We start from the raw sequence: 57,399 nt of genomic DNA, 5'->3' as shown, positions 1-57,399 counted from the left end.
GGTTTACGGCTCGGTAGTTCGTTGGACACTGCGACCTCGCAAGTCGCTCAAAAAAAGAGAGCCTCCAGTGTTGGGCCGTTGGAAATCTCGTATCGGGCAATGCACTTGATTCACCATGCTGCCGACTGGAACAACCTGAAGGTTGAACTCCAACGAAGACGGTCTGTGCGCGACGCTGGAGTTCACGCTTTAGCGTGTCCGGTGAGCCAAGGGGAACCGAGCGCATCGCGCAAATGTGGAATTCCAGATGCACGCAAATCCAACCTTGTAGTTCGAGACAGAAACCTTATCTTGGAAGCCAGAACTCAACATCCCAAGCTTATGCCAAAGAAAAATCTTTCCGACGAGCAGATCGCTCAATTCCATCGCGATGGCTATGTAATTCTCCGCTCACTCTTCGACGCTGAAGAGATGGACATCCTGCGCTCGGCGGCCAAGGCCGACGCGGCGATGAAGAAGAACGCCTACGAAGTCGCTGACGGCCAGGGCGCGGCCATCAGACTCGTGCTCTGGAACAAGGCCGGCGAGGATATTTATGGCTCGGTGGCACGCTGTCCTCGCATCGTGGACACGATGGAGCAATTGCTCGGCGACGAAGTTTATCACTATCACTCCAAGATGAGCATCAAGGAACCGTTCACTGGCGGCGCGTGGAATTGGCATCAGGATTACGGCTACTGGTACATGAACGGTTGTCTCTTCCCCGATCTAGGGTCGGCGTTCATCGCGGTCGATCCGAACACGCGCGAGAACGGTTGCATGCAGGTGTTGCGCGGCTCGCATAAACTTGGCCGCATCGAGCACGGCAAATACGGCGACCAGACTGGGGCGGACCCCGAACGCGTCGAGCAGGCGAAGAAAGTCATGGAGTTGGTTTATGTGGAAATTGATCCCGGTGACGTGTTGTTCTTCCACAGCAACACGCTGCACGCTTCCGACCAGAACAAATCGCCGCACCCTCGCTGGTCCTTCATCTGTTGCTACAACACGAAACACAACAATCCGTACAAAGCCAGTCACCATCCCTGCTACGAGAAACTGGAGAAAGTCCCGGACTCGCGGCTCAAGGAAATGGGCGCGAAACTCTTCGCAGAGAACGCGGAGTTCTGGAATCCCAGCGCCGACAAGTCGATGGCGGGTGGAAAACGCTGAAGTGGAGTTAGTCGGTTTGCAGTTGGCTGGCGAGACAGCGCGCAGTGCATTCGGCCGCTGCGGGAAGAACCAGTTGATTAGGAAGGCGGCGTTCAAGAGTTGAAAACGTATGGTTGTGTAAATTTATATGCCGACGGTTTTGCGCATTGGGCCGTATCGTTTTTTCTTTTACGCGGGCGATCGCGACGAGCCGCCCCATATCCACGTCGAGCGCGACCGGAGCAACGCCAAGTTCTGGCTCAACCCGGTGCGGTTGCAAAGGAGCGGTGGATTTGGTAGCGTTGAACTCAATCGAATTCAGCGGTTGCTTGAAAAGCACCGCGAAGAACTGTTAGAGGAATGGAATGAATACTTTGGTGGATGAACCACGGGCTGTCGCGGGCGAAAACGTAAAAGTGACCGCGGACACGCTGATGGTGACACTTTCCGACGGACGCACCATCACCGCGCCGCTCGCTTGGTTTCCGCGGCTGTTGCACGGCACGGCCAAGGAACGCAACCACTGGCGCTTCATCGGTCGCGGCGAAGGCATCCACTGGCCGGACTTGGACGAGGACATCAGCATTGAAGGGCTGGTGCTGGGCAAACCATCGGGCGAAAGCCAGCAGTCTTTTGCGCGTTGGTTGGAAAAACGCGGCAAGCGCAAGGCCAGGTGAAACTGCCCGACAAGGGCAGCAAGATATTCAAGATGGTCAACAAGCTGCGCGCCGGCGGCGTCTGGGCGAACACCTATAAGAAGTTCGACCCGACGAGTCCGTTCGGCGGCTACAAGGAAAGCGGCTTCGGTCGCGAGGGCGAATTGCAAGGCCTGGCGGCGTATTGCCGGCTGGATTGAACGGGCTACAAAATCATCACTTCTCGTCGCTGCGATGACCTGCTAACTTGTTCATGTGTCCAACGCACTGACAAAACTACCGAAGAAGCCGAAAAACCGCTTTGAGGTTTATCGTGTTTTCAACGGTTTGTCGGCTGAAGGGAAGGAAGGGCTTGAGCGTGGGCGTATGCGTGTTCCGCTGGTTAAAACTTTTTTGCTGGAGCACGTGAGTTCAAGAAACGGCGCGAAGGTCAGACCACTCACCGAAATCTGGAGGGACTTGCATACCGAGCCAACTCAGATAGACGAAAGCTTTTTCTCAGTCGAGGATTTGGTGAAAGAATCTGAAACTGCAGTGCCAATGCGGACAATCACCGGTTACTTGGAGCGATACGACGAACGGTTCTTCGCTTACTACACAACCGAGGACAGCTTGAACGCGCGAAAGCGAGTCACAAAATGGGCGACGCGTTCGCCCGATTTGGACTTTGCTTGGTTTACCAGCCCACTGCTAAAGGCGCTTTGGGACAGGGATGTATCGCTGCGTGGGGATCTTCGCTTTGGCAAACTGGTTTTTAGGCATGAAAGCGTGTTCGAGTTGCCAGAGGATGCTGTGGACGCAGTAGAAGATGAAGAGGCAACTGCTCTCGCCGAAGAACCAGAGACGGATGAGTCTCCAGAATTGGAGAGGCGCAAGTTCCGCTCCGAAATGGGAGACTGCATCGGGCGCATCCGCAAATCTTTAGACGCCTTGCAAGACAGCTACTCGCCTCTCAACGCTCTTTTCTCTGTTCGGATTCCATCTCACCTTGGCCGAGGTGGTCACGAGTTGTTTCAACATGGCCAGGTGACAAATCGCGCAGACAATTTTGAGGATCACCGGAATACCGCTCGCTATCTTTACCGCATCTATAAGTCCGTCTTGGAGACAACCGAGGATCATGCTTGGGGAGAGCCGCAGGCGAACCAGGGCAAGGTTGTAGGTTGGGGCGGTGTTCCGCTCATTGTCACTTTTCTCGATGAGCCGCTGTCGAAACCAACATTTGATTTTTGGATTTCCAGAGCGTTTCGCAAGAATGGCCTTTTCAAACTTTGGGGAGAGCCACTTCGCCTCGGCCCAACAAAGGTTCACGTTTACGGAGCGGATCGTCATCTGTGGCAGCCAATCAATATGGAACTCACGGAACGTGGAGTGGTTGCAATTCTACCACATGGAACTTGTGGCAACACGTTTCATCGCCTTGTGACGAACATTCAGCGCTACGTTTGTCCCAAGATTGATGCATGGCTGGGCAGTAAACGCTTCGAAGCGTTCCTCGACAAAATGGATCTCAAAGCGGCCAACAATGAATCCTGAAGAAGCCATCCGCGACCCAGTTTTCCAGTTGAATCTGCTGGTCTGGATGGCCAAAGAGCAGCCGCAAAATGGCTTCCGAGTCCGCGCGTTTTTCCACGAGCACGGCTTTCAACTGCATTACATTGAGCAACCATTCCCATTCCCAACGGAAGCGAGAAACCAGATCGAATCTATTGCACAGACTCTATCACTTGAAATCAATCTGAACCCAGAGCCGGAGTTGACAGTTCTGCGGCACACGGACGGACGGGCGATTTACTTCGAAGCCAAAACACAGGGCTTTTCGCAGGCAAGTTCAAATTCAAGACAGGCGCGCGGACATCTGCTGGCTTGTGGGCCGTCGTTCGCGGAAGTTTACAAACCGCTTGCCGGCGCGCTGCTCGACTACGTCGTGCCATCCGAAGACGTGGATTCGATGCGCAACTGCTTGAGCGCGCTGAAGGTTGGACTTAAATCAGCAAAACTTGAGGCCGGAGATTTTGCGGTAGATGGGTTGTCCATTCGCGGCGCTGAACTGGTATATCACCTAGACAAACCGATCCGCGCGCTCCTATCAACATCTGAAAAAGAGGTCGCCGTGATGAAGGGTCTGGACCAAGAAACAGACCCAAGCCCGTTGTTGCTTGTCTATTCGGATGAAGACTGCCCCGACAGCGCGCGAGCCGGGTATTACCGTCGAGTGTTGCAGAATCAAGCTGTGGCTAATTTGCTGTGCATTTTACATCGCAGAACTGATGAGCAAACTCTTGAAATCAGCGCCCAAGAATTGTTGAAGCTGACTACCATCGGAGTTTTTGACTTCTTGGGACGCGGACGACAGAAGAGCATGGAGCGCGTCATTACTGAGAACATTTTCCGACGAATCTTTGAATACTGGAAAGAGAGATTGCCAAACAAAGTCCGCTTCGCAACGAAGACAATAATCTTTGAATTCAAGAACCCGTCCGACCGCGAAACTGTTCTGGATTGGTTGGAGGATGTTAAGCGAGTTGGCTTTGATGACAAGAAGCCGGACGGCCAGCCAGATTTATTCAACCCTTGAGTTTCGGCCTGTCGGTAACCTCGCCCCACCGGACGCAATCAGTTAGGTCGACGTAATATTACATTTAACCACATCCGGAATTTCCTGCGCATTAATGACCGGTTGCCCACGAGCGGTATGCCGCAGCCGGACGTCATTCGCCAACACTCCCAACGTTACTTTTGCTTCAGAGGTTCGACGATTTTGTAATCCTCATTGAGCTTGGGCGCGAACAACCCTTCGTCCACTTTTTCGTTTAACTTTGGGTTCTGGAAATCGTTGCGCATGGTCGAGTGGTCGGCAAATTCGAGTTCTGTGGCGCGCAAAGCAAAATCGTTTGTGGCAAAGGCGATCTTGATTTGGGGCATCATGCGGCGCGCGGCAGCGGATTTGGGTTGCAGGGTGAGTTCGTAGATTTCATTCGTCGAGACTTGCGACAGAATCCGAAACTGGAATTCCATTTCGGCTTTGCTGCGCGGGAAACCGGCTTCGAGCAAGGCGAGTGCGTCACGCCATGGGCCGGTTTGATTGCTCGTGAGCGGATAACGCTCGGCGCGTTTCAGGCGCGGGTAGATTACCAGCATTTGTTCAGGCTGGCGGACGGCGATGGTTTGTGCGGGGTTGCCGAGTTCCCAGCGGAAGCGATTTGGCGCGGCGAACCAGACGTGACCGGTGGCAGTCAAAGGCTGGGTCAACGATTTCAGCGTGCGCGTTTGAATGAAATCCGCCATCCAGGTTTGAATGTTGGTTTGGGCATTGAACCAGGCGTTTAGCAGCGAATTCGTGTCAGCAGCTCGGGCCGACATCATGCCTGCAACAAATAAGGCGGCGGCGGTCCAGCCTAGGCGCTGGAGTTCACGCTTCAGCGTGTCAAAACGGTTGGCGTGGCAGCCTGAAGGCTGGACTCCAACGTCGGCCAGATGGGAACAAAGTGATACCATTGATCGACATGTTGGCGAATGGCGGGTTCAAAAGCACGCATGATTTCCTGGGTCAATTGCCGGCGCGCGTCGCGTTCCCGAAGCGCGGCGCGCTCGTAAGGAATTGTCGGCAAAATATTCGCAGCATACCCTCGTTCATTGCGTGGCAGATAGACCGGCAACAAGAGGCAGCCCGAAGCGCGCGCCAGTTCGGCCGCGGCAATCGAAGCCGCAAATGGCCGGCCAAATAGTTCCACCGTCACGGCGCTTGTTGGGGGCGGACGGTCCACCAGCAGAGCCACGGTGGCACCGCCTTCCAACCGACGGATCACATCCACAATCGCAAATGGGTCTTCACCAATCACCAGTGTCTCGATGCCCCACCTGGCCCGCGACGCCTGACGCATTTCAGTCAATCCGCTTCCCGGCTCGACGAGGGTGATGACCTGAAGCTGGTAACCGCGTTGGGTCAGCAGCGGCGCGCCGAATTCCCAATTGCCCAGATGCGGGGTGAGCAACAGCACGCCGCGTTTTTCTTTCTGCGCATCAACAAAGTGTTCCCACCCGGTCAACTCAGTAAACATGTCTGCCACAGGGAGACCGGCTTCGAAACGCAAAAGGTCGGTGAGTTTCAAGGCAAATTGTTGAAACAGTGCGCGACTCATTCGTTCCGCAGCAGCGCGGTCGTTGTGCAACGCCGGCAGGAGGTTTTGAACGACAATCTCGCGTCGCTCGGGACGGACGAAGGCATAAATTCGCATCACCGTTTGAGCAAGGCCGGCGCAGAAGGCGTGCGGCAGCGCGCGCGCCAGCATCAAACCGAGCCGCCACAATCCTGCGCGGTAGAGAAAGGAAGGGCGGACCAATGGCGAATCGCTCCTGACTGGCCCGTTCGCGGGGAGCGACGGGGCCGGCTGGGTTCGCAGATGGGCGTTCGAAGATATGGGTTCGACGTTCAAAATTACCGTCCGATCTTTTTCCGGCCCGCGATGGACCGCCACCAAACCGGCAGGAGATAAATCGCCGTGAGCATCGCGCAGAGGATGCCGATTGAACAAACCTGACCGAGACTTGCCAACCCGGCGTTGTTGGACCACGACAGCGAACCAAACCCGGCTACCGTCGTGCCGCCGCAGAGAAACAAAGCGCGCCCGATGCTGTGGCGCACCAATCGGATGTCGCCGCCGTGTCGTCGCAAGGCCAGTTGCATGTGAATACTGTAATCCACTCCGGCGCCAAGAAGCAACGGCAGCGCCATCAGGTTCAGCAAATTCCATGACCAACCCGCCAGATCCATGACGACGTAGAGACAAAGCCCGCTGAATAACAGCGTGCCCAGACTCAACACGACTTCGCTAAACCGACGATACGCCAGCCACAACGAAATCAACAGCAGCGCCAACATCGGCAGAAGAACTTTTGGCAAATCGGCTTTGACGAGGTCGAACATCGATGCGCCGAGCAGTTCCCAGCCGGAAAGCAGGATGCCGTCGCGGAAAAGTTGAGAGTTGAGAGTGGAGAGTTGAGAGTTGGCGGCGGTGGAGATGTTAGTCGCGGGATAAACCAATCCCAGCGCAAGCAATTCGTCCGGGCGGCGGGCGGTCAATTTGCTCAACACCCAATGGCTGCTGTGATTTGTCGGCCAGAAAACATTGGTTTGCGAAAGGGCTTGCTGCCAGGTGTCAAAAAGGTTTTCAGTCAACGCGAAGGAATTGCTGGTGAATCCGTGAGCCAGCGCGGCGTTGCGAAGCGTTTCCTTTTGGCGAAGCAAATGTTCGGCGGCGGCGCGATTGGCTTGTTGGTATTCAGGGCGCGGCCAGAGTGTGGTGGCCAGCGTGAAACTGCGGATGAGTTGGTTCGAAACGGCGCCGGTCAGAACAGTTTTCGCCTGCTCCAGTCGGCGAGCGACTTCAGTTTCGCTTCGCCCCGGAACGAGAATCCAAAGCGGTTCTTGCGCGCGGCCCAGGTTCGCTTTGATTTCTTCAAGGGCGGCGTAAGCCGGACTGTTGCGAGGTCGCAGCGCGTCGGCGGTATGGTCGAAGGCCGGTCGCTCTTTCGCCAACACCAAAATGGCGATGAGCAGAATCAAGCCGGTGATTCCCCAAATGACCCACGGGGAATTCAAGGCGAAGGAAATGGCGTTCCGGCCGGCGGGCTGTGTCTGATGGGAAATGGCTTCTGACGGCGGTTGACCAAGTTCGCCACGCGTTCCCAACAAGGGCGGCAGATACGCAAAGAGCATGACCACGGCCGCCAGCGCAACGCCGATGGCAACCAGCGAACCCAGTTGCGCCAATCCGGGCAAACCGCTGAGATTCAAAATCAGAAACGCGCCGGCCGTCGTGACCGCCGACCAGAGGATGCTCGGAGCAATGTCGCGACGCAGCTTTTGCGCGGTCGCGTTTCGGTCAGACTGCGCTTCCTGATAAAGCACCAGTCCGTAGTCCACCGCCAGGCCGAGCAAGATGGCGGCAAATCCCATGCTGACGACGTTAATTGTTCGGAAAAGCAAACCGCCCAATGCCGTCGTGTCGCCGAGAATCAAGGCAAGCAGAGTCAACAACCATAGCAACGGACGCCAACGCCGGTGCGCCCACCAGAACAGCAGCGCAATGATCACCATCGTCCCGCCCACGGAAGCGAGCATGTCGTGCTCCATGCCGCCCGCGATCTCGGCTACGAACGCCGGCCGGCCCGTGTAACGCACCACCACATCGTCCGCCAGTTGTCCCGCGGCGCGAGTGTTGGCGACAATGACCTTGATCGAATTCAACCAAGCCAGGCATTCGCGATAGCTGGCGAGTTCAGTGGTGGCTTCGACAAAAACGATACGAAAGGTGCCGTCCCCGGAGGAAAAGAATTCCTGACCCGAGCCCAGCGAAGGAGTGGATGCCATCGCACCATCCGGCAGTTGCATCAAATTGTAAGGATCGTAACCGCGCAGAGCGATTTCATTGGGCGAAAGCGACGTGGCAAGGGCATCACGGGCTTCGTTTAAGATGTTAGTCAGGTTTTCGCCGGCGAGGCGGTTGGTAAGTTGGCCGAAAATGTCGGGTGGTTGATTGAGCCAGAGGAAGGCGACCAGCTCGGCAGACTGACCGGGACTTTCCAGCCACGGCGGTTGCCAGTTGGCATCGGCAACCAGATTGGTCGCTGCTCGCAATGCGGTGGTGATGGCGCGGGCGGAGGATTCGGCTTGTTCGGCATCGGCCGATTTTATGGTGACGATCAGTTCGCGGGCATTCGAAAAGTTTTGCTGGTAAAGTTTGAGTCCTTGAACGACCGGGGATTTACCAGGCAGGAGGTCAAGCACTTCGACATCAAACCGAAGGCGGACCAGGCCGATGCCGATCGGGATGAGCATGAATAACCAGAGCCAGTGGCGCGACTTGCGGGTCATTCGGTGAAGTAACCTTCCAACAACTCGCCCGATGCGCGGTTTTCCAATCGCCAGCGGTGATTTTCCAGACGTTGCCAGGACCACGGTTTGGGCGGCGCCATTCCCGAAAGGCAGCGCGGTAACTGTAACCAGATTAATCGCAGTGGCGGGTTGCCGTGGCCGGAATACGTTTTGTTGTTGGGCACGAATTGAGCCTGCCAAGAGTTGGTGCCGGTCTGGGCGACGACGAACGGCAGGGGAGTTTTCGTGAACTGCACGAAGCTGCGTCCGTCGATGTGGGTGGCGACGAGCAGTTCGCCGGAGATTTCCGGAGCGTTAGTTCGAGCGCGCCAAACGGCCTGTCCCTGGCGCGTTGTCCAACCCGCCGCCGCTAAATTGGCGGGAGGCAACCGCATCGTGGACTGGCAACCTGTCAGGCCGGCCACCCCGAGCAGGAAAACAGAGTAAAGCTGGAGATTGGCAGCGTAATTGTTTTTGAACATATTGCGCATGTTAGCGGTGTTTCACACGCCTTCGCCGAAGAGGTTTGCCAATCGCGCAACGAGTTTGCGTCGGGCGACCGAGTAGGAGAAATACTTGACGCCCAGTCCGTGGTTCGTCTTTGCCCATTCCTCACGCAATGCGGCGTTCTGGAGAATCTCCTGTGTCTGCTCAACGATGTCTTTGGTGACCAGTTGCGTCATTTCGATGGTCTTGAAACCTAGTGGGTCAATGTCGCGGGCATAAACGGCATACAGGTTTACCACCACCGGCTTTCCGAAATAGATGGCTTCGAGAAAGGCATTGCCGAAACCCTCGTAATGGCTGGGATACGTCACGAGGTCTGCGTGCGGGTAAATGTCGAATAGCGTGTAAACCTTCCTCCCTTCGGCGTTCGTGCCCCGCGTTTCGCCCACGCGGTCCGCAATGAAGCGCACATCAATGCCCGCATCGGTGATGCGGTCGTTGAGCATGGCCATGTAGGCGCTGCCTTCGTCGCCAGCGGGATGGGAAATGACGAGCTTGGCGCGCGGGTCTTTGAGGCGGCGCACCAGTTCAATGGCGTGCTCGATGCCTTTGCGCTGCACTACGCGCGTCGGTTGCAAGATGAACCAGTCATCCTCTTTGAGGCCGATTTCCCGGCGGAGGTCGCGGTTGTAGTCGTCGAAGCCGCGGGGCGGCGTTTCAAAATCCAGCACGTTGGGGATGACCTGGGAGGGAATGCCATAACGGCGGGCGAGTTCCTTCTGCGCCATCGAATTGATGACGACGTGCTCCATCCCGTAAAGCAAGGGCGGGAACGCCGCCTGGAGGTAGTCGTTGACGGCGTTGAGCGTGAACCGTTCGCGTTCCCACGCGAAGTCGTGATGGTGGGCGATGACGGGGAGCGTGGTTTCGGCGATGACCTCGGTCATGGCGAGGCCGAGCGGAACGTGCATGGGAATCGCGAGGATGTTTTCGGGAATCAAGACTTCCAACTGGAATTTCTCGATGAAGCGGTAAAGGTCGTCCTTGAGTTGTTCCTTCAAACTCTGGATTTGATTGGTGATGGCACGTGTGCGGAAGGCGACGCCAAAGAGTTTGGCCTGAACCTCCGCCACTGCGGGACGGTTGAAGTAGGCGAGAGGAGCAAGAAGACTGACTTCCGGCGGCACGTCGAGCATGCCGGCCATCCAAAAGCACGAGTGGCCCAAACCCGAAAGGATGTCCGCCCATTTACGCGCTTCGAGAGTCACGCCATCCGTGCCTTGAAAGCGCGTTGAGATGAAGCCGATGCGCTTCGGTGCGCCGGTGGTTGGAATGCTGGTGCTCATGAGTCAAGTCGCGGCTGATTCCTCTCCGCATTCACGCTCAAAGCGGTTCAAGTTCTCGCGCCGTCCGGAAACGAACAACATGTCGCCCCGGAGTATCGCACGGTCGGGCGTCGGTTCGATTGCCATCGTCTCACCCCTCGCATCGGTGCGCGTCAGGAGGACAACATTCACGCGATAGTGGTCGCGCAGCGCAGCTTCCGCCAGAGTCTTGCTGTGCAGTGGCGGGCCAACCCGGATTTGTGCCAGTTGATGATCGCCGCACAACTGCTGCCGGTCGCTGCCGGCATTGTCACGCAACCGTTCCGCCAGCCGGTAAGCCATATCGCGGGTGGGCAACACCACGAGGTCCGCGCCGAGCTTTTCGAGCACCGTGGCGTGCCGGGCGTCGAGCGCGCGGCAGATGAGTTTCTTCACCTTGAGTTCCTTGAGCAAGAGCGTGGTCAGGATGCTGCCCTGCATGTTCTCGCCGATGCTCACGACCACGGCATCGGCGTCCTGCACACCGGCTTCCTTGAGTGCGTGCTGGTCTTCCGCGTCCATTTCGACCGCGTGAAAACCGTCCTGCACCAAGTCCTCCACGCGATCGGGGTTCTTGTCGGCCAGCACGATTTCGCTGCCGAACTCGGACAGCCGCGTGGCCAGATGCGCTCCGAACCGGCCTGCGCCAATGATAAAAATGCGTTGTGCCATGAGATTTTTCCTTCTTCAACCGAGCGACAGTTCCTCGCGCGGCTGCCGGACCAGCAGCGGGTTAGCCGGACGCGCCAGATACACCCCCAGCACCAGCGGCGCAATGCGGCCCACGAACATGAGCGCGATGATAACGACCTTTCCCGCGGCAGTCAAAAGCGGTGTCACCCCCGTGCTCAACCCGACTGTGCCGAACGCGGACACAGCCTCGAACACCAACGCCAGCCAGTGTTGGTTTGTCTGTGATGCCGGACGTGCGTCCTCGAAGACCATCAATAATGCCACGCCCGTCACCACGCAAGCGATCCCGAGCAGTGCCAGCATCGTGGCAACGAATGAAACCTTGGGTGGCAATCGACGATTCCAGAACTGAATTTCGCCACGCCGCCGCAACGCCGACCAGGCGGTCAGGAGCAGCACCACGAACGTCACGGTCTTAATGCCGCCCGCCATTGAGCCGGGCGCACCGCCGATGAACATCAATCCCAGCGTGGCCAGCAAGGTGGGTGGATTCATCTGCCCCACGTCCACGACATTGAACCCAGCCGTGCGCGACATCGCGGAATGAAAGAAGGACCAGGACGCCTGTTCGCCCACCGTGGCGTGCTTGAGGGTATCGTTGGATTCAAACACCCAGGCTGCGATGCCGCCCACCAGCAGCAACGCCACTGCCGAGAGGATTGAGAGCCGGGTCTGCATGGTGAGCCGTCCGCGCCGACGCGGATCGCGCCGCCAAAAATAGTAATAGCGCAGATTGATCAGTGTCATCAGGCCGATGCCGCCCGCGATGACGAGCGCGGAAATTATAGCCAGCACGCCGGGATACGCCCGCCAGCGGGCCATGCCTTCCGGGTAGATCGAGATGCCGGCGTTGCAGAACGCGCTCACCGAATGGAACACGGCTTCCCACAGCGTCTGCCAGTCATTTGTTTCCGGCTGCGCCTGCGACATCAGCGTGAACAACACCACCGCCCCAGCCAGTTCCAAGACTAGGACGAACACACAGGCGTAGACGAATACGTCCAGTGCTCGCACCTGGCGCAACCGGCCCACGGTCGCGTGAATAGTTTGCTCATCGGAAAGCGACAGCCGATTGCCACTGAGGAGAACGAGTGAAATGCTCGCCGTGAAAATGCCGAGGCCGCCAACCTGGATGAGTAGCATCAGCACGGCTTGTCCGAATCCGTTGAATGTCGCCGCCACGTTCACCGTGGTCAGGCCGGTCACACACGTTGCCGACGTGGCCAAGAACAAAGAGTCCAACCAACTCAGGGAATGGCCGGGCTTCTGCGCCCATGGAAGCGTCAATAGCATCGCGCCCACGAGAATAATCGTGGCGAAGCCCATCGGCACGAGGCGCAAGTCCACTTCCTTGCGGCGCTGCGCCGGAACGAAAGGAGCGGCATGATCGTTTGCTTGTGACATTGATTTAGATTACACGAGCGCGGGCAGGCCAAGTTTGCGACAAACATCCGGCACGGCCATGAGCAGCAGCAGCAGACCGATGATGATTTCAATGTTACTCATTGAGTGGTGGCGGCCAACGCGCTGACAGATTAGCCGGCGCAGGCGGCGGTTGGCAATGCACACCGGCTGACGAATTTCAATCCGAGCCTTTACGCCGCGTGGCTGTTGGCTAGAATTCAAGATGTGAATTCAGTGCCGGACACAGCCTCGCCACGGCCGAGAATAGACGCTCTGCTGCGTTTGCTTTATGGCGAATCGGTCGGCGGGCACATCGCCGCGCAACTCGCGGACTTGATCGCTGGCAAACGCACCAAACAAGAGTCGCCGCGAAAAACCGCCGCGCTTTCTGAGCGCGACGCCCTGCTCATCACCTACGCGGATCAAGTACGCGAGGACGGCATCGCCCCGCTGCGAACCCTCGCGTCGTTTTGCGAGAATCAACTTGCCGACGTTTTCAGCGGCATTCACATCCTGCCGTTCTATCCGTGGTCCTCGGATGATGGATTTTCGGTGAAGGATTTTTTCGCGGTTGATCCGGTGCTTGGCGATTGGACCGACATTGACCGGCTCGGTCAACGTTTTGACCTTATGTTCGACGCCGTCTTTAATCACATGTCGGCTCAGGGAAAATGGTTTCAATGCTTCCTCCAAGGCGACCCGCAATTCCGGGATTTTTTTATCACGGTCGAAGGAATTCCTGATCTGTCGCAAGTTGTCCGCCCGCGCGCGTTACCCTTGCTGACGGAATTCCAAACCGCGGCCGGGCCGAAAAAGGTTTGGACGACGTTCAGCGCCGACCAGGTGGATTTGAATTTCAAAAATCCAGACGTATTACTTGCCGTGATGGACGCGCTGCTGTTTTACGTGGCACACGGCGCGCGCTTCATCCGGTTGGATGCCATCGCGTATCTGTGGAAGGAAATCGGCACGTCGTGCATCCATCTGCCGCAGACGCATCGTGTCATCCAACTGATGCGGGCCGTGCTCGATGAAGTCGCTCCGGATGTGTTGCTGATCACGGAAACCAACGTGCCGCACGCCGACAACATCTCTTATTTCGGCGACGGCACCAATGAAGCGCAACTGGTTTACAACTTTGCCCTGCCGCCGTTGGTGCTGCATTCACTGGCCACCGGCAACTCGGTGAAACTCACGCGTTGGGCGCAATCACTCCCGCTGCCGTCCGACCGAGTCGCTTTCTTCAATTTCCTCGCATCGCACGATGGCATTGGCGTAAATCCCGCGCGCGGCATTCTCACTGAAGTGGAAATCGCAGCGCTGGTTGAACGCGCGCAGAGGCATGGAGGATTTGTTTCGTACAAACAAAATCGAGATGGTTCAAAGAGTCCATACGAAATGAACATTAACTATTTTGACGCGCTCTCGAATCCGGCGGCGGACGAATCGTTGGAAACGCAGGTTGACCGCTTCATCGTCGCGCACGCAGTCCTGCTCGCGCTTGCTGGCGTACCGGCCTTATACTTTCACTCGCTCTTCGGCTCGCGCAGCGACCGTGCCGGCGCCGACGCCACCGGAATTCCGCGGCGCATCAACCGCGAGAAACTGAAGCGCGATCAATTGGAAGATGAGTTGTCCAGCCCGCGGTCATTGCGGTCGCGCGTATTTTCCGAACTTAAAAAGGTGTTCCAAGTGCGGCGCGCGCATTCGGCGTTTCATCCCTGCGGCAGGCAGGAAGTGATTTCCTCCGACGAACGCGTTTTTGCCGTTATCCGCGTTTCGCCAGACGGCGAAGAACGGGTGCTCTGTTTGCACAATGTCGCCAACGAAACCGTGCAATGCAGATTTGAGTTGCCCGGTGCCGGATCGGAGGATAGCTTGACGGCGCTGTTGGGGGAGCAATCGTTCGAATTTACGGTCGGCGGAAGCGCGTCAACAGAATTGTCCGCTTATCAGGTCGTGTGGGCACGTTTCGAATAAGACATGCACAACGGAACTTTAAGAATGTATGACGAACTGGTGACGGCTCATGAGATTTGTCAAACCAGCTTTTGATTTCAACCCGTCATCCGCCCAGTTCTGGTTGGAAAATTAGCCCACCGGTCGTTCAATTTCCGTTGATCCAGTCGCGAGCCTGAGCAATGGCATCATGGTCAAAATAACGAATCTTGGCGGTGGTGAATGGCCGACAGAAGACGCTCATCCCTTCCTCCCATTTCTTGTCGCCCACCATCGCGAGCCGCTCGAGGTCTGAAAAATGTTTGACGTCGAACTTCACGTCGTCCCAGAGCGCGCCTGCTTTCCAGCCGTGGAAATCGACCATTTCGAACAGCACGCGAATTTTACCGTGTTGTTTGACAAGCCGCTCAAACTCAGGAATGAAGCGTTGATAATCTTCATGCGTCAGCTTGCCACTCACCCGGACTTCCAGCACGTTACTGGTGTTCTTCTCGTTCAATGTAATCGCCATAACTCGTCTCCTGCTTTTGTGTTTTTTGTCGCCAAGTCTTTGACTCCGTTTTTCGAGCCAACGTTCACACAAAGTTTATGGAACGCCCATTGCGAACCATTTCGGTCATGCAAAATTGTCTGTCTCCGTCATCCACACTTGCAACGCTTTCCAATCGCCGCCCACTTCCGTTGTGGAAAGATTCGATTCTGTATATCGCCAGGTTTTCCACCCTTCTGCGCGCGCCGGCTCGATGTCGTTGTCGAGACGGTCACCGACCATGAGGGTCTCCGCCGGTCTGATGCCGCGAGCTTCGAGCCGCGCGGTCAGGATGCGGAACACATGCGGGTCGGGTTTGCTGAAGCCGTTTTCAAATGACCAGAACCGCAGCTCGGGATCGAACATGGACAGATTCAGTCCATCACCCCGCAGTGACGTGTCGAGTTCGCGCAACGTGTAGGCTTGGGAATTGGAAGCGATGCCGAGCAGTTTCCGGTGATTGGTCATTTGGCGCAAACACTCCGCCGCGTGGTTGGCGAACCGGAGCGTGCGGCCAATTTGCATCTGGCGAAGCAGGAATTCGTCGAGCTGCTCCGCCGACAGCCGCGCGAGGTTCGGCAACGCTTCCAACACGACTATAGGCCAGACGATCTCCGGCCATCGAATTCCGCGCACCTTCGCTTCAGCGTGACGCCGCGCTATGAGCTTGCTGGTTTGCACGGAGAACTCCATCCGGTTGAGCGGCGGCGGCGTTCCCAGCATTTCCTCAAACAGTTTCAGCCAACGCGCGTCGGCGTCGCATGGGGGCGCGCCCACTTCCAGCAGCGTGCCGTACACGTCAAAGACCACGGCCCGGATTTTCAGGTTCTTGTGTTCCATAACAGCGGATAAAGATTAACCATCGCCAGTTTTTTCTCGATGAAATCAGTTTGAACTTTCACCGGCGAAATCGTCGCGCCGCGCGGCTTGGACCTCGCTGCGAGCGCGTCGAAAAACTTTTGCGCGTAAGCCTCGCCGCCCAGCCAGCGATTCGCCCCGCGCGGCCACAGCGTCACGCGCAATCGCCCCGCCTCCGCCCGTTTGTGCCACGCTTCGAGAAATGGATTCAAGGGCAAGCACGCTTCCCACGACTCGCGGATGGGACGCGCCAGCACCTCGATTTGCGCGGTCAAGCTGAGACGACTGAACGGCACAGGGCACGGGCGTTCCGCTGCAAGCACTGGCGGCAGGGAGACGAGTTCGCGAGCGAGCGAAGGCATCATTGCGCGCCAGTCGCGCAACAGTTTTGCCTGCCTCGCACGCTCGGAGCGCCAGTTGAACAAATCCGGTGTCACGAGAATTTCGTCGTATGCCTGCGGAAAGTGAAACCCGAAGCGGTTGAGATCGGGAGCGATGTTGGAAAGGCGGCGCGCGATCAGCGGTCGGTGCGCGGCGGCGGCTTCGAGGTAAGGCAGGCCAAAGCCTTCCTGAATCGAAGTGAGCAGCACGGCTTCGCTCGCCGCGAGCAACTCCGGGACGCTCGGCATGCGAGATTCGTCACCGGCCAGCACGCCAAGCCGCAAGCGCCAGTGATGTTGATGCGCCGCTCGTTCCAACGCTTTGAAGTAAGGCACTTCGTCGGCGGAACTGGCCGCGCCGGTAACCACCAGCCACGCTTCGGGCCGCAGCCAGCGTGTAAGCAACAAGGCTTCGGCGATGTTCTTTCGTCGGAGGGAGCGACACGGTAAAAGCCATACGGGCGCGTCATCATGGGCGAGGTTATTCCGCAGCCAGCGGCGCGTGTTACGAACGGTCGCCGCCGGCGGTGGTGGTGCCGGTTCAGTCAGGTTCGGTAGCCAGAGCGCGCATTTGTCGAAATGCCGGGCGAGAACGGCCGCGTCAGCATGATTGATGGCGACGTGAATGACATTGTCCGTTTGAGGGAAAACAGCGCGCGCAGACGCGGCCAGCGTGCGGAAGCCAAACCGGCGCATTTCCGGCCAGCGCGCCCAGCGGTTGTCAAACCACCAATCGTGATGATGAGCGACGAGCGGGATGTCGCGCGCGGCACAGACGAAGGCCAGTTCGCGCGCGAGGAGCAGATTGCGTCCGACGCCAAGATTGTGGGCCCAGACGAGACAGTTCCCGGCATCAGCATCGGTGAAAAGTTTTTCCAGCGCGCGGCGCAAATGCGCCGTGATGCGCCGGGGTGAAGCTCGCTGTTCAGAAAGATAATTGAACGCGCGCTCAACGAACACTTTGACCGGCACGCCGGGCAGTTGTTGTGCGAAGTGATCGTGCCATGAGCGATCCGCGCACTGGCCCGTCGCGAGCACGATGCGCGTGATGGGGCGCGGGGCTTCGCGCACCAGGTGCGGCGTGGCGAGTTCGATGATGCGCCGGATGCCGCCGGGTCGAAGGTGATAATGGACGATGACCAGCTTCACTGGATTGCAGTGTCGCCAACGCCACGCGATGGTCAATCGTTTGCTTTTATCCATGCGAACTTTTTTGAGCGATGGCTTGCGCTCTGCAATGACTGCCATGTAAGCTGCGGACCTAGCAGCAAAGGGTCTGGGAGAGCGTTCTCCTGGAGGCAAACGGGATGGTCGGGCCGCCATCCACAAACGAATTCGTCCCCGGCTTTGGCCGGTGGACGAAAACAACCCGGTCAATTGACCGCCCAAACTCATGCCAGACTTTTTTCAAACCGGCGCTGTGGCCACGTTGCACCGCCTCGGCAAACTCGACACGCCGCGGCTGGAGCGTGAGCTGGAGGAATTCGCGAAGGAAACACCCATCGCGCTGGTCCTCCCCTGTCACGTCCGCGAACTGGGCTCGCCCGCATTGCGCGGGATTGTGCGTGAACTGAAACACATTCGTTATCTCAAGCAGATTGTGGTGGGTGTGGATGGCGCGAATGCGCGGGAATGGCGTCGCGCGCGTAAGATTTTCTCCCAGCTACCGCAAAAGCCGACGCTGCTTTGGAACGATGGCCCGCGATTGCAAAAGTCGCTCAAGCAACTTGATGAGGCCGAGTTACCCACCGGCCCGGGTGGAAAAGGGCGCAACGTGTGGTTGTCCTTCGGATACGTGCTCGCCAGCGAAAAGGCGCGCATGGTGGCTGTCCATGACTGCGACATCATCACTTACAACCGCGAACTACTGGCGCGGTTGTGCTATCCCGTGGCGCATCCTGCGTTTGGCTTCGACTTTTGCAAGGGCTATTACGCACGCGTCTCGACCAAACTCAACGGCCGCGTGATGCGGCTGTTTGTCACGCCGCTGCTCCGCGCTTTGAAGAGCATCCTCGGGCCGCATCCGTTTCTGGTCTATCTGGACACGTTCCGTTATCCGTTGTCCGGCGAAGTCTCGATGGACGTGGACCTCGTGCGCCGCAATCGAATTCCCTACGATTGGGGACTCGAAGTGGGAATGTTAGCGGAAGTCTTCCGTAATTCTGCTCCGCGCGCCATTTGTCAGGCGGAACTCTGCGACAACTACGATCATAAACACCAGGAACTCTCTGCGCGCGATCCCGAGAAGGGTTTGAACCGAATGGCCGTGGACATCATGCGCTCCATTTTTCGCCGTATGGCCAGCGAAGGAATCAAACTCGATCAGGGATTGTTCGAGACCCTGCAATTTGCCTACATACGTCAGGCGGAGGACACGTTACGGGCTTACGGCGTGGATGCCGCGATGAATGGATTGACTTTTCCGCGCCACGAGGAGGAGACCGCCGTGGCTACGTTCGGTGTCAGCATTCGCGAAGCGGCACGGCGGCACGTCGAAGACCCGATGTTCTGGCCGCTGATTCCCAACTGGAATCGCGTGGAATCTGCGCTACCGAGGTTCCTCGATGAACTGAACGAAGCGGTGCGGGCGGATAACGAATAGCGGCGCGACCGTCCTCAGCCACCTTAACGATAATTGTGTGTCCGGCCGCTTGAGTTTGACCAAGGGCGGCCAACAGGGTTCACACTTGATTCATCAGAACATCCGCCACCTGGAAAAGAACAACAGCGAGATGACGACCATGAGCGGAATCAAAATCGGCAGCGCGTATTTGAGCAGGTAGGCGAAGAAGCTGGGCGTCTTCACCCTGGCCTGTTCGGCAATGGATTTGACCATGAAGTTCGGGCCGTTGCCGATGTAGGTCAGCGCGCCGAAGAAGACCGCGCCCAGCGAAATGGCGATGAGTTCATGGTCGTGCGCGGCGACGAGTTGGCGGACGTGTTCCGGGTTGTTCAAGCTCAAGTCGTGCAGTCCCATCGCTGCGGCGAGAAACGTAAGGTAGGTCGGCGCATTATCCAACGCGCCCGACAGCAGGCCGGTGAGCCAGAAGAATTTCATCTCCGAATCGAGACCCAGTTGCCCCGCGTGAATTTCCAAATAATCCAACGCCGGTACCATCGTGGCGAAAATCCCGACGAACAGCCACGCCACTTCGCGGATGGGATGAAAATTGAACGCGTTGGCTTCGTGGATGCGCTTGGGTGTAGCGAACCACGAACCGACCGCCGCTGCGACCATCAAGGCTTCACTCAACCCAACGGGCTGCTTAATGAACACTGCCGCCAGAATCACCGCCAGGAAACCGACATTGCGCCAGCCGTCGATTCTCCAAATCTCCTGCCGGGTTTCGACTTCCCGAACTTCTTGCGGTGCACGGAGAAAATTGCGGCGGTCGAGGGCATAGAAAATCGCAATCAAACCCGCGACGGCGATGGCCCAGGCCACCCAGCATTTCTGCAACACCCACCAGAACGGCACGCCTTTGATGTAGCCGAGGAACAGCGGCGGGTCGCCAATGGGCGTGAGGCAACCACCCACGTTGCTGACGATGAAGATGAAAAAGACGATATGAAACGCCGTGATGCGATACTCGTTCATCCGCATCCACGGGCGGATGAGCAGCATGGACGCGCCGGTCGTGCCGATGAGATTCGCCAGCACCGCGCCGATGAACAGGAACAGGCAGTTGACCCACGGCTTGGCTTCGCCCTTCACCTCAATGTGAATCCCACCCGCCACTATGAACAGAGAGCCGATGAGCGCCATGAAGCTCGCGTATTCGTGCGCGACGTGCAGCATCCGCGCGGCATTGCCGAGAAAGAACACGTAGTAAACTGTCGTCACCGCGCTCAAACCCACCGCGACTTTTGGAAAATGCCGCTCCCACCAATGCAGATTGATGAAGGGCATGAGCGCGATGCACAGCAGCATCAACGCAAACGGCAAGATCATCGCCGGATGCGGGTCGGCGGTGGCGGCGGCAAGCATGGTGGGTGGCATCATGCTTTCAGTCTGACAGTGCCTCTTTCGCTCCGGACGTGATGGCGACTACGGCAGGATGCGTGAGCTTGCGCTCGGGGGTGATCGCATAGAATTGCTGCTTGCAGTCATCTGTTCGCCCAATCACGCGAAAGCCAAACCGGGTGACGGTTTCCTTCGCGACCAGCGTCGGCACCGCCATGAAGCCCAAGCCGTGGAGCGCGAGGATGTGCACGAGGGCCGGGTCCTCGATTTCTCCAACCAACTGCGGGCGGAGGCCGATGGCATGAAACCACTTTTCCAGCGATCGGCGCAACCCGCTGTTTGACATTGGCAACAGTGCTGGCGCGCCATTCAATGATTTGGGAAAGCCGCGCCGGAGCTTCGCCGCCAGTCGCGGCTCTGCGCAAAACGTCACGCCGCATTCGCCCAGGAAATGATTGAACACATTGGCTGTGACGCTGCTGGAGGCCGGTTCGTCCGCAAGCACGAGGTCGAGGCGATACGCAGTGAGTTCGACCAGCATGTCCGAGACTTTGGTTTCCCAGCAGGAAACTTGCACCGGTTGTGGAAGGCGGAAGATCCGCTTAATGATTTGGTAGGTGACCAGTTTGGGCAGCGCGTCGGCAACGCCGAGACGCAGCCGCAACGGGCGTGAAGTGGGCCGCTGCTTCACCGAGTCCAACAAGTCCTGACCGATCGAAAAAATCTCCTCCGCATAGATGAACACGTGCTGGCCAGCTTCGGTGAGCGCCAATGCGCGTCCGCCGCGCCGGAAAAGTCTTTCTCCAAACACGCCTTCGAGCGCTGCAATCTGCGCGCTGATGGTGGGCTGGGAGACGTGTAGTTTTTCCGCCGCCTTCCGCAAGCCGCCTTCCTTGGCGACCACCCAGAAGTAACGCAGATGATGGAAGTTCAAGAATTCCACACGAAGATGGTATTCGCTTTAACCTTTCAGTCCATTCCAAAAGTCGTAATAGGCTAAGGGTGACGCCGCCTTTATTCTGACAAGATGAAAACTACAATCACCTTGAAAGAGTTCAGTGCCTTGTCGTCAGGCACGGTCCAGGTCAAACACGCAACCGCGCCGGCAATCCCAGAGTCGTCAGCGCAGCCGACGCCGGAGAGCATCCAGGGTTTCCATGTTCCGACGGATGGAAGTGACACAAGTATTCACGAGCTCCTGCACCGACGCTACACCGCTCCGTTCGTGAGCGCGATTCCTTACCACCGCTGGGGGCTAAACGAGTGATGCGAAAGGTGCAAACGCACTGCGATGAAAACGATCACCACATTCCAACCCGTCGGTAATGATTACTCTGATGCTCGCGGTTTCGGCGTCCATGCTGTTTTTGTTGTTGCAAGACCGAAGGACAGGCGGCGCGGAAAAGCCAGCGGGAAGAGCGCAATGAAACACACAACCCATCGAAATCCATGAAAATCCAATTCCACATTCTCGGTCTCAATCTCAACGCCAGTTCGCGCCATTGGCTGGAGCAACCGCTCGAAGGGTTGCAGAACCTCATTTCGGTTACCGCCGCTGCGGTGGTGCTCGAACAGCGGCGGGGCGACGCACCGGCCTACCGCGCGTTTGTATCGCTGGCCGTGCCCGGACCGGACATCCATGCCGAAGCGCGCGACCACACGCTGGAAGCGGCCTGGCTCAAAGTCACCACCGCCCTGCGCCAGCAAATCGAGCGGCGCAAGACCGGTCAGCAACTCCGGCACAAGGGCCACGGCCAGCATCCGTTGACGGCCGGCCGCTGGTCTGGCGCGCCGGTCGCCGGGCGGGTGTGAGGCCGGCCAATCCCCGTTTCCGCGTCGCATAAACAAACAAATGAAGAAAGGTCGAAGCATGAAAAATGAAACGAACAAGAACAAGAGGAACAAAAACAATGGTGGCAAGCACGAATCGAAGCGGATTCATTTTGAATTCGCCTCTCCCACCGCCGAGTCGGTTGCCATCGCCGGCACTTTTAACGAGTGGCAGCCGAACGCGACACCCATGATCGCGTTGGGCCAGGGCCGATGGGCAAAGGACTTGGCCTTGCCGCCCGGCGACTACGAGTATTGTCTGGTGGTGGACGGCCAATGGACGCCCGATCCACAGGCTGCGGAGGCCGTGCCCAATCCATTCGGCGGCGTGAACCCGGTTCGCAAGGTGGGCAACGGCGGCTAAGTCTCGAAAACCGCGCCGACTGGCGTGGGAACGTCCGCGAAACTCCGCGTCGCCAGCGGCAGGAAGGCAACCAGCACACATGAACGCCAACGAAATTCCAATGACAATCCTGCAACTGGCGGCAGTGCCGTTGCTGGTTCTGCTCAATGGCTTTTTCGTCGCGGCGGAGTTCGCCCTGGTCAAAATCCGCGATACCCAGCTCGAAACCTTGGTGGCCAAAGGCCATCGTCGGGCGAAGGTCGCGCGGCGCATTGTGCGGAATCTCGACGCGGCCCTTAGCTCTACTCAACTCGGCATCACGCTGGCCAGCTTGGGTCTCGGCTGGGTGGGCAAGCCGGTGTTCGCGTCCCTGTTAGCGCCAGTGCTGAAATACTTCAGCGTTGACCCGGCGCAAGCGGACTGGCTCGCCTTCGCAGTCGGCTTCACGGTCATCACCTTCCTGCACATTGTCGTGGGCGAACTCGCGCCCAAATCGCTGGCTATTCAAAAGCCACTGGCGACCTCCCTGTGGGTCGCGACACCGCTGCAATGTTTTTACAAACTATTTTATCCCGTCATCTGGCTTCTCAACCACGCCGCCTTTTGGCTGTTACGGCGCTGTGGGCTTCAGCCGGTCAACGAGTCTGAGTTGATCCATTCCGAGGAGGAAATCCGCTTGATCCTCGGCGAATCGCGACGCCACGCCGACGGTCCAACGATGGGACAGGACATCGCACTGAATGCCTTCACCCTGCGACAACGTCGCGCGCGCGAAGTGATGCGACCACGGCACGAAATTGTCGGAATGGACACCGAGGCCAGCATCGGCGAGTGCCTGGCCCTGGCCCAGCGAACTCGTTATTCGCGTTTCCCGCTGTGCGAAGGAGGCGACTTGGACAAGACACTCGGCGTCGTCAACTCCAAGGACATTGTGGCCTTGCGGCACGAGGCAAAGTGCGGTCGTGACCTGGCAGTAGCAGCCCGTAAAATCATCTTCATCCCGGAAACCGCACGATTGGAAAAGCTCCTCACGCTTTTCCTCCAGCGCAAACTGCATTTCGCGCTGGTCGTGGACGAATACGGCGGCACGGTTGGATTGGTGACCTTGGAAAACGTGCTGGAGGAACTGGTTGGTCCGATTGAAGATGAATTCGATCAGGAAGAACCGCTCGTCCGACGAACGGGCGAAGATTCTTGGGAACTGAACGGTTCTTTGCCCGCGCACAAATTGGGCGAGTTGGTCGGCGAACGATTCGACGAGGAGGCGGAGGTTTGCACCGTGTCGGGTTTGATGACTCAGCGGCTGGGCCGATTTCCACGAGTCGGCGATGCCGTGACATTTGGCGAATGGGATTTGCGCGTCGAGAAAATGGCCGGAACGCGGGTGCTGCGAATGAAACTAATCCGGCGGGCCGAAAGCGGCGAACGAACGTTCACCGAAACCGACACGCTAATCGGCCCAGCCAGTCCGCGTCTGCCTAAGTCCGAAACCGTTGATCAAGACCGACTGCTTTCAGCCCCAAGATGAAGGCGTCCCGTGTCCGCCCACTCCGGTGACGATCCTTTTCTTCTGGCTGCTGCACTGAAGTTCCTTGCTGGAGGGCCGCCTGCCCGGGGAACAGCTTCGCCTGTCTCGCGCTGGATGGGCAGACTCCCTGGCGAATGTGCGACGAGGTGCGGTGTGGCGAACGCTGCGGATTCCGGTGGAGATTGTAATGGGTGTTTAGCGGTAGTGAGTGAAAACTGCGCAGAGTGCTGCTTGCGAATTGAAGGCATTGCGGGCTATGATTGCCTCTCGCAACAAAGGGTCCGGGAGAGCGCTCTCCCGGAGGCAAACAGGGTGGTCGGGCCGCCATCCAATGAACAGCATTATGCGGCGAACCGACTGCCGCATCGCTTCGACTCTCCGTCGCAAAGGCCCGAATGAAGTCAACGGCATCTTCGCATGATTCACAGGCTGAACGAGCAACCAACGAGATCCAAGATATCGAAACCAATCTCGGACACGTCCGGCCTCGTTATGGGTCCGGCCCGCGCAATGAAACTTGGGTCGCCATCGGACTGGCGTTTGCCCTGTGCCTGTCTGCGGGGTGCGGCCGGAAGCCAGATGCAGGCGGGAAAACCGCCGACGGACGCGCCCCGATCACGGTTTGGGCACACCACGGCAAGCCGGAGGAATGGAAGACCGTTCAGGATCAGGTGAAACGGTTCAACGAGAGTCAGACCAATGTTTCGGCGCGGCTGGTGGAAATCGCCGAGGCGAACTACGACACGCAGGTGCAATCCGCAGCCGCCAGCGGCCAGTTGCCGGACGTGCTGGAATTCGACGGGCCGCTGCTCGCCAACTACGTGTGGAAAGGTTACCTCAAGCCGCTGGAAGGTTTGTCCGCTGAAGTTCAATCGGACTTGCTGCCGTCCATTGTGCAGCAGGGCACGTATGGCGGGAAGTTCTACGCGGTGGGGACGTTTGATTCCGGGTTGGGCCTGTTTGCCAACCGCCGTTTGCTTGAACAGGTCAATGCGCGCGTCCCAACGAACGCGGCCAGCGCATGGACGACTGACGAATTCAACTCGTTGCTCGCGCGGTTGGCCGAACAGGAAAAGCGTTCCGGCGGCGACAGCCAGGTACTCGACTTGAAGCGCGATTATCGCGGTGAGTGGTGGACGTATGGATTTTACGCCAGCCTCGTGAGTGCGGGCGCGGACTTGATTGACCGCACGAAATACCAATCCGCCGATGGCGTGTTGAACTCGTCCAAAGCAGTCGAGGCGCTCGCCCATGTGCGGCAATGGTTCAAGGCTGGTTACGTTGACCCGAACACCGATGGGCGCGCATTTGTGGATGGCCGCGCCGCGATTTCGTGGGTTGGCCATTGGGAATATCCGCGCTACCGGCAGGCGTTCGGCGAACAACTGGTTTTGCTGCCACTTCCGAACTTCGGCCAAGGCTCACGCACGGGCATGGGTTCGTGGGCTTGGGGCGTGACGCGGGAATGCCGCAACCCGGAAGCCGCGTTGCGATTCATCGAGTTCCTCCTGCGACCGGAAGAAATCGAAGCCATCGTCGCCGCGAACGGCGCTGTTCCCGCCCGCCGTTCGGTGATCGAACGATCCGAACTCTATCGCGCCGGCGGCCCGCTGCACCTTTACGCCGAGCAACTCAATCAATCCGCTGTGGCCCGGCCCGTGACGCCTGCGTATCCGGTCATCACCTCCGCGTTTCAGGAAGTCATGGCGAAGGTGATCGAAGGCGGCGATGTGAAAAGCGCGCTAGACGGCGCGGTGAAAACGATTGACCAAGACATTCGCGACAATGACGGCTACGCGACCAAGTAAAGTCAGCGCGAGCCGTCACCGCGAAACGCTTGCCGCGTGGGGCATGGCGAGTCCGGCGCTCGCGGGGTTGTTGTTGTTTCTGCTGCTGCCGTTTGTTCTCGCCGTGGGGTTGAGCTTCACGAACTTTCGCTTCAACTCACCGCTGCCCACGCGCTGGATCGGATGGGAGAATTACGCGCGAATGTTCGCCGACTCCGGTTTTCAGCGGGCGTTGTTGAACAACCTCTGCTTCGCCGCCGTGGTCGTGCCGCTGCAAACGGCGCTCGCGTTGGGGTTGGCGCTGCTCGTAAATCGTCCGTTCAAACGAATGGTGTTTTTCCGCACCGTGTTTTTCATGCCGGTGATTTATCCGATGGCGTTGGTGTCCGTGGTGTGGGCGCTCCTCCTCGCACCCGGCTCGTCGGGAATGATGAACCAATTCCTTCACACGATCACATTCGGTGCGTGGCAACCGGCGGATTTCCTGCGGCATCCCGCGCTGGCGATGCCGGCGATCATGCTCATGTCCATCTGGCAGGGCGTGGGTTATCAAATGGTCATCCTGCTCGCGGGCTTGCAGGCGATTCCGCACGAGCTTTACGAGGCGGCGGCAATTGATCGTGCGGGCCGACGGCATCAGTTCTGGCATGTCACGCTGCCCCAACTGCGCAACACTCTGATCTTCGTCGTCATGGTCACGACCATTCTCTCATTTCGTTTGTTCGATCAAGTGTGGATTCTCACCCAGGGCGGCCCGCAGGACGCGACGACAACCGTGATGTTTGAATCGTTTGTGGCCGCGCGGGAACGCAACCAGGTTGGGTTGGGCGCGGCGATGTCGGTGGTGTTCTTCGCCCTCGTCTGCCTCGTGGCGTTGGCGCAGCACTTTCTGGTGCGGCAGGAAAGGCAGATGAGATGAAAGTAAAATCCGAAATCCGAACGCTTCGCATCGTGGACTTCGGGTGCGTTGCTCATCTTCGCGACGATCAGTTTTCTCGGACCTCTTTGGTTCATGCTCGCCGGCAGTCTCCGGCCAAATGAAAAAGTGCTGGCGCTCGGATGGCAGGCCATGCTGCCGATGGATGCGACCCTGGATAATTACCGCGCCGTCTTCCGCCAACTCGACTTCACCCACTTCTTCCTGAACTCGCTGCTCATCGTCGGTTCGGTCGTCTTGGCCGGGCTGCTCGTCAATTCGATGGCCGGCTATGCGCTCGCGCGTTTGCGCTGGCGCGGACGCGCGACCGTGCTCGCGGCGGTGATCGTGCTGCTGATCATTCCTTACGAGGCCATCGTCGTGCCGCTCTTTTTCGAGATGACCTTCGCCGGGTGGACGAATTCGTTTCGCGCGCAGATCGTGCCCTTCATCGCCAATCCGTTCGCGATCTATCTGTTCTACACATTCTTCAACGGCCTGCCGCGCGAACTGGAGGAAGCCGCGCGCGTGGACGGCGCAGGGCCGTGGCGGACGTTTTTCTTCATCATCGCGCCACTGGCCAAACCCGCCTACGCCGCCGTCGCCATCCTGACGTTCCTGCTGCACTGGGGATTCTTCCTCTGGCCGTTGATGGTGACGCGCGGCCCGGAATACCAACCGTTGCCCGTGGCGCTCGGCTACTTCTCGTCGAACAAGCCGGTGCAATGGGGCGACATCATGGCATTCGGCACGTTGATGGTCGTGCCCGTTCTGGCAGTGTTCCTCGTGTTCCAAAAATGGTTCGTGCGCGGCATCGCGATGACGGGAGTGAAAGGCTGAACCGAAGCGCAAGCAGACATGGCAACAATAGAATTTCATCAAGTGAACAAGAGCTTCGCCGACGGCACGCACGCCGTCCGCGATTTCAATCTCGCGATCAACGACGGCGAATTCATGGTGCTCGTCGGCCCAAGTGGTTGCGGCAAATCCACCATCCTGCGAATGCTGGCTGGCCTGGAAGAAACAACTTCGGGCGAAATCCGCATCGGCGACCGCATCGTCAACGATCTGCCGCCGCAACAGCGCGACATCGCGATGGTATTCCAGAATTACGCGCTCTACCCGCACAAGACCGTGCGCAAGAATCTGGAGTTTCCGTTGCAGATGGCAGGCTGGGCGAAGGACCGCATCAATGCGGGCGTCACGAAAGTCGCGCGGCTGCTCGAATTGGAGTCACTGCTCGAACGCAAGCCCGGCCAGCTTTCCGGCGGCCAGCGGCAGCGCGTGGCGATGGGGCGCGCGCTGGGGCGCGAGCCGGCAGTGTTCCTGATGGACGAGCCGCTCTCCAATCTTGACGCCCAGCTTCGCGTGCAAATGCGCCGCGAAATCACCGCGCTGCAAAAGCGGTTGCGCACCACGACGCTTTACGTCACCCACGATCAGGTCGAAGCGATGACGATGGGCGACCGGCTGGCAGTGCTCCATCACGGGCAGTTGCAACAAGCGGGAACGCCGAAGGAACTTTACGAATGTCCGGCGAACGTGTTCGTAGCGACATTTCTCGGCAGTCCGCGCATGAACTTGTTTGAAAACGCGAGCGCCACGACCGCGAACGGCGCGCCGGGCTTTCGTTTTGGCAATGAAGTGCTGCCGCTGCCCGAAGCAGTTACGAAACGGTTTTCGCCCAGCGGCCTGTCGCAGATTGGCAAACTCATCATCGGCTTGCGACCGGAAGCGTTCCGAGCGCCGGAACAAGATGCATCCGGCCAGCGCCTTCAGGTTCGCGTGGTCGCTGTCGAAGCGATGGGGCACGAGCAGATAGTTTATTTCGACGCGGGAGTAAAACCTCTCACCGCGACGGCGAAGGCAGCCGAGTCCGGCGAAGTTCCTTTGTCCAACGCCGCGTTTGCCGCGCGTCTGCCGTCACGTTGTCGCGCCGTCCCCGGCGCGGCGATGGAACTCGCGCTTGATGTCTCCCAGGCGCATGTCTTCAATGAGAAAGGAAACGCGCTGGGAGGAATATCGGGCTCACCTGATTGAGCCGCTGTTTATTGAACCCTCACATTGCCGAATTCATCCAAATGGTATGCCGGTGTCGCACCGTCCCGGGTCACGACGACCTCGGCCAGACGGCAGGCTCGGCGGAGGATTTCCGCCGGTGGATTGATCCCTTGTAGCAGACCAAACAAGAGTGCGGCCAGGAAAGAGTCGCCCGCTCCCACGGTGTCGCGAACCGACACGGGCTTGGCCGATTCCCAAAACCACTCGCCGTCGAGCAGCAATCCCGCCCCAGCCGCCCCGGCGGTGAGGCAGACCTTGCCCACCCCGGCCCGTTTGGAAAAACGCCGCACCGCTTCCGCCAGATCCGCGGGCGGGGCAGATTCGTTCAGCAGCGAAATGAGTTCGTGATCGTTCAGCTTGATGAGGTCGGCACGCTGCGCCAACGCCCAGACGCGTTCGGCGGAATGGTAAGGCGGGCGCAAATTGACATCGAAAACTTTGAGGGCGGTTGGGCAATGATCGAGCAAGTCAGCGAGGGACTGGCGGTTGTATTCGGAGCGTTGAGCCAGCGAACCGAAAACCACGGCGGCGCTTTGCGGCGCGTGTTCCATTACTTCCACCGACAATTCAATCCAGTCCCAAGCCACGTCTTCCACGATTTCAAATCGAGGGCCACCGTCAACGACGGTGACGCGGGCGAGGCCGGTGGGTTTGGTGGGATGCACGCTCACGCCGGAGGTGTCCACGCCCCACGTCTTCAGTCGTTGAAGCAATTCTTCGCCGAGTGAATCGCGCCCCACGGCGGTGACGGGGATTGGATGCGAGCCCAGTTGTTGCAGGTGATAGGCCACGTTCATCGGCGCGCCGCCGGGAAACAAGCCGCGTGGGAGTGAATCCCACAGAATTTCTCCGAAGCAGATGATTGGTTTGGCAGTGCCCTCACTCACGAGCAAGGCTTTCCGGGCTCATTTGTAACTCGTGGCAGGCGTGAATGAACGACGCGGCGGACCACGCTTGAAACGCTTTGCCCATCGGACGACCGGTGCGGCTGTGAATCCATTCGTTGAACTCCCAATCCTGGTTTTTGCCGAGGCGATTCACCTGCGCAAGCTTGAGCAATTCCCGGCAGGCCACGTCGCGCAAACCGAGCCGATGAATAAAGCGCACCCACATGCCGCCGATGAATGGCCAGATGCCGCCGTTGTGATAATGGCCCGGCAGGTTGAGCAGGTTCACGGTGTAGTAGGCGCGCCAATCGGGGTCGCCGGCTTGCACGGGCGGATACAGGTTCGCGACGGGATAGGGTTCGTTGACGCCGACGCCCCACATGAACTTGAAGGCCGTGCGCGCCCGATCCACGTCGAGCACATTTCCAATGAACGCCTGGATGTTGCCCAACACGTCGCAGCGCCAGTTGAAGGCAAAGGGCGTAATTTCGGCCAGCAGATAGCTCGCATCGCCGATGGCGAACTGTTGGTCCGCAAAGCTGGTGCGGGCGGTCGGGTCGCGCGGTTTCGTTGAGGGCCAGAAGGCCGCGAGGATCTTGCTGCGGATGGTCTGCGCGCGGCGCAACCACGCGGAGGCATCCTCGAACTTTTTCTGAAACTCCAGCAGCCGGCCATAAGCAACGGTGGCGCGATACCAGAGCACTTCGTCGTAGAGAATGTGGTAGCTGCGGCCGAACAAGTCTGTCCAATCGCCGGCTTCCGGGATTTCGAGCAGACCGTCGTTGTTGCTGTCCAGCCCAAGCAGCCAGTTCATCATGCGGTCCAAAGGAGCGGCGTATTCCGCCAGCAAATCCCAATCTTCATGCTTGCGCACGTAGAGATAAAACGCCAGCACCGCCCAGAAGCCGCCGTCAATAGCGCAGATGCCGCCCACACCGCTGTAGTCTGTCTCACCGGTGTCGAGGCTGACGTTGGCGGGAATCTGGCCGTTGGACGCGAGATGATCCAAGAGCGTGCGCAATGTGGCCAGTTGGGCCGCGTGGATGTCCGCATCCGGCAGGTCTATCGTGCCGACGATGGTGATCGCGCCATCGCGCGCCCATACCGCGCGGTAGTTGTTGTCCGTCCCGGTCACTTCGTTGTCGGCCAGCGAGCAGGCCGAAAAACCAATCGGAGTGATGTTCTTTCGCAAGGCGATCAATGCGCGCCGATAGCCTTCCGCAATCAATTCGCGCTCAGTCTGGGTGAGGGAACTGAGCGACTCATCGCTGAGCAGTCGGCGTAGCGTAGGATCAAGTTCCGTCGCGGGCACGATAGCGCGGTCGAGTGAAGGGGCTTCGGTGATGACTCCGAAATGCGCCAATCCCTGCAGCACGCCGTCGGCAAATGCGCGAGTCGCACTGTAGGTGGGAAGATGCACGACGGCCTCGTGGAGTTCCGGTTGCGCGTTTTCCACGACGATGCCTTTCACTTCCGGCAAAAGGAACATGCTGCTGTCATTGCCCGTATCGCCAGCCACGAGGACTTGTTTCAGCGGGAGGCCAATCCGTTCGCAGAGTCTCTGAAGCGAGTGGCCTTTGCTTGTGTTGGCGGGCAAAACGTCCAAGTCGCGAGCACCGGAGTAAATCACCGAGATGTTGAGGCCAGCCTCTGCCAGTTGTTTGCGGAGTGCGTTCAGAGTATCAGGTGCGGCATGGTGCAGATACCAGCTCGACTTGTAGGGGTGCAGAAACTCCGGCGGTTGCCGCGTGATGCCGGGAAAGGCAGCAAGGATTTGCTCCACCTTGACCAGATCCCAACCGTCACGGAACTGCTCGTCGAATTCCGCGACGTGTCGCTTGCGTTTGGCATCATAGAGTTGCGTGCCGACTCCGCCGAGAATGTAGTCGGGCCACGGTAATTCCTCGGTCTTCAGCAGATTGAGCACGTCGTCCACGAAGCGCCCGGAGTTGTAACACAAGAGCGGGCGCTGGCGGCGGGAGAGCGATTCCCAGGTATGCTTGAAGCGACGAGCGGATTCTGGATTGCCCAGCAAAGTGCCATCCAGGTCGGAGGAAAAAAGTTTAATCGGCATCATTCCACGGTTCGTCCCATTCGGTGTCGCTTAACGCGAAACTTTCCGTGGCCCGATGTTCGACCAACGCGACCAATTGCTGGGCGACACCCGTCCACGTGAACAAGCTCCGCGCCTTGTGCGCTCCCATGCGCGCCAAGCGCAAGCGCAGACGCGGATGCTTGAGCACCTTGAGTATCATAATGCCCAGGTCCTCGCGGTCAAATGGATCAGCATAGAGCGCGTGCCGCCCAAAGGTGACCGCGCGATAAAGCCCGCCGTGAACCGTCACGACCGTCGGCGTTCCGCACGCCATCGCTTCAATCGCGGTCATGCCGAACGGCTCGTAACGGCTGGACAGCACAAACACATCTGCGGCGCGGTAATAATCGGCGAGTTGATCGTCGGGGATGAAGCTGCCGAAGCGGACGCGGTCGTTCAGGCCCAGTTCAGCGACCAGTTCCTTGAGTCCTCCAAGAATCTTCTCCTCCAACGGTGTCAGACTTGTGCCTCCCACAGCCAGATAAAGGGTCGCTTGCGGATTGCGCTGCGCCACCAGTTGGAACCCCTGAATGAGCAGGTCGTATCCCTTGTTGCGCGCCAGCCGTCCGATCGCCATCACGACCGGTCCGATGAAGTCGAGCTTCTGGCGCAACGCGCGCTCGGTGGACTCGCTCACGGGGAAGAACCGGTTGTCGTCGTAGCCGGGCGGAATCATCCGGCACTTCTCCGGCGGCACTTCGTAATCGCTCAGGAGCAATTCCAGTTGGGGCGGAGTCGTGGCCAGCACCATGTGCGCTGATTCGTAAAGCAACCGTTCGTGATGAATGCGTTTGCTGAAGTTGTATTGCTGCTCGAACTTGGCCGCGTCACCTGGATAATCGTTCTCCATCTGACGCTTTTTCCAGACGCCCAGCGAATGCGGCGTGTGAACGTGCGGCACGCCCAGCACTTCGCCCAAGTGCTGGCCCGCCACACCGGCGTCCCAGTAATGGCTGTTGACGAACTCGTATTTCAATTCGCGCTTCTTGATGAAGCGCAGCGCGTTTTCGCCCCATTCGGGCAGCTTCTCGTAGAGATACTCCTTGGGGATGAAGTTTTGCCCGCCGCAACGCGCGCGAATGATGCGCACCTGTTCGGCCACGGGTTCGATTTCCGGCTGGTCCTCGAAACGTCTCGTCCAGATGTCCACCTCGTAGCCGAGTTGCGCCAGCTTCTTGGAAAGCTCCAGCACATACACGACCTGCGCGCCCGTGTCCGCCGCGCCCAACGGTGGTTGCGCCGCCACGTAGCCGTGGGTGGAAACCATCGCGATACGCGGCAGCGCCGACTTTGCGTTAATCATGTCTTCGCGCATGGGACGAGGTCAGTTTCGGGCCGCTGAGTTGTCAGGACCGGCCACGCTCCATTCGGAGTCCTGTTTGAGATAGAGCGTCTGCGTCGGGAACGCAAAGCTGATGCCCTCGGCATCGAAGCGGCGCTTCAGTTCGAGATTCAGCTTCTGAAATTGCAGCAGGTATTCCTTGAAGTCGGTCGAGTTCCACCAGTGCACCACGAGGATGTTCAGCGACGAACTCTCGAACTTGTTGAAGCTGATGATGAGGTCGGCGGTCTTCGGGTGCGGCCGATAAATGTCCTCGATGATTTGCATTGCGCGTTCGACCTTCTCCGCCGGCGTGTCATACGTCACGCCAATGTTCATCACGGTCTTGATGTTCGGCCGCGCGGAGACATTGGTGATGGTGGCGTTGCCCATTGTCTTGTTCGGAACGGTGACGAGATGGCCGTCGAGGTTGCGCACGCGGGTGCTGCGGAAACCGATGGTTTCCACCGTGCCATCCAGGGAGTCGAGCTGGATGCGGTCGCCGACTTTGAAGGGCTTGTCCATCAACACCGCTACAGCGCCGAAGATATTGCCCAGCGTGTCCTGGGCCGCCAGGCCGATGGCCAGACCGCCGATGGAGAGCGAGGCGATCAGGCCCGTGACGTTGAGGCCGAGATTTTGCGACGTGACCAAAGCCGCCACGATGACGACGAAGACTTTCAGGGTCTTGCTGATGAGAGGGAGGAGTTGGCGGCTGAACTGTTCGTTCTCCGGCGTCGTGGTGCGCTCCTTCCAGACACGCACCAGCGCGTCAACGGCTTTGAGCAGGACGTAGGTGATGGAAACCGCCACGATGATTTTCAGCGCGGCGGAAAAGAACGAGGCGAGCGTCTCCGGCCAGGAATAGACCTTCATGCCGATGTGCAAGAGGATGACGAAGGAGACGATGCGCACCGGCCCGCGCAGCAAATCAACGAGCAGATCGTCAAGCTTCGTCGCGGTCTTCTCCGCCCATTTCTTCACCCGGCCGGTGATGAGCGCGTCGAGCGCCTTGGACACGTAGAACGCGAGGAAGATGTAGATGAGCGAACTCAGATACTGCCAGAGCGGTATGTCGGCGAAGGGCGCGTATCGCAGTGGTGCGAGGCGGTCGAGGCCGAACGTGAGCCAGACCTTCGGCGGGGCTTGGACGGTGGACATATCTGAGACAAGCGCCGTGAGGGCATTGGTGGCGGGCTGAGCTTGCACGCAGGGCGACCAGCAAAGCAGCGCGACGAGGCCGAGGAACGTCAGTTTCAGAAACTTTTCCAAGGAGAATTTCATCATGGTGTTTCAAGTTTAAGGGATTGGGTTTTATCTAGCTATCATCTCGCGCCGCGTCACTTATGGGTCATCCGGCAACCTGCCGAGGCTGAGCGCCACCACGTATTGCAAGGAAAGGAATTGCGCCAACGGCCACCAGACGCGGGCTTGGTCGGACAACCAGGCGTGATAAGCGACTTGTTGGATGGCAAGCTGGAGCAGGGAACCAGTGATGATGGCGGCCCACTTCCTTCGTTTGCCGCACGAGAACACTGCCGACCAAACTATAACCGTGCTTAGGCAAGTCACCATGAAATAGTTCAAGGGCGGTTTGAAGAAGAAAAATCCCAGCACGATCAAATGCAGAGTTACAACCACCGATGCGATTTTTACGGGCCGCATTGCGCTCACTTGGACTTGGGTTGAGGCCCGGAGGTTTTCGCCCCATGCGTATCCGGCGAGTTCTCGCCGGCATGAAGCACGTAAGTCAGCACGCCCACGGAAGTCACCAGCATTACGGTCATCAGCGAGGGTGCGAACAGACTTTCAGATTTGCCTGCGCCTCGTTCCATCCAGCCGCTTACAGCTTGGGTGAGAAGCACGAGAGAGACTGGAATCAAGGTTAGCACCGCGCCAACGCGGCGGCGGTGTCCGAGCAAACCGAACACGCCCCAAAGCGCGCAGAACCCACCGCCCGCCAGACCGGTTATCAGTGTCACCCGCGCCATTTCTGGAGCGACGCGATGTGTGAGGAGAGCGAGAGCAATCAATCCGACGCCATGCGTCAGAACATAAAGAGCCATTTTCGAGTTCATTGTGTGAAGGAGGGGCTTTGCTTTGCCGAAGCAATTCTAGTCGCGCTCGCTGCGCGACGGCGGAAGCTTGCCGGACGTGAGGACGGAAGGAGACGCTGACCCACCGGGAGAGGGGCAAGCGTTTGACGACCGGGCGTTGTGTCCGATGCTTCATTGCCGACAATGCAATGCAGTTCATCGGATGGCGGCCCGACCATCCTCGTTGACCTCCGAGGCTACACAACCTCGAACCCTTTAAGAGCATTGAGACGCAAGCGCAGCAATGCTGAATCACATGATGCTGGCAAAATCATTCAGGTCAAGCCTTTATGCCGCCTATGGGGCATCGTCCATCACGACAGGCAGGTGTCAGAGCAGGAACACCGAGCGGAGCATCAGCTTGACGGCGTAATTGTTTTTGAGCAGCATGTATTAAAATTGTCAAAGGGGTCGATGGCCTGTGAGCAGTGTAAAAGAGTGCGCGGAGAATGACAACATCATGAAACATCACGGCGTGTCTCTGTCGCCGCCTCCTTCGTGGCCGGCGTGGGGAGATCACCACGGTTTGTTGCCGGGCATTGTGTTCGCGTCGTTGCGGCGCGCGGACAGCCTGGTCTGCAAATTCGCGAACGCGTGAACGAAGCGCGCGGACAAGGCTGTCCGCGCTCCGGCGACGTGGACCGGCGCACCCTGATTATTCGGAAAGTCACCGCCCTCCGTGAACCTCGTGGCCGTGGACGTCAGTCTGCGCAGTATGATGGGGTCTGATGTCATCGCCGACTGACATCGGCGGCCACGCTGGATTGTTCCAGCGTCCATTCATCGCGCCCGTCGGGATGGCAATGGGAATGCCCGGCAAAGAAACCGCCACGATGCCGCCAGAACAACGGCCAGATTTGTTCGCGATCCGTTTGCGGCAGATTCACGTTGCCCAGTTCACCGGCAGGAAAGAATTCAAATCTGCCTTCCCGAATTGGCGGCGGCAAAGTTGTCAGTCGTCGCTTGACCTCGAACAAAAACATCAGCCAGTGAGCCTGACCTTCGTAACCGTGCTCGCTTACAAGACCCGTGAGATGCAAATCTCGTGGCTGAATCATCAGACCCAGTTCTTCCTGCGCTTCGCGACAGGCGCAGGCGTAAGGCGATTCGCCGGTGTCGGTGTGAAGTTTTCCGCCACAAGGACTCCAAAAGCCGCGATTAGGTTCCTGTGCGCGCTCCAACAGCAACACTTCATCCCGCTCATTGAAACAATAAAGCAATGAGGCAATTTTGTACGGCAGCGCCATGAAGGGAGTGAAACAGGGAAGAGTTTCGAAGTCCAAACTTCATTCCCACCTGTGGAGCTCCGCCGAAACGTGGCAGGTGGGATTTCAAGTCAAGCTCACTCGTCCTTCATTTCTTCCCAAGGCAGTAAAGGTTTTCAGCAGTGCGGATGAACAGTTGTCCGCCTGCCGCGACAATGGACGACCGGCACGGTTCGCCACCCATCGGAATTGTAGCGAGGATTTTGAATTCGTTACCGGCGTCCAGTATCACCACGTTCCCCTTTTCACTGATGCAATAGATTTTGCCATCGGCGCCGGTGGGCGAAGCACGGATGATTTCCCGCAGCCCCAGGTTGCCTTGCCAGATTTTTTCGCCGGTTTTGGGGTTGAGACAGGTCATCATCTGCCGGTCGCCGTCCAGCACGAATAGTTTATTCTGATAGTAGAGCGGCGTGCAAACGTCGGTCGAATACTCCGTCAGTTTCCACGCGATGTGCGTGTCGGTCACGAGGCCGGCGCCGCCGTCCTTGACGGCCAGCAACGGTTCACGTTTGGGGGCGGAGACGTAAATGAATCCGTCAGCGGCCACCGGCGAGGGCACCGTCCGCCACCAGATATTCTTCTTGGAGTTCAACCCGCCACAACGCCAGAGTTCATCCCCGGTGGCAGCGTCGTGCGCGGTAACGTAATCGCCGCCCAGGATTATGATTTCAGAGCCGTGCTTTCCCTCGTAAGGAATTGGCGTTGTGTATGCCTCCTTTGACTCGCCGATTGCGTCGGTGGGGCGGACGTGCCGCCAAATATTTTTACCCGTCTTGGGATCAAGGCAGAGAATAAACGATTCGCGCTCCGGCTTGTCGTCGATGGCGTGGGTGTAATCCGGCGGCAGCGGGCTGCGTTGCAGGACCTGGATGTAGAGTCTGCCTTTGAACAGCAACGGGCTGGCGCCGTATTGCCACATGTTGGCGAAGCGGCCGTATTCCCTGGCGAGATTGCGTGTCCAAAGTTCGTTGCCTGAAAAATCGAAGGCGGTCAGGTCGCCAGTGCCGAAAATGACAAACACGCTCTGGCCGTCGGTGACGGGCGAGGGAGAAGCCATGTTGTTGTTACCCGCTTTGCGGTCGCCCGTGGCCACCTGCTTTTGCCAGCGCACTTTGCCCTCGCGGCGGTCGAAGCAAATCAAGAGTAGATTCTTTTGTGCATCCGGGCTGGAGACGAAAATTGAATCACCCCAGATGGCAGGCGTGGCGCCGCTTTGTCCGGGCAACGGTACTTTCCAGACGATGTTCTCGGTTTCGCTCCATCTGTCGGGCAAATTTGTTTCCGTGGAGGAGCCGTTGAAAAACGGCCCGCGCCATTGCGGCCAGTTTTCCGCCGAAGAAAAACCAGGCGCAAGAATGGCGACGCTGCCGACCATCAACAGGGCCATGATTTTTTGATTCAAGCAATTCATACATTTTTCTCGCGGACGCAGAAGCGTCCTGTTGTCGGTAGCAATTTCGATAACCTATAACAAGCAGACGCAGTCAAGACAAGTTGGATTCAGAATACTACGCCAATTGCTGTGTCCGCGAAGCCCGAAGATGGATTTGTGATTGACGGACTTTCTTTTCCCGGTTGAATGGTCGTCAAATCGCGAATCACTATGAAATCATCGAAGCTGTTTTTCTTTTCGCTGGCGTTTGTCACTTCGTCGTTGCTCCTCACTGGCACCACGTGCGGCGCGGATCACGCAATGCAGGTCGGCATTCAGACCTGGACGTTGCGCAACATGGATTTCGACCAGGTGGTGGATTTCTGCGTGAAGCACAAGATCAAATACGTGCAGATGATCGACAAACACATCAACCCCAAAGGTCCGCTTGAAGAAACCAAGCGCAAGAAAGCGATCCTCGATAAGAACGGCCTGGTCTGTTACACTTTTGGTGTGAACGGGACTTCCATGGACAAGGAGGACAACCGGAAGTTATTCGAGTTCGCCAGGGTCATGGGCATCAAAGTCATCGTGGTCGAACCCCGTCAAATGGCGCAGTGGGACAATCTGGAGGAGTTGGTCAAGGAGTACGATATCAAGCTGGCGATTCATAATCACGGCCTGACTAGCACTTACGGCAACCCGGAAACAGTGAAGAAAATTCTCAATGCGCGCGACAAACGCATCGGGGTCTGCCTCGACGCCGGACACGCCACCGGAGCGGGCTTTGACATCGCCAAGGTTTTCCGCGAATACGACGGTCGAGTTTTCGACATTCATCTGAAGGACAAGAAAGTTGAAAAGGTGGATGGGAAGGAAACGATTCACGATGTGGAGATCGGGACGGGCCAGGCCAACTACAAAGGTTTGTTTGCCGAATTAAAGCGCGCGAATTGGAACGGCGTGCTCGCCGTCGAAACCGACAACGACGCGTTCGCCAAAAGCCCCGACCACTACGTGGATAGCGCAATAGAATTCGTCAAGGCAAACGAACCTTGAAAGTTCGTCGAGAAAGTAGCCGCCGAGGTAGGGAGGCGGAGTCTCGATTCGGTTAGACTGCTTGCCAAAAGTAATTTCCGGCTGGCCCCTCACCCCGTCGCTCTCCCCATCGGATGGGGAGAGGGTGGCCGAAGGCCGGGTGAGGGGTTTGTGTAGTTTTAGCCGGAAATTTATTTTGGCAATTGGTCTATACCCCAGAAACCGCCTCGTTACCTCGGCGGCTACGAACGAACTCCGCTGAACTTTTCAACCGTGCTGGGTGCGTCAGTCAAACGCGTGACCGGCGCAGCAGAGGACGTTCTTGACCTTGTGCCGGACTAATTCCTTCACCTGCGCGCGCGCCGGGCCGAGATACTTGCGCGGATCAAACTCCTTGGGATTCTCTGCAAACACCTTGCGGATGGCGGCGGTCATGGCGAGGCGCAGGTCGGTGTCGATGTTCACTTTGGTGCAACCAACGCGGCGGGCGATCTCAATGTCCGCCTCCGGCACACCGGCGGTTTCGGTGCCCAGCTTGCCGCCGTACTTGTTGATCTCCTCGGTGAGTTCTTTCGGGACGCTTGACGCGCCGTGGAGCACCAGTGGATAATCGCCCAGACCCGCATCCATGAGCGCCTTCTTGATGGCTTTGAGGCGTTCCAAGTCGAGGTGCTGTTCGCCCTTGAACTTGTAAGCGCCGTGCGAATTGCCAATGGCGACCGCGAGCGAATCGACCCCGGAACGTTTCACAAAATCCACCGCCTCGTCGGGATGCGTGTAGCAGCCGCCCTTGGAATAGCCGCCGCCTTCCTCGCCGTCGTCGTGCTGCGCGCCGACCAACATGCCGAGTTCGCCCTCGACAACACAGTCGTGCTTGTGGGCGTAGTCCACGACCTTCTTGCAAATCTCAACGTTCTTTTCGAACGGCTCGTGGCTGGCATCGATCATCACGCTGGTAAAGCCCTCGTCGATGCACTCCTTGCATAGTTCGAACGAATCGCCGTGATCGAGATGGACGGCGATGGGGATGTTGGTCACGCTGATGGCAGCTTCAATCAATTTCTTGAGATAGACCGGGTTGGCGTACTGGCGCGCGCCCTTGGAAATCTGGAGCATGACCGGGGCCTTTTCCTCCTCACACGCCTCGACGATGGCCTGGAGCAATTCCATGTTGTTGACGTTGAAAGCGCCGAGCGCGTATTTCCCCTTGAGGGCCTTGGCGAACAATTCTTTGGTATGTGTCAGTGGCATAATATTTGGGTGCGATTCATTCCAAAAATCGCAGATTGGTGCGACCGTGGCCCATAATAGAAACGGTCGCGCAAAAGGGAAACAAAAATCGTGGCGCCGCTTCTCCACGGAATTTGAACTTGCCGCTCCCTGATTCCGGCAACATGATTCGTTGGGTGAATCAACGCACCGGCCAGCTCCTCCTCTTGCTCCTGACGGCGGTTCCCGCCTTCGGTCAGATGACCTCCAACGACGTGGCGACCGTCATGGCCCAGGCCGTCACCCGCGCCAGCCAGGTTTCCCCCAACAGCGTCATCGCCGTGGTGGATCGCGAAGGTTTTGTGCTGGGCGTCTGGAGCGTGAATGGAGCCACACCGGCGACGGCAGCGTTCACGAATCTCGTCGCCGAAGCGATTGCTCGCGCGGGCACGGCTTCATTCCTAAGCAGTGACCAGCACGCGTTCAGCTCGCGCACGGCGCTGTTCATTGTTCAGCAGAATTTTCCGCCCGGTGTGAAAAACAAGCCGCCCGGCCCGCTGGTAGGCGTGAACTTTTCCAACCTGCCGTTCACGGACGTGAACCGCTACAAGAACCCCACCACTTACGTTCCGGGTATGAACGGTGGGACGAATGGCGGTGTGGTGCCGACTCCCCTGCTGGGCGGCCTGGACGGTTTTCCCGGCGGCGTGCCGCTGTTCAAGAATGGGAAACTCATCGGCGGTGTCGGTGTGGCCGGTGACGGCTCCGACGCGGTGGAAGTTCAAAATCTGCCGGCGGCGGTTTTGAAGCGGGACACGGATGAAGACGTGGCTCTGGCGGGACAAATTGGTTTTGAACCGGCCAAAAAAATCCTTGGCTCGCATGTGTTCATCGACGGGATACGCGTGCCGTATGTCCGCACCAAGACGCGTCTCGACCTGAACGCCGTGGCGCCGCTGGGCAGCATCGGCACAAATCTTGCCGAATTTCCAATCACCAATTCACCACTGGTCAGCTATCCGCTGGTCGTTGTTGGCGATACCACGAATGAACTGCGCGCGCCGATCATCGACGACCCGATTCCCGGTACGATTGACGGACAGCCACGCCTGACAGCGAGTGAAGTTACAAACATTTTGAAACTTGCCGCGCAACGCGCCGCGATCACGCGCGCGGGTATTCGTCTGCCGCACGGGCAACCGGCGCAAGTATTCATCTCGGTGGTCAACAATCCAAACGCGGCCGGTGTCGCGCCAAGTGTCCTGGGCACATTGCGCACGCCGGGCGCGACAATGTTCAGTTGGGATGTCTCGGTGCAAAAGGCGCGCACCGCCGTGTTTTTCTCCGACACCAATCGCGCTTACTCCTCACGCACCGTCGGTTTTCTCGCGCAGAGTCTGTATCCGCCCGGCATTGTGAACACTTCACCCGGCCCGTTCTTCGGCTGGCAGGAAATTTACTCGCTGTTTCAAGGCACGAACCCGTTGAATAACGCGGCCATCACCAACTCGCCGACGCTGAATCCCAGCCTGCCGAACGGCATCACAATCTTTCCCGGCGGCTTTCCGCTCTATCGCAACGGCGTGTTGATCGGGGCGATTGGTGTTAGTGGCGACGGCGTGGATCAGGACGACCTCATCGCCGCATCCGGCACGGTGGCATTCCTGCCGCCGGACCCCATCCGAGCCGACCGCTCGTTTTTTCGCGGTACACGCCTGCCTTACGCAAAATTTCCGCGGAATCCGTCGCTGTAAACCGGGACAGGTACTTGTGCCGGCTCGACGGCCAACGTACGCATTCATCGACCGAAATGAGTCGCCGCAGTCTCTTTCCCCAACGGAACAGGCGGGACGCCGGTTTTACTTTGTGCATGATACCTGTGACACGTCGAACAATCGTGTGCCACGCCGCCTTGCGGACTGTGGCAGGTGACGCAAGCAGCTTTAGAAGGCAGGAGGATGTCTGAAGTTTCCCGACTGTGGCTGACATCGTGGCATTTGACACAGCCCACGGTGAGGTGTTTGGCGTGATTGAATCGACCGCGAATCAACCAGCGGTCTGGAATGATCGGCTTGGTGATTGTCGGCGACGATTCCGCAACCGGTTTGACTTCGTGACAATAGGCGCAGCCGGCAAAGCGGGCGCGGCCTTGATCATCCAACCGGCCAATCCGGCCAACTGGGCCTGTCCGGGCGTCGCTGAAGAAAACTTGCTGCTCCAGATTTTCACCGCTCAAGACCTCGTCGCGAATTTGCAGCATCTGCCGTTTGACAAAATCCGCCACGTCACCTTCGGCGTTCATTCCCTTGCGGCGCGCCAGGTCGGCGTATTGAACGGGCAGGCTGCGCAGGAAGGCGCGCACGAACTCCGGATTCCCGTGCGGGATCAACAATTCGGGATTCTTCGCGTCAAATTGAAGTGAGTGGCAGGACTTGCAGTTGGCTTCAAAGGAGATTCTCTGGTGGAACACGCCGGCGGCATTGGGTTGGTGACAGTCAGCGCAGTCGAGTTTTTTTCCGTTCACTGATGGAATGTCGGGCGATGCCAGATGGAGTTGATGATTGAACTTGAGCGTGTCCGGGTCCTTGAGTTTTTCAACGACAACTTGAAATTCCGGATGGTCGGTGGCGAAGGCATGAACGACTTGCGTGTGACCGCGCGATGGGCGCGGCGATTTGAAGAGCGCGAGGCCGTGACTCGGACGATAGTCAAAAGCTTCCGCCGGCAGATTTTTTCCCTTTTGAAAAGACGCTTCCAAGATCGCTGTGTCCGCGTGGCAGACGAGGCAGTTGGCGTTGTCAGGCGATTTCATCGGGCCTTGGCCCTTGTGCTCGTGGTGACAGGCGGTGCAGGAATGGTCTTGCACCACGTTCGGTTGATGAAAGGCGTGGCCCTGGTGGCATTGCAGGCAGGCGGTGTCAATGGCGTTGCGCGATGAGGATTTGATTTCCTGAAGCAAACTGCCACCGGCATGGCAGGCGCCGCAATTGTTAGCGAAATGAGCGTGCGGACGGGAGATGCTGCCGGAGCTGTAGAACTTTTCGCCGCCCCACCAGTGATAAGCGCACATGCTCGCGACGCCGAGCGTCACCAAAATGGTTACCACCCAAAACTTCCCGCGCCGCAAGTAGTGCGGTTTTTTGTAATAGTCCAGATTGCCTTTGTACCGTTCGGCAACCTGTTTCTGAGTTCGGTCGGGTTGGGCCATTTTGTCAGTTTAATAGCGCAACAAGGTTACGACGGCGTGCCAGGCGGTCAAAACCAGCAGCAGAAACGAAAACGGCGCGTGCACGAACAGCCAGCCGTGGAGCCAGTGTTGCAGCCGGGTCTGGCGATCCAGTTGGCGCCGCTCATCGCACCAGCTTTGAAGACGTTCCGCTTCAGCGTGCCAGTTGGCGGTAATGCTGATCTTCAACGTGCGAAAGAGTTCGTCGGAAGTGCGCTGGTTGCCGAGATGCAATTTCTCTCCCCGCCGCGCGCCCAAGTAAGGCAACGCTTCGTGATCCAGGAAGGCTTTCAATATGAGAATTGAATCATCAGCAGGATCCGCTTTCGGCAACGCCCCAGCGGGTGCGCTCGTTGCGGAAGCCGTCACCGCGGGCGCTGCCACGGCGGCTGACTCCAGGCTTTGACGCAGCTTTTGCCCGGCTTCGCGCAATTGTTCCAGGATATGCGGGATTTGTTCGAAGATTATTTCCTGTGGGAGTTCGTCCTTCATCAAGCGCGGGAGAAAATGTTGCAACGCCAGTCCATAGAAACCGCTCACCATCACTACAGCGTAAAGCGCCAGCAGCAGTTTCGTCATCGGTCCGCCAGTGGAAAATCCGGAATGAAGCAGTACCAGTGGAATCGTCAGCACCGTCAGCCAGATGTGCGCTTTCAGCCAAAGCTGGACGCGGCCCACGCGCCAAGCAGGCTTTTTGCGACGGGCACCGAGCATCGCCGCGAATACAAAAATCAGCGCGGACGCGATGCCGAAGATCAATCCCAGCGGACTGCCACCCACGGTGCCGCGCAACGGCGGCGTCGGACCAAGAAACGCCGGCAGGGTCACAGGAAACGGGAGCGAATCCGGATGGAAATTGGCGAGATAGACGACGATGGCCGCCGCGGTTGCGACAACCACAAACACGGCCCACGGTAGATGATGGCGGTCGATGATCACGAGTCGGGCGTTTGTCAAAAGTCAGTTTCGGCCTTGTGCGTTGTGCGGGCGTCGAATTTTTTGGTCGGCTGCCAGCGGGCGATGTCGAGGTCGCGCCGGCCAGCCAGTTGGCGCGCAAAAAAGTCGCTCGGGTCCACCCGCATCGCCGCATCGTGCGGACAGGCATAAACGCAACTCGGCATGTTCAATTCCGTGCAGAGATCGCAAGTCGCGGCTTTGCGCGCCGAGGATTTTTTTCCTTCCTCTTTCGCCGCCCGTTTCAATCCGAAAAACTCCATGAGATTGAAGCTGGCGCGCTTTTCACCGTTGCCCGTCTTCGCAGGCGGCGACGTGGTGGGCGTGGAAGGCGGTACGGCAGCGGGCGCGGCAAGGGTCGCCGTCACGGGCGCAACCGATGCCTTGGCAGCCGAGATGGCGGTGGTTTCGGGTTTGCGCGTTTCCATCAACTCGACCGGGTGCATGTTGATGTTACCGTAGGGGCAAAGCTCTGAACATTTGCCGCAGCCGATGCACCAGTCCTCGATGATGATCTCCAGATTGTCCTTGCGGCGGATGGAACTGACGGGGCATTGCGTCATGCACAGCGGATCGCGACAGGTGCGGCAGGCGGTCGCGACCAGGTATTTGTCGTAACGCAATCCGTCGCGGAGCAGACGCGTGACGCCATCGTGCGCGTCGGCGCAGGCGCGCACGCAAAGATCACAGCGGGTGCAATGCTCCAGGTCGATCAGCAGCAGGTTCTGCGCTTCGAACAATCCCTGGTTCAAAAACTCGTCCATGTTCAAGCCAACCGGCAAGCCGGTGTCGCGATCGGTTTTCAGGCGCGCCTCGGCGACCTGGGTCAACAACTGGCGCACGTCAGGGAACTGGCCGAGCATGAAATTAAAATCGCCGGCTTTAATGCGCACCACGTCCACGGTGTCCAGGGCCGAGCAGGTGGCGATGCGAGGCTGGTTCAGCAACAAACCAATTTCTCCAAAGTAATCGCCACGACCCAGGTAAGTGCGAACCATTTCACCGCCGGCCAGCGATTGCGCGACTTTGACCATGCCTTGTCGGATGAGATAAAAGGAGTCGGCCGGATCGTTCTGCTTGCAAATCACGTCGCCCTTGTTGAAGGAAACGAGTTCCACGTTTTTGTTGAGGTGGTTCAGAAAAGTTTCGTCCAGCGACCCAAACAACGGCACGCTTCGCAGATGATTGTTCAACGAGCGCTCGCGATATTTGCGGTCCATTTCAGCTTTGAACGACGTGCCCTTGAACGTGGGCGCTTTGACCTTCGTGGTGGCTTTGGTGGTGGTATCGATCTGGCGCGTGCCCACCAGCATGTCGAGAATCACGCGCAGCATTTCGATCATCACGCAGTCTTCCACCGCCCGCACGGTGGCCGAGCGCGGCAAAAAAGTGCGACAGGTCATTTCCCCGAATAGTTCTCCCGGTCCCAATTGAGCCAGCGGTTTGGTGATCGAAAGGTCCACCGACGCGTCGATGGGAATGAAACTGCGCTCTTTACGGTCGCGCTTTTCCTCCCGGTCCGTGACCATGAAACTTTTCATCTGCGCGACGCCGCGACCAAAGAACCCGGTGCCGCCAGCGGAGCGGGTTTTGACGTGAGCGAGCTGATTGGCGATGAAGATATCGACCTTGCCGGAAATGATGTAGAACGCGGTTGAACCAAACTCGCCTTCTTCGCAAACGACGTCGCCTGCCTTGAACCGATGCAACACCGCCGCGCCCTTGGCCCAATTGTCCACCTGGGTGCGGGGAACTTCTTTCAACGCGGGGAGATATTCGAGAAGCTGATCGGTGGACAAAGGCTCACCGACTTCCAACTTTTCGTTAATTGGTTGCATTGAGTGCGGAAAGACTATAACAGATTTTTGTGCCCGGCAAATGTTTAAGTCGAAGACGACGGCTTGACCAGCCATCGGCCAACGAGGTCTGTCAACTTCCAGCCTATGCGACGAACTTCCTCGGAGTGATGCTTTCGCTGTGCACCATGCTTCCGACACACGCCCAGGAGAAACCAACTGAATCAGCGCACCCCAAATTTCTTGGCGCACAGTCCTGCAGTTCCTCCAGTTGCCACGGCGGCGCAGGCGAAAACCGGCAGCAATACACCATCTGGTCGAAACTCGATTTCCATTCCCGCTCCTACACAACCCTGACTACGGCCCGCTCCGCTCGCATCGCCGAAGCATTGAAAATCGGCGACCCGACGCGGGACGCGCGCTGCACGGTTTGCCATGCGCCGTTCCAAACCGTGCCGGCGACCCAACTGGCTAAAGACGTTGACATCGAGGAAGGTGTTTCCTGCGGCAGTTGTCACGGGCCGGCGGAGAATTGGTTGCGCTCACACACCCGAACGGACTTCAGTCATCAGGACCGGGTCAATGCTGGGATGCGCGACCTGAAGAATCTTTGTGTGCGCGCAAACACGTGCGTCGCGTGCCACCAAAACGTCGATGCCGATTTGCTGCAAGCGGGTCATCCCGAACTGATTTTCGAACTCGACGGCCAATCAGTGTCCGAACCAAAGCACTGGCGCGAATCGACGAATTGGAACGGCGCGCAAGCGTGGTTAGTCGGCCAGCAAGTAGCCTTGCGTGAAATGAGCTGGCAACTCGCGCGCGAAAAATCGCCGACGGAAAATCAGATCAACCGCTGGAAAGGATTGGTCTGGTTGTTCAACCACATGAATAATCCAAAAGGCGGGATAATACCTTCAGCAATCGGAGACGCAAAATCTGTTCAGCAGGCAACCGATGCTGGAGCAAAGTATTTATTTGATGTGTTGCGGGATAAGGGCATACCTGTTTTTCTATCATCTCTGGCCAGCACAAGCAGCGAGTTCCGCGACTCTTCCATTTCCCAGCCGCTCCAAGCCCGTCGCGCCGAGCGTCTGGTGCTCGCCCTCGACCGCCTGGTCACGGCGCTGCCAGAGTTGGACAAGAACGAGCCAGTCCAGTCCGCGCTCAAGCGATTGTTCAAAGACGCCCAATCGCTGCCGGACTTCAATCCCGCTCAATTCGCTGAGCACCTTGGGGATTTTCACCAAGGGCTTCTGGCGCCACCCCAGGAAGGGAACAAACCCAAAGCGGAGAATAGAAAATGAATTCATTTCAAACAATCGTTTGCAGTCTCCTGGCTGCTCTCAGTGCGCTATTGTCCGCTCAAAGCGCGGAGAACGCCGCCTCGCCGCCTGACGCGTTATGTGTGATGACTTTCAACCTTCGTTACGCCAGTTCAAAACCGCCCAACGCCTGGCAGCAACGCCGCCCGGTCATGCGTCATTGCATCGAGAAGATGTCGCCGGATTTGATTGGAACGCAGGAAGGGCTCTACCAGCAGTTGAAGGATCTGGCGTCGGACTTGCCGCAGTACGAATGGATCGGACTCGGTCGCGATGGCGGCAGCCGCGGCGAGTTCATGGCGGTGTTTTATCGGAAGGACCGGTTTGAGCCGCTGGAATATGATCACTTCTGGCTGTCGGACACGCCGGAAGTCATCGCGTCCTCGACGTGGGGCAACGACAATCGCCGCATGGTCACATGGGTTCGATTCCATGATCGAAATACCGGAAAGGAATTCTATTTTTGGAACACCCACCTCGATCACGCCCTCCAACCAGCCCGCGAAAAAGCGGCGCTGTTGATTAATCAACGCATCCAGTCTTTGAAATCCGCGTTGCCGATTTTGTTGGTCGGTGACTTCAACTCCACCGCCGGCTCGAACAAAGTTTATGACATTCTCGTGCGCGATGGTGGATTGACCGACACCTGGAACGCGACCACAAAGCGGGGGAATGAGGGCTATAACACTTTTCATGGTTACAACACGCCAGGAAGAAGCGGGCATCGTATTGACTGGATTCTGTCGCGCGGCCCATTCACGACTGACGCCACGGAAATCGTTACGTTCGCCGAGAACGGGCAATACCCCAGCGACCATTTCCCGGTTGTGGCCTGGTTGCGATTGGGCCGCGCCAGCGGCAACTGAAACAGCTCCAAGACACTGATTTGGCGAGAGATCGGCCCGACGCAGAAAAAGTTAGACATATCTAACTTTTACAGTTGACACTAATTAGTCATTCGCTGTATAGGAGTTGATTGATTGATGAAATTTATTAAACGTGAACCGAATCAAACGCGGGTGGTTGCAGTCCTCAGCGTTTTAGCGGGGGCGATCAACTTCGTTGGCGCGTCGGTGGACGCTGAGGGTTCGTCGGCCACATCGTCGCAGCCGGACAAAAGCCGCTACAATTTGTTCCATCCCACGCCGCGCGAGTTTATGCGGGAGATGAGCACCGACCGGCCCGACAAGACGGAGAGTCCTTACACCATCGATGCCGGCCATTTCCAGATTGAGATGGATGTGCTGAGCTATTCTTTCGACCGCTACAACTCCGATGTCAACAATACACGCGTCGAAACCGTCAGCATTGCGCCGATTAACCTCAAGGCGGGTTTGCGCAACAACGTGGATTTCCAGCTAATCCTCGAACCTTACACCTCCGTCCGCACTCATGATCGTTCCGCCGGCACGATCCGGAACCAACGCGGCTTCGGCGACATCGTCGCCCGGATCAAATGGAATCTTTGGGGTAACGATGGCTGCCCGACTGCGTTCGCGGTGATGCCATTTGTAAAGCCGCCGACCAATCAGGATGAACTGGGAAATGATTCAGTGGAAGGCGGCCTCATTCTGCCATTGGCGGTGGAGTTGGCTTGCGAATGGGCCATGGGGTTGATGACCGAATTCGATTTCAATCGTGATTCCTCCGGCGGCGGATTCCACACCGAATTCATCAACTCGATCACCTTCAGTCATGACATCGTTGGCAAACTAGGTGGCTACGTGGAGTTTTTTAGTCTGGTCAGCACCGAGAGCGGCGCGGCTTGGATTGGCACGGTCGATGCCGGTTTGACCTACGCACTGATGGATGACATCCAACTGGATGCCGGTGTGAACATCGGTGTCACCCGCGCCGCCGATGACATCAATCCGATTTTCGGAATCTCCATGCGTTTTTAATTATCCATGAACACCGACAAAACCACCGAGCCGGTTTCGTCTGACAAAGGCTGGCGGATTTCCAGCCAGACGCCCAGCCTTCAAGAAGTCAACCGCACCATCCCCGTGCCGAAGGGATTCAGTTTCTGGCGCAAGTTGTGGGCGTTTTCCGGGCCTGGCTACCTCGTGGCGGTGGGTTACATGGACCCGGGCAACTGGGCGACCGACCTCGCCGGTGGATCAGCGTTTGGCTACACGCTGCTGAGCGTCATCCTTATTTCCAACTTGATGGCGATCCTTCTCCAATCGCTCTGTGCGAAACTCGGGATCGTCACGGGACGCGACCTCGCGCAAGCCTGCCGCGATCACTATTCCAGGCCAACCGCGATTGTCTTGTGGCTGCTGTGTGAAGTCGCGATTTGCGCCTGTGACCTTGCGGAAGTCATCGGATCAGCCATCGCGCTGAATCTGCTGTTCAAAATTCCGCTGGTCTGGGGCGTCTGCATCACCGCACTCGACGTGTTGGCGGTGATGTTTCTTCAAAACAAAGGCTTTCGTTACATCGAAGCGCTCGTTGTTACGCTCATCCTGACCATCGGTGGCTGCTTCCTGGCGGAGATAATTTTTTCTCGACCAGACATTCGCGCCGTGCTGGGTGGCTTCGTGCCACGTTTTGAGGTCATTACAAATCCGTCGATGCTTTATGTCGCCATCGGTATTCTCGGCGCGACCGTGATGCCGCACAATCTCTACCTGCACTCGTCCATCGTGCAAACCCGCAAGTACGAACAGAACGTGGAAGGAAAGACGGAAGCGATCAAGTACGCGACGCTAGATTCCACGCTGGCACTGATGTTCGCGTTGTTCATCAACGCTGCGATTCTCATCGTGTCGGCGGCCACGTTCCACACACGCGGGCAAAATGACGTGGCTGAAATTCAGAACGCCTATCAACTCCTCAGCCCGACGCTCGGTGTCACGGTTGCCAGCGCGCTCTTTGCCGTGGCGCTGCTGGCCTCCGGCCAAAACTCCACGCTCACCGGCACGCTGGCGGGGCAAATCGTCATGGAAGGCTTCCTCAACATCCGCCTGCGTCCGTGGTTGCGGCGGCTCATCACGCGGTTGATCGCCATCATACCGGCGGTGATTTGCACAGCGATGTACGGTGAGAGCGGTACGGCTAAATTACTGGTCTTCAGCCAGGTGGTGCTGAGTTTACAGCTTTCGTTCGCTGTCATCCCGTTGATCATTTTTACCAGCAGCCGTGTCAAGATGGGCCAATTTGTAAATCCGTTGTGGATCAAAGTGCTGGCCTGGCTGACGGCGGGCATCATTGTTTCGCTCAACGTAAAATATCTGTTAGATTTCTTCGGCGTCATCACGTGGATCAGGAAACTCTTTGGCTAAATAGCCGACCTTGCATGAATCGTCTCGCCGCCATCTTTCGTCGCGAATGTCGGGTTACCTTCTCCCGGCGGGCCCAACCGGTCTGGTTTCGCGCCATCAAATGGGCCGGCATTCTTACTGGTGCCGCGCTGTTTCGTGACCGGGCTTGGTTCTGGTGGTGTCTGGCCGTTCTCCTCATAGTCGCAATGTCGGTGCACCTTCTTTACCGATTGAAAACGAAAACCTGGACGCGCGCCTGGGGAGGCTGGAACGATTTGGCCGCCGGCCGCGACTGATCACGCAACACGCAACACATACCATGTATCATAAAATCTTGGTCGCCCTTGAAAACAGTCGCGCGGACAAAAGCCTGCTGCCGCACGTCGCGGAACTGGCGAAGCGCCTTCATTCGCGCCTGCTGCTGGTGCACGTGGCGGATGGCTGGGTTGCCCGCAACTTTAATCAACTCAAGCTGGCGGAATCCGAGGAGATGAAGAACGACCGTGACTATCTGGAAGCCACGGCTACGCGGCTGCGCGATGACGGACTGGAAGTGACGACGCACCTCGCGCTCGGCGATCCACCCAAAGAAATCCTCAAAACGGCGGAGCAGGAGAATTGCGACCTCATCGCCATGACGACTCACGGCCATCGTCTGCTCGGCGATTTAATTCTTGGCAGCACCATTAATGAAGTCCGCCACAAGTCTTCCATTCCCGTGTTGCTGGTTCGCGCGTCGGCGAAACACTGACGCCACCAAGCGCCAGCCCAGTTCGGTTGCTCATGATTCGCGACCGGAGCTTGTCATCGTGCGGTGTTTTTCAATAGTGTGCGCCTCAACAAAGGAATCATGCAAAATCAAACCTTCAAAGCAATGGTCGTCCGGGAAGCGGGCGACAAGAAATTTGTCCGGGAAATCGTCACGCGCCACATTTACGACCTGCCGCCCGGTGAAGTTCTTATCAAAGTCACCTACTCCGCGCTGAATTACAAAGATGCGCTGTCGGCCATCGGCAATCGCGGCGTTACCAAAAAATACCCGCAGACACCAGGCATCGATGCGGCGGGTGTCGTCGCCGCGAGTCAATCCGAACTCTTCAAGCCAGGCGACGAAGTAATCGTCACGGGATTTGATATGGGCATGAACACGGCGGGTGGCTTCGCCGAATATGTCCGCGTCCCGGCTTCGTGGCCGGTGAAGCGGCCCAGGGAACTCACCTTGAAGGAAAGCATGATCTACGGCACGGGCGGATTCACCGCCGCACTTTCGTTGCTCAAACTCGAAGAGCATGGTTTGTCTCCGGAGCACGGCCCCGTGCTGGTCGGTGGCGCCACGGGCGGCGTTGGCAGCAACGCCGTGGCGATTCTGGCGAAAGCCGGTTACCAGGTGATTGCCGCCACGGGCAAAGCAGAAGCAAAGGAATTCCTGCTCGAGTTGGGAGCGACCGGCGTCATCACTCGCGATGAAGCCAACGACGCGACCGGAAAGCCGCTGTTGAAAGAGCAATGGGCCGGGGTGATCGACACAGTCGGCGGGAACATTCTGGCGACAGCGCTCAAGTCCACCCGTTATGGCGGTAGCGTGGCGTGTTGCGGGTTGGTCGCCTCGCCTGAACTGCACACGACAGTCTATCCATTCATTCTGCGGGGAGTGAACCTGTTGGGAATCGAGACGTCGCAATGTCCGCCAGCCATTCGAAATGAAATCTGGAAAAGACTTTCCGGTGAATGGAAATCAAACAAACTGGCCTCCATCGCTTCCGAATGTTCGTTGGAACAACTCGACGCGAAGATCGAACTCATCCTTCAGGGAAAAGTGAGAGGCAGAGTCGTGGTGGCCGTCGCTAATCCTTAATTCAATCCGCTCAGGATACTCCGCACAATCCGCATGATAAAGTTTGGTCGTGCTCCTTCACCTGACCGTTTTCCTCTCGTAGAGTTGCTGTAGTTTAGCGATTTAAGTCAGAGTTTACTTCCGCCCTCACCCCGGCCCCTCTCCCCCATGAGAGGGAGTTTCTGCTGGGTCGCGTTTGGAACATGCGGTGCAGCGAATGCAGCAAGCCGTCAAGCTGGACCAAACCTAGGCGAAGTTTCACCCTCTCCTGGGGGAGAGGGCCGGGGTGAGGGCGAGCGTTTGTCACCAATCTGAATTACCCGGAAGTTGTCGGTGGCTGGCAGGAACGGCTGCTGGTTGATCCCATTTACTGGAAAAAATCAGGGACGACACGCGCCGTCCCTGATCAATTGAAAGGTCGATCGCCGCGGTTATTGCTTGCGATGTTTCCGCGGCGCTTCTTCGCGCATCTTGTTCCACTTCTCCAACTGTTCAGCCGTCAGGATGGGTTTGATTTTGGCGTTCGCGTCTTCGTGGATCGTCTTGAGCTTGGCCATTCTGTCCTGCTTGGTGAGATTGGTGTCCTGGCGCAAGGCCTTCATCTTTTGCGCTTCGTCCTGGAAGATCGGCTTGACCTTGGCTTTTTGGTCGTCCGTCAACTGGAGGACGTCGGCGATGTGTTGCAAACGGTCGTGTGCGCCAGCTTTCCTGGCCGCGACCCGTGTGGGCTTGGCGTCGGAGGTTTCAGCTTTTGCCAGCGGGCTGAAAGCGACTGCGCTTCCCAGCGCAATCATGGCCATCAAACTTGATTTCTTTATTTTCATTTTATCGGTGCTTCGTTTGTTGTTGATCGTTCGCCGGGCGATTTGCCGTCCGGCTGAATGGTTCACATTCACCTCACCAGACGCCGATCCGGGATATTGGTTACAAGGCTTTGCGGGCGAATCCCGACGGCCTTACGGCTGTTTCGACTCGTCCTTCATGTAGCGGTGAACGAGGAAGTAATAGAGGACACCCAAAACCAACAGCGCGGCACCGCCCCACAGGCCGATGCGATGCACCTCGCCCGCCATCAGTTTCTCGTCCTGACCGGCCTTGATCCCGATCCAGCAAAGAATCGCGCTCCAAAACGCCGAGCCGATCAGCGTGTAGAGGGAGTAAAGCTTGAAATCCATCTTCACGATGCCCGCGGGAATGCCGATGAGGTGGCGCACCACCGGCAGAAAGCGCGCCACCAATATCCCCCATGAGCCAAACCGTTGCGCCCAACGTTCGGCGCCGTGCACTTTTTCCGGCGAAATGAAAAAATATTTTCCGTAGCGCAGCACGAGTGGACGCCCCGCCAGTCGCGACACCCAATACATCACCGTCGCGCCGAGCCACGAGCCAACGGCCCCGGCGATCACAATGCCCGTCAGGCTCAATTGAATCTTTCCCTCGTGGGCCAGATGCGCGGCGGGCGGGATGACAAGCTCGCTGGGGAGCGGGACGATGGAGCTTTCGATGGCCATCAACAGCGCGATGAGCGGATAGCCGCCGGTGCCCAGCGCGCCCAGATACCAATCGATCAATGCCTTGAACATGCGCGGTGGTTATAGCGGAATGAAGACCCGGCGCAAGCTCGACGGCAAAATCGAAACCAGCCGCGGTGCACGGTGATGCGGCTTTACCTCGCTGTTCATTGATGGCATAACCGGGTCAACACTTTATGAATCACCGCTTGATTGGATCGTTCCTCGTCGCCTTCGCTGCGATCACCTCCGCCGCCGCTGAAAATCCGCCATCCGCTATCCGCACGCCGCAATCCATCTGGCCCGGACGGCAGCCGGATGGCTCGGTGTTGTTGCCCAATCTGTGGTCGTTGCGACCCGTCGGCACGCAAATCGATCTGGGCGATTTTCCCGTCAACATCGCCGTTCATCCAGACAGCCGGTTTGCCGCCGTGTTGCATTGCGGTTTTGGCCCGAACGAAATCGTGGTGGTGGACATTCCGGCGGCGAAGATTGTGTCGCGGACAAGAATCGCCGAGGCGTTTTACGGGCTGGAGTTTTCCTTCGGCGGCAACCGGCTTTATTGCAGCGGCGCGGGCAATGAAGTCATTCGCGTCTTCAATTTCAATGATGGTCAACTGGAAGCGGATCGGGTGATCCCTTTGCGCGACGTGAAGGAGCGGGGAATTCCTGGTGGCATGGCGGTGTCCGCTGACGCCCAGAATCTTTATGTGGCCAATGTCTGGGGACAACGTGTGGCGAAGGTCGATTTGCTCGCGCGCACGAATGTGCTGGAGATTTTCTTTGGCCAATCGGAAACTAGTCTGAGTTCCAAAATCCAAAGTCCCGGCAAGACGGTCGATTTCGACACGGCCGCCATCACGAAGCGCGCCGAGGCGCAATTTGATCCCACCAGTCCCGACGCTCCTTTCCCCTATGCGTGTCGTTTGGATGAACGGCGGCAACGGCTTTATGTCAGCTTGTGGGCACAGGCGACGGTGGCGGTGATTGACCTGAAATCGAATCGCGTCGTGGCGCGCTGGCCGACCGAGGAGCATCCCAACGAAATGTTGCTGACTAAATCGGGAAAGTATCTTTACGTCGCCAATGCCAATCGCAACACGGTCACCGTTTTCGACACCGACAAGGAACGAGCCATCGAGACAATCTGGGCCGCGCTGCATCCGCTGGGATTGAGTGGTTCGACGCCGAACAGTCTCGCGCTGTCGCCGGATGAGAAGACGCTGTTTGTGGCAAATGCCTGCAATAACAACGTCGCGGTGTTCGATGTTTCGTTTCGGGGCAAGAGCCGCTCGATGGGTTTCATTCCCGTCGGCTGGTATCCGACCTCGGTGCGCGTGACGCGCGACGGCAAATACCTTCTCGTGGCCAACGGGAAGGGACTGATCTCCAAGGCCAATCCCAATGGCCCGCGACCGGACAAGAAATACGCGCCCGGCACCATCGTTGAGCATATCGGCGGTTTGATGAAAGGGACTTTGAGCGTGATCGATTTGCCGGCGCGGGAAAAGTTTGCCGCACAACTGAAGGCGTACACCGCGACGGCGTACCGTTGCAGTCCGCTTCAGCGCGACGCGTCGGTTGGCGCGACGCGGCCGGAGAGCAATCCCATCCCGTTCAAAGTGGGCGATGCCAGCCCCATCAAGTATTGCATTTACGTCATCAAAGAGAATAGGACTTACGACCAGGTTTTAGGCGATATGCCACAGGGCAACGGCGACGCAAAACTCTGCCTGTTCCCCGAAAAGGTGACGCCCAATCATCACAAGATCGCGCGCGAGTTTGTGTTGCTGGACAATTTTTATGTCGAAGGCGAGGTCAGCGCCGACGGTCACGAATGGTCGATGGGGGCGTACGCCACCGACTTTGTGGAAAAATTCTGGCCGCTGAGTTACGGGCACAACGGACATAAAAAATATCCTTACCCGGCCGAGGGCGTCTTTCCGGTCGCGCTGCCGGCCAGCGGATATTTGTGGGATCGCGCGCGCGAGGCGGGCGTGAGCTACCGCAGCTACGGTGAGTTCATCAATAACGCCAGGACGCCCGCCGAACCGGGGACCACCAAGGTCGCTTCGTTGCGCGACCATTTTGATCCGTGGTTTTTTAGTTTCGACATGGATTATTCCGATCTCAAACGCGCGGACCGGTTCATCGCCGAGTTGAAACGGTTCGAGCAGGAAGGCGACATGCCGCGTCTGCAAATCGTGCGGCTGCCCAACGACCACACCGCCGGCACGTCTCCCGGGAAGCCAACGCCGACGGCGTATGTTGCTGAAAACGATCTGGCGTTTGGCCGGTTCGTCGAGGCGGTGAGCCGATCGAAGTTCTGGCCGCAGACCGCCATCTTCGTGGTGGAAGACGACGCGCAGAACGGTCCGGACCACGTGGATGCCCATCGCACCATCGCGTTCGTCATCAGCCCGTACACCAAACGTAACGCAGTGGATTCGACGATGTATTCGACGAGCAGCATGTTGCGGACGATGGAATTGATTCTAGGATTGAAACCGATGACGCAATTCGACGCCGCGGCGACACCGATGTTCAATTCCTTTCAACCGAAACCTGACCTGCGGTCTTACGCTGCGTTGCCCGCGAATGTGGACTTGACTGAGCGCAACACCAAACTGGCTTGGGGCAGCGAAAAGTCGCGCAAGATGGACTTCACCAAGGAAGACGCGGCAGATGATTTGTTGCTCAACGAAGTGATCTGGCGTTCGGTGAAGGGCGCGGAGAGTCCAATGCCTGCGCCGGTGCGGGCGGCGTTTGTCTTCGTGCATCCGAAGGATGAGGATTAACCCAAAATCCGAAGCCCGAAATCCGAGATCCGAAAGGAATCCGAAACCCGAAGCCTGAATCCTCCTACAGCAGGCGGCCCAAGCGGCAAATGAAAAGCGCCGATAAATCGGGCGCACTCCAGACGCTTCGCGAGTTTTTAGCAGCTATCGGCAGTTGCGAAGCGTAGGGAGGGCGTGGACTTGAGTTCCGATCGCCCCACTTTTTCGGAAATGACTTTTTGGCAATCGCCATGGCTGCCTCGTCCCTCACTTGTTCGTGGAAGTTCCTGAAGTTGGTGTCGCGGGTTGTTTCAACGACTCATAAACCTTATCCGCGTCCTTTGCGCCTTTGGCGTCAGGAGGATATACGTCGAATACTTTTCCTTCCTTGTTGATCGCGCGATATTCCACGCGGCTGCGCGACACGTCCACCAGCCAGAAATGCTGGATGCTGGCGGCTTTGGCCTCGTACGGCCGAAGCACGTTGCTCACTTTCCGCGCGCCTTGTCCCCAACAGCCGTCGCCAAGGTAAAGTGTTCCGTGTTCGTCAACGCGATTGTTGCGCAGCAACTTCGTGCGCTTGAAGACGTGATCGTGGTGCTCAAAGCCCGTCGTGAGGTGGTGCTTGTCGAAGATGGGCAGCCAGTTGCTCCGGCAGACGGCTGAGCCGCCGATTTCAAATGGCCGATAGGCGGGATAC

Annotated in this window: 54 protein-coding genes and 1 pseudogene (1 of these 55 cut by a window edge); 28 read left to right on the top strand and 27 right to left on the bottom strand. The window is 58.0% G+C overall.

The genetic code is table 11. The features are described 5' to 3' along the window. Positions 1-321: 321 nt before the first annotated feature. The 6 genes and pseudogenes from HY298_09880 (at position 322) to HY298_09855 (ending at position 4,365) form a co-directional block, all read left to right on the top strand. Positions 322-1,152 (top strand): phytanoyl-CoA dioxygenase family protein, encoded by an 831-nt coding sequence (locus tag HY298_09880; GenBank protein ID MBI3850561.1) that lies wholly within the window; start codon positions 322-324, stop codon positions 1,150-1,152. A gap of 127 nt (positions 1,153-1,279) precedes the next feature. Beyond that, on the top strand, positions 1,280-1,516 hold the full coding sequence (locus HY298_09875; protein MBI3850560.1) for a DUF4160 domain-containing protein: 237 nt from the start codon (positions 1,280-1,282) through the stop codon (positions 1,514-1,516). Further along, positions 1,497-1,808, top strand: a complete 312-nt coding sequence (locus tag HY298_09870) for a DUF2442 domain-containing protein (GenBank protein MBI3850559.1) — start codon at positions 1,497-1,499, stop codon at positions 1,806-1,808. Before HY298_09875 ends, HY298_09870 begins: the two co-directional genes overlap by 20 nt. Before the next feature lie 8 nt (positions 1,809-1,816). Further along, positions 1,817-1,987 (top strand): annotated as a pseudogene (locus HY298_09865) (aldehyde dehydrogenase family protein). A gap of 55 nt (positions 1,988-2,042) precedes the next feature. Further along, positions 2,043-3,323 carry a hypothetical protein gene (locus HY298_09860; protein MBI3850558.1) on the top strand — a complete coding sequence of 427 codons (1,281 nt, stop codon included), beginning with the start codon at positions 2,043-2,045 and terminating at the stop codon, positions 3,321-3,323. A gap of 391 nt (positions 3,324-3,714) precedes the next feature. Then, on the top strand, positions 3,715-4,365 hold the full coding sequence (locus HY298_09855) for a hypothetical protein (protein ID MBI3850557.1): 651 nt from the start codon (positions 3,715-3,717) through the stop codon (positions 4,363-4,365). Positions 4,366-4,520: 155 nt separating this feature from the next. On the opposite strand, the gene HY298_09850 is transcribed toward HY298_09855, so the two are convergent. The 7 genes from HY298_09850 to HY298_09820 are packed head-to-tail and all read right to left on the bottom strand — an operon-like array spanning position 4,521 to position 12,572. After that, the gene (locus tag HY298_09850; GenBank protein MBI3850556.1) at positions 4,521-5,153 is read right to left on the bottom strand and encodes an outer membrane lipoprotein carrier protein LolA; all 633 of its coding nucleotides are present in this window, start codon (positions 5,151-5,153) and stop codon (positions 4,521-4,523) included. A gap of 53 nt (positions 5,154-5,206) precedes the next feature. Further along, the gene (locus HY298_09845; protein MBI3850555.1) at positions 5,207-6,223 is read right to left on the bottom strand and encodes a lysophospholipid acyltransferase family protein; all 1,017 of its coding nucleotides are present in this window, start codon (positions 6,221-6,223) and stop codon (positions 5,207-5,209) included. A 2-nt stretch (positions 6,224-6,225) separates the two neighbouring features. Beyond that, entirely contained in the window at positions 6,226-8,628 is a 2,403-nt protein-coding gene (locus HY298_09840) for an MMPL family transporter (GenBank protein ID MBI3850554.1), read from the bottom strand. 32 nt (positions 8,629-8,660) lie between these two features. Then, on the bottom strand, positions 8,661-9,146 hold the full coding sequence (locus HY298_09835) for a hypothetical protein (protein MBI3850553.1): 486 nt from the start codon (positions 9,144-9,146) through the stop codon (positions 8,661-8,663). 21 nt (positions 9,147-9,167) lie between these two features. Continuing rightward, positions 9,168-10,457, bottom strand: a complete 1,290-nt coding sequence (locus HY298_09830; GenBank protein ID MBI3850552.1) for a glycosyltransferase family 4 protein — start codon at positions 10,455-10,457, stop codon at positions 9,168-9,170. A 3-nt stretch (positions 10,458-10,460) separates the two neighbouring features. Beyond that, complete coding sequence (locus tag HY298_09825; protein MBI3850551.1) at positions 10,461-11,147, bottom strand: TrkA family potassium uptake protein; 687 nt, start codon at positions 11,145-11,147, stop codon at positions 10,461-10,463. 15 nt (positions 11,148-11,162) lie between these two features. Then, the gene (locus HY298_09820; GenBank protein ID MBI3850550.1) at positions 11,163-12,572 is read right to left on the bottom strand and encodes a potassium transporter TrkH; all 1,410 of its coding nucleotides are present in this window, start codon (positions 12,570-12,572) and stop codon (positions 11,163-11,165) included. Positions 12,573-12,797: 225 nt separating this feature from the next. Here HY298_09820 and HY298_09815 point away from each other — a divergent pair, with 225 nt between their 5' ends. Next, on the top strand, positions 12,798-14,552 hold the full coding sequence (locus HY298_09815) for a sugar phosphorylase (protein ID MBI3850549.1): 1,755 nt from the start codon (positions 12,798-12,800) through the stop codon (positions 14,550-14,552). A 127-nt stretch (positions 14,553-14,679) separates the two neighbouring features. On the opposite strand, the gene HY298_09810 is transcribed toward HY298_09815, so the two are convergent. The 3 genes from HY298_09810 to HY298_09800 all read right to left on the bottom strand — a co-directional run bounded on the left by HY298_09810 (position 14,680) and on the right by HY298_09800 (position 17,501). Further along, positions 14,680-15,042 (bottom strand): STAS/SEC14 domain-containing protein, encoded by a 363-nt coding sequence (locus tag HY298_09810; GenBank protein MBI3850548.1) that lies wholly within the window; start codon positions 15,040-15,042, stop codon positions 14,680-14,682. Positions 15,043-15,147: 105 nt separating this feature from the next. Then, on the bottom strand, positions 15,148-15,900 hold the full coding sequence (locus HY298_09805) for an HAD family hydrolase (protein MBI3850547.1): 753 nt from the start codon (positions 15,898-15,900) through the stop codon (positions 15,148-15,150). Further along, positions 15,882-17,501, bottom strand: coding sequence for a glycosyltransferase family 4 protein (locus HY298_09800; protein MBI3850546.1), 1,620 nt, complete (start codon positions 17,499-17,501; stop codon positions 15,882-15,884). The genes HY298_09805 and HY298_09800 overlap by 19 nt, the downstream gene beginning before the upstream one ends. 190 nt (positions 17,502-17,691) lie before the next feature. On the opposite strand from HY298_09800, the gene HY298_09795 reads away from it, so the two are divergent. Beyond that, a complete protein-coding gene (locus HY298_09795) occupies positions 17,692-18,900 on the top strand; it encodes a glycosyl transferase (GenBank protein ID MBI3850545.1) in 1,209 nt (402 codons plus the stop codon). Between the two features lie 93 nt (positions 18,901-18,993). Here the strand turns inward: HY298_09795 and HY298_09790 are convergent, their stop codons facing one another. Together HY298_09790 and HY298_09785 are read right to left on the bottom strand one after the other, a co-directional pair. Then, positions 18,994-20,301, bottom strand: a complete 1,308-nt coding sequence (locus tag HY298_09790) for a sodium:proton antiporter (protein MBI3850544.1) — start codon at positions 20,299-20,301, stop codon at positions 18,994-18,996. Between the two features lie 4 nt (positions 20,302-20,305). Next, complete coding sequence (locus tag HY298_09785; protein ID MBI3850543.1) at positions 20,306-21,205, bottom strand: LysR family transcriptional regulator; 900 nt, start codon at positions 21,203-21,205, stop codon at positions 20,306-20,308. An 84-nt stretch (positions 21,206-21,289) separates the two neighbouring features. Between HY298_09785 and HY298_09780 the strand changes: the two genes are divergently transcribed. From HY298_09780 to ugpC, 9 genes are all read left to right on the top strand, one after another. After that, positions 21,290-21,529 carry a hypothetical protein gene (locus HY298_09780; GenBank protein MBI3850542.1) on the top strand — a complete coding sequence of 80 codons (240 nt, stop codon included), beginning with the start codon at positions 21,290-21,292 and terminating at the stop codon, positions 21,527-21,529. A 24-nt stretch (positions 21,530-21,553) separates the two neighbouring features. Continuing rightward, positions 21,554-21,715, top strand: a complete 162-nt coding sequence (locus tag HY298_09775; protein ID MBI3850541.1) for a hypothetical protein — start codon at positions 21,554-21,556, stop codon at positions 21,713-21,715. Then, a complete protein-coding gene (locus HY298_09770) occupies positions 21,712-22,074 on the top strand; it encodes an HPF/RaiA family ribosome-associated protein (GenBank protein ID MBI3850540.1) in 363 nt (120 codons plus the stop codon). The genes HY298_09775 and HY298_09770 overlap by 4 nt, the downstream gene beginning before the upstream one ends. Positions 22,075-22,132: 58 nt before the next feature. Then, entirely contained in the window at positions 22,133-22,456 is a 324-nt protein-coding gene (locus tag HY298_09765; GenBank protein MBI3850539.1) for an isoamylase early set domain-containing protein, read from the top strand. A gap of 79 nt (positions 22,457-22,535) precedes the next feature. Then, positions 22,536-23,963, top strand: a complete 1,428-nt coding sequence (locus HY298_09760; GenBank protein ID MBI3850538.1) for an HlyC/CorC family transporter — start codon at positions 22,536-22,538, stop codon at positions 23,961-23,963. Between the two features lie 395 nt (positions 23,964-24,358). Further along, positions 24,359-25,771, top strand: coding sequence for a sugar ABC transporter substrate-binding protein (locus HY298_09755; protein ID MBI3850537.1), 1,413 nt, complete (start codon positions 24,359-24,361; stop codon positions 25,769-25,771). Between the two features lie 43 nt (positions 25,772-25,814). Further along, the gene (locus HY298_09750; protein MBI3850536.1) at positions 25,815-26,669 is read left to right on the top strand and encodes a sugar ABC transporter permease; all 855 of its coding nucleotides are present in this window, start codon (positions 25,815-25,817) and stop codon (positions 26,667-26,669) included. 93 nt (positions 26,670-26,762) lie between these two features. Further along, positions 26,763-27,506, top strand: coding sequence for a carbohydrate ABC transporter permease (locus tag HY298_09745; GenBank protein MBI3850535.1), 744 nt, complete (start codon positions 26,763-26,765; stop codon positions 27,504-27,506). Positions 27,507-27,524: 18 nt separating this feature from the next. Continuing rightward, positions 27,525-28,706 (top strand): sn-glycerol-3-phosphate ABC transporter ATP-binding protein UgpC, encoded by a 1,182-nt coding sequence (gene ugpC / locus HY298_09740; GenBank protein ID MBI3850534.1) that lies wholly within the window; start codon positions 27,525-27,527, stop codon positions 28,704-28,706. Between the two features lie 8 nt (positions 28,707-28,714). Here ugpC and HY298_09735 read toward each other — a convergent pair whose 3' ends face one another. Genes HY298_09735 through HY298_09710 form a run of 6 tightly spaced genes read right to left on the bottom strand, consistent with a single transcriptional unit; the run spans position 28,715 to position 35,096 of the window. Next, a complete protein-coding gene (locus HY298_09735) occupies positions 28,715-29,614 on the bottom strand; it encodes a carbohydrate kinase (protein ID MBI3850533.1) in 900 nt (299 codons plus the stop codon). Then, positions 29,607-31,691, bottom strand: a complete 2,085-nt coding sequence (locus HY298_09730; GenBank protein MBI3850532.1) for an HAD-IIB family hydrolase — start codon at positions 31,689-31,691, stop codon at positions 29,607-29,609. The genes HY298_09735 and HY298_09730 overlap by 8 nt, the downstream gene beginning before the upstream one ends. Continuing rightward, the gene (locus tag HY298_09725) at positions 31,678-33,024 is read right to left on the bottom strand and encodes a glycosyltransferase (protein MBI3850531.1); all 1,347 of its coding nucleotides are present in this window, start codon (positions 33,022-33,024) and stop codon (positions 31,678-31,680) included. The genes HY298_09730 and HY298_09725 overlap by 14 nt, the downstream gene beginning before the upstream one ends. 9 nt (positions 33,025-33,033) lie before the next feature. After that, entirely contained in the window at positions 33,034-34,317 is a 1,284-nt protein-coding gene (locus tag HY298_09720) for a mechanosensitive ion channel family protein (GenBank protein ID MBI3850530.1), read from the bottom strand. A 57-nt stretch (positions 34,318-34,374) separates the two neighbouring features. Then, positions 34,375-34,695: a hypothetical protein gene (locus tag HY298_09715; protein ID MBI3850529.1), complete on the bottom strand. Its 321-nt coding sequence runs from the start codon at positions 34,693-34,695 to the stop codon at positions 34,375-34,377. 5 nt (positions 34,696-34,700) lie between these two features. Continuing rightward, positions 34,701-35,096 (bottom strand): hypothetical protein, encoded by a 396-nt coding sequence (locus HY298_09710; protein ID MBI3850528.1) that lies wholly within the window; start codon positions 35,094-35,096, stop codon positions 34,701-34,703. Positions 35,097-35,547: 451 nt separating this feature from the next. Here HY298_09710 and HY298_09705 point away from each other — a divergent pair, with 451 nt between their 5' ends. Beyond that, positions 35,548-35,724 (top strand): hypothetical protein, encoded by a 177-nt coding sequence (locus tag HY298_09705; protein ID MBI3850527.1) that lies wholly within the window; start codon positions 35,548-35,550, stop codon positions 35,722-35,724. A 133-nt stretch (positions 35,725-35,857) separates the two neighbouring features. Here the strand turns inward: HY298_09705 and HY298_09700 are convergent, their stop codons facing one another. Together HY298_09700 and HY298_09695 are read right to left on the bottom strand one after the other, a co-directional pair. Further along, a complete protein-coding gene (locus tag HY298_09700; protein ID MBI3850526.1) occupies positions 35,858-36,373 on the bottom strand; it encodes an NUDIX domain-containing protein in 516 nt (171 codons plus the stop codon). Between the two features lie 106 nt (positions 36,374-36,479). Then, positions 36,480-37,805: a PQQ-like beta-propeller repeat protein gene (locus HY298_09695; protein ID MBI3850525.1), complete on the bottom strand. Its 1,326-nt coding sequence runs from the start codon at positions 37,803-37,805 to the stop codon at positions 36,480-36,482. Between the two features lie 192 nt (positions 37,806-37,997). On the opposite strand from HY298_09695, the gene HY298_09690 reads away from it, so the two are divergent. Continuing rightward, entirely contained in the window at positions 37,998-38,825 is an 828-nt protein-coding gene (locus HY298_09690; GenBank protein ID MBI3850524.1) for a sugar phosphate isomerase/epimerase, read from the top strand. A gap of 264 nt (positions 38,826-39,089) precedes the next feature. On the opposite strand, the gene HY298_09685 is transcribed toward HY298_09690, so the two are convergent. Next, a complete protein-coding gene (locus HY298_09685) occupies positions 39,090-40,055 on the bottom strand; it encodes a ketose-bisphosphate aldolase (protein ID MBI3850523.1) in 966 nt (321 codons plus the stop codon). 119 nt (positions 40,056-40,174) lie between these two features. On the opposite strand from HY298_09685, the gene HY298_09680 reads away from it, so the two are divergent. Continuing rightward, complete coding sequence (locus HY298_09680) at positions 40,175-41,767, top strand: heme-binding protein (protein MBI3850522.1); 1,593 nt, start codon at positions 40,175-40,177, stop codon at positions 41,765-41,767. Between the two features lie 44 nt (positions 41,768-41,811). On the opposite strand, the gene HY298_09675 is transcribed toward HY298_09680, so the two are convergent. The 3 genes from HY298_09675 to HY298_09665 are packed head-to-tail and all read right to left on the bottom strand — an operon-like array spanning position 41,812 to position 46,031. After that, positions 41,812-43,221, bottom strand: coding sequence for a hypothetical protein (locus HY298_09675; GenBank protein ID MBI3850521.1), 1,410 nt, complete (start codon positions 43,219-43,221; stop codon positions 41,812-41,814). A gap of 9 nt (positions 43,222-43,230) precedes the next feature. Further along, entirely contained in the window at positions 43,231-44,196 is a 966-nt protein-coding gene (locus HY298_09670; GenBank protein MBI3850520.1) for a hypothetical protein, read from the bottom strand. Further along, a complete protein-coding gene (locus tag HY298_09665; protein ID MBI3850519.1) occupies positions 44,193-46,031 on the bottom strand; it encodes a cyclic nucleotide-binding domain-containing protein in 1,839 nt (612 codons plus the stop codon). The genes HY298_09670 and HY298_09665 overlap by 4 nt, the downstream gene beginning before the upstream one ends. Before the next feature lie 146 nt (positions 46,032-46,177). On the opposite strand from HY298_09665, the gene HY298_09660 reads away from it, so the two are divergent. The 7 genes from HY298_09660 (at position 46,178) to HY298_09630 (ending at position 52,432) form a co-directional block, all read left to right on the top strand. Further along, on the top strand, positions 46,178-47,293 hold the full coding sequence (locus HY298_09660; protein ID MBI3850518.1) for a hypothetical protein: 1,116 nt from the start codon (positions 46,178-46,180) through the stop codon (positions 47,291-47,293). Between the two features lie 104 nt (positions 47,294-47,397). Continuing rightward, entirely contained in the window at positions 47,398-48,177 is a 780-nt protein-coding gene (locus HY298_09655) for an endonuclease/exonuclease/phosphatase family protein (GenBank protein MBI3850517.1), read from the top strand. A 117-nt stretch (positions 48,178-48,294) separates the two neighbouring features. Further along, the gene (locus tag HY298_09650; GenBank protein MBI3850516.1) at positions 48,295-49,212 is read left to right on the top strand and encodes a transporter; all 918 of its coding nucleotides are present in this window, start codon (positions 48,295-48,297) and stop codon (positions 49,210-49,212) included. A gap of 6 nt (positions 49,213-49,218) precedes the next feature. Beyond that, positions 49,219-50,598 (top strand): Nramp family divalent metal transporter, encoded by a 1,380-nt coding sequence (locus tag HY298_09645; GenBank protein MBI3850515.1) that lies wholly within the window; start codon positions 49,219-49,221, stop codon positions 50,596-50,598. A 14-nt stretch (positions 50,599-50,612) separates the two neighbouring features. After that, positions 50,613-50,873, top strand: a complete 261-nt coding sequence (locus tag HY298_09640; GenBank protein ID MBI3850514.1) for a hypothetical protein — start codon at positions 50,613-50,615, stop codon at positions 50,871-50,873. Between the two features lie 23 nt (positions 50,874-50,896). After that, positions 50,897-51,328 (top strand): universal stress protein, encoded by a 432-nt coding sequence (locus HY298_09635; GenBank protein ID MBI3850513.1) that lies wholly within the window; start codon positions 50,897-50,899, stop codon positions 51,326-51,328. Between the two features lie 99 nt (positions 51,329-51,427). Beyond that, positions 51,428-52,432: a YhdH/YhfP family quinone oxidoreductase gene (locus HY298_09630; protein MBI3850512.1), complete on the top strand. Its 1,005-nt coding sequence runs from the start codon at positions 51,428-51,430 to the stop codon at positions 52,430-52,432. A gap of 410 nt (positions 52,433-52,842) precedes the next feature. On the opposite strand, the gene HY298_09625 is transcribed toward HY298_09630, so the two are convergent. After that, positions 52,843-53,235 carry a hypothetical protein gene (locus HY298_09625; GenBank protein MBI3850511.1) on the bottom strand — a complete coding sequence of 131 codons (393 nt, stop codon included), beginning with the start codon at positions 53,233-53,235 and terminating at the stop codon, positions 52,843-52,845. 132 nt (positions 53,236-53,367) lie between these two features. Next, the gene (locus tag HY298_09620; protein ID MBI3850510.1) at positions 53,368-53,979 is read right to left on the bottom strand and encodes a DedA family protein; all 612 of its coding nucleotides are present in this window, start codon (positions 53,977-53,979) and stop codon (positions 53,368-53,370) included. Positions 53,980-54,119: 140 nt separating this feature from the next. On the opposite strand from HY298_09620, the gene HY298_09615 reads away from it, so the two are divergent. Continuing rightward, positions 54,120-56,720 carry a bifunctional YncE family protein/alkaline phosphatase family protein gene (locus HY298_09615; protein MBI3850509.1) on the top strand — a complete coding sequence of 867 codons (2,601 nt, stop codon included), beginning with the start codon at positions 54,120-54,122 and terminating at the stop codon, positions 56,718-56,720. Positions 56,721-56,966: 246 nt separating this feature from the next. On the opposite strand, the gene HY298_09610 is transcribed toward HY298_09615, so the two are convergent. After that, positions 56,967-57,399 carry the final stretch of a fibronectin type III domain-containing protein gene (locus HY298_09610; protein ID MBI3850508.1) on the bottom strand. The gene runs 893 nt beyond the window's last position, so 433 of the gene's 1,326 nt are visible here — the last part of the coding sequence; its start codon lies beyond the right edge, outside the window; it ends in the stop codon at positions 56,967-56,969.

The sequence above is a fragment of the Verrucomicrobiota bacterium genome, assembly GCA_016200005.1.
Lineage (GTDB): Bacteria > Verrucomicrobiota > Verrucomicrobiia > Limisphaerales > PALSA-1396 > PALSA-1396.
Note: the sequence above shows the minus strand (reverse complement) of the source record. Positions and strands in the feature narration are given on the sequence as shown.

What these genes read in the sequence shown, in the direction of transcription:
- HY298_09880 (MBI3850561.1), top strand. Translation starts at nt 322, where the DNA reads ATGCCAAAGAAAAATCTTTCCGACGAGCAGATCGCTCAATTCCATCGC.
- HY298_09875 (MBI3850560.1), top strand. Translation starts at nt 1,280, where the DNA reads ATGCCGACGGTTTTGCGCATTGGGCCGTATCGTTTTTTCTTTTACGCG.
- HY298_09870 (MBI3850559.1), top strand. Translation starts at nt 1,497, where the DNA reads ATGAATACTTTGGTGGATGAACCACGGGCTGTCGCGGGCGAAAACGTA.
- HY298_09850 (MBI3850556.1), bottom strand. Translation starts at nt 5,153, where the DNA reads ATGATGTCGGCCCGAGCTGCTGACACGAATTCGCTGCTAAACGCCTGG.
- HY298_09840 (MBI3850554.1), bottom strand. Translation starts at nt 8,628, where the DNA reads ATGCTCATCCCGATCGGCATCGGCCTGGTCCGCCTTCGGTTTGATGTC.
- HY298_09835 (MBI3850553.1), bottom strand. Translation starts at nt 9,146, where the DNA reads ATGTTCAAAAACAATTACGCTGCCAATCTCCAGCTTTACTCTGTTTTC.
- HY298_09830 (MBI3850552.1), bottom strand. Translation starts at nt 10,457, where the DNA reads ATGAGCACCAGCATTCCAACCACCGGCGCACCGAAGCGCATCGGCTTC.
- HY298_09825 (MBI3850551.1), bottom strand. Translation starts at nt 11,147, where the DNA reads ATGGCACAACGCATTTTTATCATTGGCGCAGGCCGGTTCGGAGCGCAT.
- HY298_09820 (MBI3850550.1), bottom strand. Translation starts at nt 12,572, where the DNA reads ATGTCACAAGCAAACGATCATGCCGCTCCTTTCGTTCCGGCGCAGCGC.
- HY298_09810 (MBI3850548.1), bottom strand. Translation starts at nt 15,042, where the DNA reads ATGGCGATTACATTGAACGAGAAGAACACCAGTAACGTGCTGGAAGTC.
- HY298_09805 (MBI3850547.1), bottom strand. Translation starts at nt 15,900, where the DNA reads ATGGAACACAAGAACCTGAAAATCCGGGCCGTGGTCTTTGACGTGTAC.
- HY298_09800 (MBI3850546.1), bottom strand. Translation starts at nt 17,501, where the DNA reads ATGGATAAAAGCAAACGATTGACCATCGCGTGGCGTTGGCGACACTGC.
- HY298_09795 (MBI3850545.1), top strand. Translation starts at nt 17,692, where the DNA reads ATGCCAGACTTTTTTCAAACCGGCGCTGTGGCCACGTTGCACCGCCTC.
- HY298_09790 (MBI3850544.1), bottom strand. Translation starts at nt 20,301, where the DNA reads ATGATGCCACCCACCATGCTTGCCGCCGCCACCGCCGACCCGCATCCG.
- HY298_09780 (MBI3850542.1), top strand. Translation starts at nt 21,290, where the DNA reads ATGAAAACTACAATCACCTTGAAAGAGTTCAGTGCCTTGTCGTCAGGC.
- HY298_09775 (MBI3850541.1), top strand. Translation starts at nt 21,554, where the DNA reads ATGAAAACGATCACCACATTCCAACCCGTCGGTAATGATTACTCTGAT.
- HY298_09770 (MBI3850540.1), top strand. Translation starts at nt 21,712, where the DNA reads ATGAAAATCCAATTCCACATTCTCGGTCTCAATCTCAACGCCAGTTCG.
- HY298_09765 (MBI3850539.1), top strand. Translation starts at nt 22,133, where the DNA reads ATGAAAAATGAAACGAACAAGAACAAGAGGAACAAAAACAATGGTGGC.
- HY298_09760 (MBI3850538.1), top strand. Translation starts at nt 22,536, where the DNA reads ATGAACGCCAACGAAATTCCAATGACAATCCTGCAACTGGCGGCAGTG.
- HY298_09755 (MBI3850537.1), top strand. Translation starts at nt 24,359, where the DNA reads ATGAAGTCAACGGCATCTTCGCATGATTCACAGGCTGAACGAGCAACC.
- HY298_09750 (MBI3850536.1), top strand. Translation starts at nt 25,815, where the DNA reads ATGGCGAGTCCGGCGCTCGCGGGGTTGTTGTTGTTTCTGCTGCTGCCG.
- HY298_09745 (MBI3850535.1), top strand. Translation starts at nt 26,763, where the DNA reads ATGCTCGCCGGCAGTCTCCGGCCAAATGAAAAAGTGCTGGCGCTCGGA.
- ugpC (MBI3850534.1), top strand. Translation starts at nt 27,525, where the DNA reads ATGGCAACAATAGAATTTCATCAAGTGAACAAGAGCTTCGCCGACGGC.
- HY298_09730 (MBI3850532.1), bottom strand. Translation starts at nt 31,691, where the DNA reads ATGATGCCGATTAAACTTTTTTCCTCCGACCTGGATGGCACTTTGCTG.
- HY298_09725 (MBI3850531.1), bottom strand. Translation starts at nt 33,024, where the DNA reads ATGCGCGAAGACATGATTAACGCAAAGTCGGCGCTGCCGCGTATCGCG.
- HY298_09720 (MBI3850530.1), bottom strand. Translation starts at nt 34,317, where the DNA reads ATGATGAAATTCTCCTTGGAAAAGTTTCTGAAACTGACGTTCCTCGGC.
- HY298_09715 (MBI3850529.1), bottom strand. Translation starts at nt 34,695, where the DNA reads ATGCGGCCCGTAAAAATCGCATCGGTGGTTGTAACTCTGCATTTGATC.
- HY298_09710 (MBI3850528.1), bottom strand. Translation starts at nt 35,096, where the DNA reads ATGGCTCTTTATGTTCTGACGCATGGCGTCGGATTGATTGCTCTCGCT.
- HY298_09700 (MBI3850526.1), bottom strand. Translation starts at nt 36,373, where the DNA reads ATGGCGCTGCCGTACAAAATTGCCTCATTGCTTTATTGTTTCAATGAG.
- HY298_09695 (MBI3850525.1), bottom strand. Translation starts at nt 37,805, where the DNA reads ATGAATTGCTTGAATCAAAAAATCATGGCCCTGTTGATGGTCGGCAGC.
- HY298_09690 (MBI3850524.1), top strand. Translation starts at nt 37,998, where the DNA reads ATGAAATCATCGAAGCTGTTTTTCTTTTCGCTGGCGTTTGTCACTTCG.
- HY298_09685 (MBI3850523.1), bottom strand. Translation starts at nt 40,055, where the DNA reads ATGCCACTGACACATACCAAAGAATTGTTCGCCAAGGCCCTCAAGGGG.
- HY298_09675 (MBI3850521.1), bottom strand. Translation starts at nt 43,221, where the DNA reads ATGGCCCAACCCGACCGAACTCAGAAACAGGTTGCCGAACGGTACAAA.
- HY298_09665 (MBI3850519.1), bottom strand. Translation starts at nt 46,031, where the DNA reads ATGCAACCAATTAACGAAAAGTTGGAAGTCGGTGAGCCTTTGTCCACC.
- HY298_09660 (MBI3850518.1), top strand. Translation starts at nt 46,178, where the DNA reads ATGCTTCCGACACACGCCCAGGAGAAACCAACTGAATCAGCGCACCCC.
- HY298_09655 (MBI3850517.1), top strand. Translation starts at nt 47,398, where the DNA reads ATGACTTTCAACCTTCGTTACGCCAGTTCAAAACCGCCCAACGCCTGG.
- HY298_09650 (MBI3850516.1), top strand. Translation starts at nt 48,295, where the DNA reads ATGAAATTTATTAAACGTGAACCGAATCAAACGCGGGTGGTTGCAGTC.
- HY298_09645 (MBI3850515.1), top strand. Translation starts at nt 49,219, where the DNA reads ATGAACACCGACAAAACCACCGAGCCGGTTTCGTCTGACAAAGGCTGG.
- HY298_09640 (MBI3850514.1), top strand. Translation starts at nt 50,613, where the DNA reads ATGAATCGTCTCGCCGCCATCTTTCGTCGCGAATGTCGGGTTACCTTC.
- HY298_09635 (MBI3850513.1), top strand. Translation starts at nt 50,897, where the DNA reads ATGTATCATAAAATCTTGGTCGCCCTTGAAAACAGTCGCGCGGACAAA.
- HY298_09630 (MBI3850512.1), top strand. Translation starts at nt 51,428, where the DNA reads ATGCAAAATCAAACCTTCAAAGCAATGGTCGTCCGGGAAGCGGGCGAC.
- HY298_09625 (MBI3850511.1), bottom strand. Translation starts at nt 53,235, where the DNA reads ATGAAAATAAAGAAATCAAGTTTGATGGCCATGATTGCGCTGGGAAGC.
- HY298_09615 (MBI3850509.1), top strand. Translation starts at nt 54,120, where the DNA reads ATGAATCACCGCTTGATTGGATCGTTCCTCGTCGCCTTCGCTGCGATC.